Here is a 57,671-nt window from a genome sequence, read left to right as displayed (position 1 = left end):
GGATAGGACACCCGCCGGCAAAAAGGCCTGCCCAGAGGGGTCGAAAGGCCCCCGGACCGGAGTGGCACACAGCGCGCCGTACCCCCCGCACGTGGAACAATCGGACACGCTTCACCCATACGCCCTTCATGTGTACGGCCGTCCGCCCGCACGCGGAAGGCCAGGTACGACCAGGAGCAGGAGACACAGCACGATGCGTATCGGAGTTCTCACCGCAGGCGGCGACTGTCCGGGCCTCAACGCTGTCATCCGGTCGGTCGTACACCGCGCCGCCGTCGGGCACGGGGACGAGGTCATCGGCTTCGAGGACGGCTTCAAGGGCCTCCTCGACGGCAACTACCGCCCCCTCGACATCAACGCCGTCAGCGGCATCCTCGCCCGCGGCGGCACCATCCTCGGCTCGGCCCGGATGGAGCGCGCCCGCCTCCACGAAGCCGCCGAGAACGCCCGGGAACTGGCCACGCGCTACGGCATCGACGCCCTCATCCCGATCGGCGGCGAGGGTACCCTGACCGCCGCCCGGATGCTGTCGGACGCCGGGATGCCGGTCGTCGGCGTACCGAAGACCATCGACAACGACATCTCCTCCACCGACCGCACCTTCGGCTTCGACACCGCCGTCATGGTCGCCACCGAGGCCATCGACCGCCTCAAGACCACCGCCGAGTCGCACCAGCGCGTGATGGTCGTCGAGGTCATGGGCCGCCACGCCGGCTGGATCGCGCTGGAGTCCGGCATGGCCGGCGGCGCCCACGGGATCTGCCTGCCGGAGCGCCACTTCGAGGTGGACGCCCTGGTGAAGATGGTGGAGGAGCGCTTCGCCCGCGGGAAGAAGTTCGCCGTCATCTGCGTCGCCGAGGGCGCGCACCCGGCCGAGGGCTCCATGCCGTACGAGAAGGGCGCGATCGACCAGTACGGCCACGAGCGCTTCGCCGGCATCGGCAACCGCCTCGCCGTCGAGCTGGAGCGGCGCCTGGGCAAGGAGGCCCGCCCGGTCATCCTCGGTCACGTCCAGCGGGGCGGCACGCCCACCGCCTACGACCGCGTCCTCGCGACCCGCTTCGGCTGGCACGCCGTGGAGGCCGTCCACCGGGGCGAGTTCGGCAACATGACCGCCCTGCGCGGTACCGACATCGTGATGGCCCCGCTGGCCCACGCGGTCACCGAGCTGAAGACCGTGCCCGAGAACCGGATGTACGAGGCCGAGTCGGTTTTCTAGCCGCCCCCCGGTCCCGTCGCCCCGCGGCGCGGGACCATCCGGGACCTCCGGCCCCACTTCCGCGGCCGAACGGCCCCGGTCCGCCCCCTCCCGGGACGGGCCGGAGCCGTTCACCGCAGAGCCGGGGCCGCCCGGGTGTGTGCTACGCCGCACGCCCCGCGAGGTCCCAGAACCGCCCCACGATCTCGGCCAGGAACTCCCGGCCCGCGTCGCCCGTTCCGGCCGAGCCCTCGGCGCCGCCCCAGCTCAGGGTCGCCACCATCCGCGACTGGTAGTCCCCGTGCAGCCGCTCCAGTACCCGCTCCAGATGGGGCCGGGGGATCGGCAGCAGTTTCGACAGCGGTTTCACGTACGCCTGCCAGCGCGTGGTGACCGCGCTGCGCAGCACCTCGGCGAGCTCCTCGTCCTTGCCCGTGGCCGTCACGAACTGCGCCAGCGTCAGCCCCAGTACCAGGGCGAGGGCCGCGGACTGGCGCTCGTTGCCCTTCCAGCGTCCGGCGTCCTCCATCTTCTGGTACGCGTTCGCCTCCAGGCCGACCCGCCGGGCCAGCTCCTCGGCGGCCAGCCCCCTGGATATCCGGTGTTCGCGAAGACTGACCGGCTCTGCGATCAGCTCCCCGGGGGAACACCACAGGACACCGGCGAGAGCCGTCAGCTCGGCGGAGGTGGGCGAAATCTCGCCACGTTCCCAGGCCATCACGGTCTCGGGCGCGACAAGCAGTCCGTACTGGGCGCGCAGGCCGTAGGCGACGTGGCCGGGCGCCATGCCCAGGGCCGCGCGGAGACGACGCGCGGCGGGGGCATTGAAAGGTGGGCTGGAGTGCACACGGCATACCGTAGAAGTGGCCAGGCCGCTGCGCCTACAGACCAAACAAACAAGCCCATAACTCGTAGGAACATCCTAGAGAGTTAAGGGCATTCGTCGGGTTTCTCAGCGACTGTCCGGTAATCGGTACGAGGGAAGATCCACTGCCACCACAAGGTTTCAGCCAGCGCCCGCCGACGCAAGTCCCGTGACGCACTCCGTCCGCTCCTTGCCTCGACGTCGGCGGGCCCGTACGCCGGATGGTCGGGGCCCGGGCCAAGCGCAAGCCGCTCCGGGAACCGGAGGAGCACCTGACCGGGGCCCCGGCCGCTACGGCCTGAACCAGACCGTCGCCAGCGGCGGCAGGGTCAGCCGCAAGCTGGCCGCCCGTCCCTGGGCCGGCACCGGCTCCGGGCGCAGCGGCGCCGTGTGGTGGATGCCGCTGCCCCCGTACCGCTGCATGTCGGTGTTGAGGACCTCCCGCCACAGCGGGACCTCCTCCGGCACCCCGAGCCGGTACCCGTGCCGGACCACCGGGGAGAAGTTCGACACCGCCAGCAGCTGCGAGCCGTCCTGCGCGTACCGCAGAAAGGCGAAGACGTTGTCTTCGGCGGCGTCGGAATCCACCCAGGCGAAGCCCTCCGGGACGCTGTCCCGCTCCCACAGGGCGGGCGCCGCCGCGTACGTGTGGTTCAGGTCGCCCACCAGGCGGCGCACCCCCTGGTGGTCCTCGGCCGCCGGGTAGGAGCTGTCCAGCAGCCACCAGTCCGGTCCGTACGTCTCCGACCACTCCGACCCCTGGGCGAACTCCTGCCCCATGAAGAGCAGCTGCTTGCCCGGGTGGGCCCACATGAACCCCAGGTACGCCCGGTGCGCGGCCCGCTTCTGCCACCAGTCCTCACCGGGCATCTTCGACACCAGCGACGCCTTGCCGTGCACCACCTCGTCGTGCGAGATCGGCAGCACGTAGTTCTCGCTGAACGCGTAGACCATCCCGAAGGTCATGTCGTGGTGGTGGTACTTGCGGTGCACCGGCTCCTTCGACATGTACCGCAGGGTGTCGTTCATCCACCCCATGTTCCACTTCAGCCCGAAGCCGAGCCCGCCCGCGTCGGTCGGCCGGGTCACCCCCTCCCAGGCCGTGGACTCCTCCGCGATCGTCACCACGCCGGGGCAGCGCCGGTACACGGTGGCGTTCATCTCCTGGAGCAGCGTCACCGCGTCCAGGTTCTCCCGTCCGCCGTGCTCGTTCGGCGCCCACTCGCCCTCGGTGCGCGAGTAGTCGAGGTACAGCATCGAGGCGACCGCGTCCACGCGCAGCCCGTCGACGTGGAATTCCTCGCACCAGTACACGGCGTTGGCGACGAGGAAGTTGCGGACCTCCTTGCGGCCGTAGTCGAACTCCAGCGTCCCCCAGTCCGGGTGCGCGGCCCGCCGCGGGTCGTGGTGCTCGTACAGCGGGCGGCCGTCGAACTCGGCGAGCGCCCAGTCGTCGCGCGGGAAGTGCGCGGGCACCCAGTCGACGATCACCCCGATCCCGGCCTGGTGCAGCGCGTCCACCAGGAAGCGGAAGTCGTCCGGCGAGCCCATCCGGGAGGTCGGCGCGTAGAACCCGGTGACCTGGTAGCCCCACGAGCCGCCGAAGGGGTGCTCGGCGATCGGCATCAGCTCCACGTGGGTGAAGCCGAGATCCTTCACGTACGCGGGGAGCTGCTCCGCGAGCTGCCGGTAGGAGAGCCCGGGCCGCCAGGACGCCAGGTGCACCTCGTACACCGAGAACGGCGCCTGGTGCGGCGGCCGCGCGCCGCGCCCGGCCATCCACCGCGCGTCGTTCCACTCGTACGTCGAGACCGTGACGACGGAGGCGTTGGCCGGCGGGACCTCGGCGGCCCGGGCCATCGGGTCGGCGCGCGTGGTGTGGCTGCCGTCGGGGCGCGTGATGTCGTACTTGTACAGCGTCCCGGCGCCGACGCCCGGCAGGAACAGCTCCCACACGCCGGTCGAACCGAGCGAGCGCATCGGGTAGGCGACGGAGTCCCAGTAGGAGAAGTCCCCGGCGACGCGGACGCCCTGGGCGTTCGGCGCCCACACCGTGAAGCGGGTGCCGGCCACCCCCTGGTGCTCCATCGGCCGCGAGCCCAGCGCCGTCCAGAGCTCCTCGTGCCGCCCCTCGCCGATCAGGTGCAGGTCCAGCTCGCCCAGCGCCGGCAGGAACCGGTACGGGTCGTGCACCTCGATCTCGTCGCTGTCGTACGCCACCAGCAGCCGGTAGTCCGGCACCTCGGCGAGCGGCAGCAGCCCCGAGAACAGCCCGTCCCCGTCGTCGAAGAGCTCGGCCCGCAGCCCCTTGGCGACGATCGTGACGGCCTTGGCGTACGGGCGCAGCACCCGGAAGGAGACGCCGCCCCGCTGCGCGCGGGCGCCCAGCACCCCGTGCGGGTCGTGGTGGCGGCCCTCCAACAGGCGGGCCCGGTCCCCGGCGTCCAGCGGGGGCGCCGGCCGGACCCCGTGTGCGGGGGCGGCCCGGCGGGCGCGGGGGGTGCGGGGCTTTCTCGCGGCCGGGGCGGAGTCCCCGGACTCGTCGCGGACGGTCGGTGACGGCTGTCGTGCGGCGCTCACGCGAGCGGCCTCCTCGGGGGCTTCTGATGGGGGTGCGGGGAGAGGGAGCCCGGTGCGGCCGGGGTGGGCGGCACGCGGTGGGCGGGGCGGACGGGTTCCGAGAGCCGCCGGATGGCGGCCATCGGGACGTGCAGCCAGTCGGGGCGGTGCCGGAACTCGTAGCGGGCCTCGTACACGGCCTTGTCGGTCTCGTACGCCCGCAGCAGCACCGGGTCCTCGCGGGGGTCGCGACCCGTGGTGCGGGCGTAACCCTCGCAGAAGGCCGCCCGGCAGGCGTCCGCCCAGGCGGGGGCGAACGGCCGGTGCGAGCGGGCGGCGTAGTCGAAGGAGCGCAGTATCCCGGCGATGTCGCGCACCGCCGGTTCGGGACGGCGCCGGTCGGCCAGCGGCCGGGCCGGCTCGCCCTCGAAGTCGATCAACGACCACGAGCCGTCGAGGGTGCGCAGGGTCTGCCCCAGATGGAGGTCCCCGTGGATCCGCTGGGCGGACACCCCGGCCCCCCGGGAGGCGGCCAGTGCGTCGAAGGCACCGCGCAGCCCCGCCTCGAAGGTCCGCAGCGCGGGCACCTCCCGGGCGGTGGCGGCCAGCCGCGCCGTCATCCCGGCGGCCAGCCGGGCGGTCTGCTCCGGGCCGAGCGCGACGGTGGGCAGGGCCGAGGCGAGCGCGCTGTGCACCTCGGCGGTGGCCCGGCCGAGCGCGTGCGCCTCGGCGGTGAAGTCGGCGCCCGCGCCGAGCCGGCGCAGCGCGAGCTGCCAGCCGTCGTCGGAGCCGCGCAGGTACGGCTGGAGGACGCCCAGGGTCAGCGGCTCGCTGCCGGCCAGGTCGGCCTCGTACCAGGCGACGGGTGCGGGGACGCGGGTGCAGCCGACGGCGGCCAGCGCCCTGGGCAGCTCCAGGTCCGGGTTGACCCCGGGCCCGACCCGCCGGAACACCTTCAGGATGTACGAATCCCCAAAGATCAGCGAGGAGTTGGTCTGCTCGCCGGACAGCGGCCGGGGCGTCAGTCCGGCCGGGATCGGCGCGTCCGGGTCCCGGTCGAAGCGGAGCGGGCCGAGCGCGCCGGGGGCGCGCAATCGTTCCAGCAGCATGGCCGCGAGGCGTGGGTCGCCCAGTGCCTCGTAGACCGCCCTGCCCGCGTACGGGCCCTCCTCGGCGTGGCCGATCAGCGCGGGCGCGAGAGCGGGCGGCAGGGACGGGCGTACGCCCAGCAGCAGTTGGTAGCAGTCCCCGTCCACGTCGAGGAGCAGGTGCAGCAACCCGGGGGCCGACCCCGGGGGGAGCAGCTCGGCGGCCGATACGGCCCTGAGCCTGGTGATGGACCGGCCCTTGCCCGCGAACCAGCGCTGCGCGGGCAGCCAGGCCCTGAGCATCGGTTCCAGCGGGCCGATCCCGGCGGCCCGGTCGGCCGCCAGCCGACTCCGGGCGGATGCTGCCTCCGACATGGCGTCGCGTCCTTTCCCCGGGCCGTCACAGAATGCGCAGAGTGTCCCGGATGTGCGGCAGTTGCTTCTCCGGTATGTGCGAGTGTCGGGTCAGGATGATCCTTACAGGGGCGGGCGATTGACCCATTCGCGTGCGCCCGCCCCGTTCTCGGGCCGTTCTCGGGCTCGTTCGCCTGTGTCCGGCTACTGCTCGGCGCGCAGTTCGGTGCGCGTCTCGTTGCGCGTCTCGTTGCGGAGGCGGAACCAGTAGAAGCCGTGTCCCGCCAGGGTCAGCAGGTACGGCCATTCGCCGATCGCCGGGAAGCGCACGTCACCCGTGAGTTCCAACGGGATCCGTCCGTTGAACGACCGCAGATCCAGTTCGGTGGGCTGCGCGAAGCGCGAGAAGTTGTGCACGCACAGCACCAGGTCGTCCCCGTGTTCACGGAGGAATGCCAGGACCGCCGGGTTCGACGACGGCAGTTCCGTGTACGAGCCCAGTCCGAAGGCGGGGTTTGCCTTGCGGACTTCGATCATCCGGCGGGTCCAGTGCAACAGCGACGAGGGCGATGCCATGGCCGCCTCGACGTTGGTGACCTGGTACCCGTGGACCGGGTCCATGATGACCGGCAGGTTCAGCCTGCCCGGATCGCAGGAGGAGAAACCGGCGTTGCGGTCCGGGGTCCACTGCATGGGCGTGCGCACGCCGTCGCGGTCGCCGAGCCAGATGTTGTCGCCCATGCCGATCTCGTCGCCGTAGTACAGCACCGGTGAGCCCGGCAGTGACAGGAGCAGGGCGGTGAACAGCTCCATCTGGTTGCGGTCGTTGTCCAGCAGCGGGGCGAGCCGGCGCCGGATGCCGATGTTGGCCCGCATCCGCGGGTCCTTGGCGTACTCGGCGTACATGTAGTCGCGCTCTTCGTCCGTGACCATTTCGAGGGTGAGCTCGTCGTGGTTGCGCAGGAAGATGCCCCACTGGCAGCGCTCCGGGATCGCCGGGGTCTTGGCCAGGATTTCGGAGACCGGGTAGCGGGACTCCCTCCGCACGGCCATGAAGATGCGCGGCATGACGGGGAAGTGGAACGCCATGTGGCACTCGTCCCCGCCCTGGGAGAAGTCCCCGAAGTAGTCGACGACGTCCTCGGGCCACTGGTTGGCCTCGGCGAGCAGCACGGTGTCCGGGTAGTGCCGGTCGATCTCGGCACGGACCCGCTTGAGGAGGGTGTGGGTGCGCGGCAGGTTCTCGCAGTTGGTGCCCTCCTCGGCGTACAGGTAGGGCACGGCGTCGAGGCGGAAGCCGTCGATGCCGAGGTCGAGCCAGAACCGGAGCGCCGAGACGATCTCCTCGACCACGGCCGGGTTCTCGTAGTTGAGGTCCGGCTGGTGCGAGAAGAAGCGGTGCCAGTAGTACTGCTTGCGTACGGGGTCGTACGTCCAGTTCGAGGTTTCGGTGTCGACGAAGATGATGCGGGCGTCCTGGTACTGCTTGTCGTTGTCGGCCCACATGTAGTAGTCGCCGTACGGACCCTCCGGGTCCTTGCGGGACTGCTGGAACCACTCGTGCTGGTCGCTCGTGTGGTTCATGACGAAGTCGATGATCACCCGCATGCCGCGCTGGTGCGCGGCGTCCACGAACTCCACGAAGTCGGCGAGATCGCCGAATTCGGGGAGCACGGAGGTGTAGTCGGAGACGTCGTAGCCCCCGTCGCGGAGGGGTGAGGCGAAGAACGGCGGGAGCCAGAGGCAGTCGACGCCGAGCCACTGGAGGTAGTCCAGCTTGGCGGTGAGCCCCTTGAGGTCTCCCACGCCGTCGCCGTTGCTGTCGTGGAAGGAGCGGACGAGGACCTCGTAGAACACCGCCCGTTTGAACCAGTCGGGATCGCGGTCCTTGGCGGGGGTGTCCTCGAAGGTGTCGTGGACGGGATCGTTGATCATCATGTGGTGGGTGACCCTCCGGTGGGCGGGGACGGTCGCAGAGCGGCCAGCACGTGCGCGGGCGTACGGCCCGGCTCTAGGCGCACGTAGTTCGCCCTGCCCCAGTGATAGGTCTCGCCGGTGAGCTCGTCGCGCACCGCGAGGGACCCGTGCCAGTCGAGGCCGAGTACCGGCATGTCCAACGAGACCGTCGCCTCCTGGGTGTGGTGCGGATCGAGGTTGACGACCACCAGTACGGAATTGGCTCCCGCGTGCTTCGAATAGGCGATCACCTGTTCGTTGTCGGTCGAATGGAAGTGGATGTCGCGCAGCTGCTGGAGTGCGGGGTTGCGCCGGCGGAGCCGGTTCAGCGCGGTGATCAGCGGGGCGATGGTGGCGCCGTCGCGGTCCGCGGCCGCCCAGTCGCGTGGCCGGAACTCGTACTTCTCGGAGTTCAGGTACTCCTCGCTGCCCGCCCGCACCGGGGTGCCCTCGCACAGCTCGTACCCGGCGTAGACGCCCCAGGCGGGGGAGAGGGTGGCGGCCAGGACCGCCCGCACCTCGAAGGCCGGGCGGCCGCCGTGCTGAAGGTACTCGTGGAGGATGTCGGGGGTGTTGACGAAGAAATTCGGCCGCATGACGGAGGCCGACCGGGTGCCCGACAGCTCGGTCAGGTACTCGGTGAGCTCGGCCTTGGTGTTGCGCCAGGTGAAGTACGTGTACGACTGCTGGAAGCCGACCGCCGCGAGCGCGCGCATCATCGCCGGGCGGGTGAAGGCCTCGGCGAGGAAGATCACGTCCGGGTCCGACTTGTTGATGTCGGCGATCACCTTCTGCCAGAAGACGACAGGCTTGGTGTGCGGATTGTCGACGCGGAAGATCCGGACGCCGTGCTCCATCCAGTACCGCAGGATCCGCACCGTCTCCTGCACGATGCCGGCCATGTCGGTGTCGAAGTGGATCGGGTAGATGTCCTGGTACTTCTTCGGCGGGTTCTCGGCGTACGCGATCGTCCCGTCGGCCCGGTGGCGGAACCACTCCGGGTGCTTCTCCACCCACGGGTGATCGGGGGAGCACTGGAGGGCGAAGTCCAGCGCGATCTCCAGGTCCAGCTCACCGGCGCGTGCCACGAAGGCGTCGAAGTCCTCGATGGTGCCGAGGTCGGGGTGGACGGCGTCGTGCCCGCCCTCGGTGGAGCCGATCGCCCACGGCACGCCGGGATCCCAACTCCCCGCCGAGAGGGTGTTGTTCGGGCCCTTGCGGTACGTCGAGCCGATCGGGTGGATCGGTGGCAGGTACACCACGTCGAAGCCCATCCCGGCGATCGCCGGCAGCCGCTCGGCGGCCGTGCGGAACGTTCCGCTGACCGGAGCCGTGCCCGGCTCGGCCACGGCCCCCTCCGAGCGGGGGAACATCTCGTACCAGGAGCCGAAGAGGGCCCGCTTGCGCTCGACGAGCAGGGCGAGCGGCTTCGCGGCGCTCACCAGCTCGCGGTACGGGCGCTTCGCGAGCGCGGCGTCCACGGCGGGGTCGAGGGCGGCCGCGTACCGCTCGGCGACGGGCCGGTCCTCGTCCCGCAGGACGTCGGCGGCGGCCAGTACGGCCACGCGGCCGTCCCGCTTGGGGATTTTGGCGCCGGCCCGCGCGAGGAGCTCGGCGCCCTCCAGCAGCACCAGCCCGGTGTCGATCCCGGCGGGGATCTTGATCGCCGCGTGGGCCCGCCAGGTGGCCACCGGGTCGCTCCACGCCTCGACGGTGTACGTCCACCTCCCCTCTACCTCGGCGGACACCCGGGCCCCCCACCGGTCGGTACCGGGGGCGAGCTCGCGCAGGGGCACGGGGGGCCGGAGCCGCCCGCTCGGATCTCTGAGGACGACGTGGGCTGCCACGGCGTCGTGTCCCTCGCGGAACACGGTGGCCGAGATCTCGAAGACCTCGTCCACCACCGCCTTGGCGGGTCTGGCGCCGCAGTCGACGGCGGGGCGGACGTCCAGCACGGGAATGCGACCGATCATGATGGGATCACCTGGGGGCAGTTCGCAGGGCTCGGTGACAACAGGCCAGCCGGTACTACGGCTGGTAGTGCACGCTCTGTTCGCTCTGTTTCTAGCCGCTCGGAAGACGGCTGGGCTGCGGGCATGGCCGCTCCTGTCCGCGTTCACTCGGGTGGCGGGGAGAGGTTGGGGGCGGGTGCGCCGTGCGGGTACCACACGTACCCGGGGAGCCCTTCCCACTCTCACCCCGCCCAACCCGGGTCGCTGGTTAACTACTCGTACGTAGTGGCACGGGGGTGCGCGGCGCCGGACCGGCAGCCGCCGATGCCCCGTCAGGCCGGGCGAGGACCAGCGGTGTACGGTGCGGAACCATCCGTCAGACCCGTCTCCCACGTCGCGTACGCCTCTGCTGCGGGCGGGCTGACGGTACGGTGATCGCCGATCTCGTGGGCGGCATCGTGGGTGCCCTCCTCCCCGACCCGATTGCCTGAAGCCGCGAGCGGCGCATGCGGCGGGCGTGGGCGTCGGGCGCGGAGGTGGCCTTCGAGGCCTGCGTGCTGGGTGACCGGCCGTACTGCCGCGATGACGCCCCGGTCCTTCCTTCGGTTTCCCCGTCGGGGACCGCGCATTCGTCCCCGACGGAAGTCGCCACCCTGCGCCGCCGGGCCCTGCCGGCCGACCGCCTCGCACCGGTCGGGGTGCGCGGCCGCGCCACCCACGGACCCCCACCGCCCCGTCCGCCCCTCCCGGCAGGTCGCGCGGTGCCTCGACGGCGACACCGAGGTCCTGCTCGCCGGCGCCCCGGCGCCCATGGCGCACCTGCCGTCCGCCCTGTCCCGGGCCGGCGTCCTGGTCCGGGCGGGCCGGGGGAGGGGTGGGGGAGGCGGCATGGCCGGGAGGCGTTCGGCTCGCTAGCCTTCCCGGGGTGATGCGCGGGTGCACAGCGTGGTGCGGCCGCTCCGATCCGCAATCCCCTGCGAAGGTGGAACGTGTGAAGGCTATCCGTCGGTTCACCGTGCGCCCCGTCCTCCCGGAGACCCTGCTGCCGCTCACCGACCTCGCGCGCAACCTGCGCTGGTCGTGGCATGCCGAGACCCGCGAACTCTTCCAATCCGTCGACCCCGAGGGCTGGCAGGCCTCCGGCGGCGACCCCGTCCGGCTGCTCGGCGCCGTCTCCGCGGCCCGGCTCGCGGAACTGGCGGCCGACCGCCGGTTCCTGCGGCGCCTCGCCGTCGTCGCCGCCGACCTCGACGACTACGTCAACGGCGGGAGGTGGTACCAGGGGCAGGAGACCGCGGGCGGCCTGCCCGCCGGGATCGCCTACTTCTCCCCCGAGTTCGGTATCACCGCCGCCCTGCCCCAGTACTCCGGCGGCCTCGGCATCCTCGCCGGGGACCACCTCAAGGCCGCCAGCGACCTCGGCGTCCCGCTCATCGGCGTGGGACTGCTCTACCGTCACGGCTACTTCCGCCAGTCCCTCTCCCGCGACGGCTGGCAGCAGGAGCACTACCCCGTACTCGACCCCAACGAGCTCCCCCTCGACCTGCTGCGCCAGGACGACGACACCCCGGCCCGGGTCTCGCTGACCCTCCCCGGCGGCCGCGCCCTGCACGCGCACATCTGGCAGGCCCGCGTCGGCCGCGTACCGCTGCTGCTCCTCGACTCCGACGTCGAGGACAACGACGTCGCGGCCCGGGAGGTGACCGACCGGCTCTACGGCGGCGGCAGCGACCACCGCCTGCTCCAGGAGATGCTGCTCGGCATCGGCGGCGTGCGCGCGGTGCGCGCCTACTGCGCGATCACCGGACACCCCGACCCCGAGGTCTTCCACACCAACGAGGGCCACGCCGGCTTCCTCGGGCTCGAACGCATAAGGGAACTGGAACGAGAGGAGGGCCTCGGATTCGACGCCGCCGTCGAGGCGGTGCGCGCCGGAACGGTGTTCACCACGCACACCCCCGTCCCGGCCGGCATCGACCGCTTCGAGCGGGGCCTGGTCGCCCGGCACTTCGGGGAGGGCGGGGAACTGCCCGGCGTACCCGTCGAGCGGATCCTTGAACTGGGCGCCGAGTCGTACCCCGGCGGCGACCCCGGGGTGTTCAACATGGCGGTCATGGGGCTGCGCCTGGCCCAGCGGGCCAACGGGGTGTCCACCCTGCACGGCGCGGTCAGCCGGGAGATGTTCGCCGGCCTGTGGCCCGGCTTCGACCCGGCCGACGTGCCCATCACCTCGGTCACGAACGGGGTGCACGCCCCGACCTGGGTGGCCCCGGAGGTGGTCAGGCTCGGCGCCCGCCAGATCGGCGCCGGCCGCACCGAGGACGCCCTGTCCGTCGGCGGCTCCGCCCGCTGGGACGCCGTCGCCGAGATCCCCGACCAGGACGTGTGGGACCTGCGCCGGGTGCTCCGCGAGCAGCTGGTCCAGGAGGTGCGGGACCGGCTGCGGGCGTCCTGGCGCCAGCGCGGCGCGGCCGAGGCCGAGCTGGGCTGGGTGGACTCCGTGCTCGACCCGGACGTGCTCACCATCGGCTTCGCCCGGCGCGTGCCCTCGTACAAGCGCCTGACGCTGATGCTGCGCGACCCGGACCGGCTGCGCAGGCTGCTGCTGGACCCGGACCGGCCGGTGCAGATCGTGGTGGCGGGCAAGGCGCATCCCGCCGACGACGGCGGGAAGCGGCTGGTCCAGGAGCTGGTGCGGTTCTCCGACGACCCGCGGGTGCGCCACCGGATCGTGTTCCTGCCCGACTACGGCATGGGCATGGCGCAGAAGCTCTACCCGGGCTGCGACGTCTGGCTCAACAACCCGCTCCGGCCGCTGGAGGCCTGCGGCACGAGCGGGATGAAGGCCGCGCTGAACGGCTGCCTGAACCTGTCCGTGCTGGACGGCTGGTGGGACGAGTGGTTCGAGCCCGACTTCGGCTGGGCCATCCCGACCGCCGACGGCCTGGGCGCGGACGAGGACCGTCGCGACCACCTGGAGGCCAATGCCCTCTACGAGTTGATCGAGAGCCGGGTCGCACCCCGGTTCTACGACCGGGTCGGACGCGGCGGGCTCCCGGTGCGGTGGATCGAGATGGTCCGGCGCACGCTGGTCTCGCTGGGCCCGAAGGTGCTGGCCGGCCGGATGGTCCGGGAGTACGTGGAGCGGCTGTACGCCCCGGCCGCGCTCGCCCACCGGGCCCTGACCCCGGAGGCGGCGCGGGACCTCGCCTGGTGGAAGGGGCGGGCCCGCGCGGCCTGGCCGCGGGTGGCCGTCGAGCACGTGGAGGCCGTCGCCGCGGCCCCCGTGAACGGCACCGCCGAACTCGGGGCCACCCTCACCCTGCGCGTGCGGGTGGCGCTGGACGCGCTCACGCCCGAGGACGTGGAGGTGCAGGCGGTCGCCGGGCGGGTGGACCCGCAGGACGTGATCCGCGACGGGCGGGCCTTCCCGCTCAAGCCGGCCGCGGGACCCGACCTGGAGGGCCGCTGGGTGTACGAGGGCCCGCTCGCCCTCGACCGTACGGGGCCCTTCGGCTACACGGTGCGCATCCTGCCCACGCACCCGCTGCTGGCGGTCCCGGCCGAACTGGGCCTGGTCGCCGGACCCGTGGACACGGACGCGGGGGGCGGCGTACTGCTGCGCTGACCCCGCACCCGCGGGGAACGCACGGCGGGCTCAGGGGGCGGGCGGCGGGTCCATCAGCCGCCCGTCCTCCACGAGCATCCCGGCCCGCTTGATGTTCCGCAGGGTCGGGATCAGCTCGACCTGCCGGATGCCGGGCACCGCGCCGATCCGCTCCGTCAGGTACGTGTAGAGGGCGTCGGTGTCCCGGCACACCACCACCGCCATCAGGGAGGCCGCCCCGGTCACGGCCGCCGCGAACGGCACCTCCGGATGACTGCCGATCGCGGCGCCCACCTCCGCCAGCCGGGCCGGCGGGACCGTCAGGACCAGGGTGGCCTCCGCCTCGTAGCCGAGGTGCGCCGGGACGATCTCCACGTCGAAGAAGACCGCCCCCGACTCGCGCAGCCGCTCCAGCCGGCGCCGGGCGGTGGACTCCGACAGGCCGGTGGCGCGGGCCAGCTCCGGATAGCCGGCGCGGCCGTCCTGGCCGAGCACCGCCAGCAGGGCGAGTTCCGTCTCGTCCAGGGTGTACCGCTCCGGACCGGGCTCCACCGGCGGCCGCTCCAGGGCGGCGACCTGGTCCGGGCGCAGGACGTCCAGACCGGCCCACGCCTCCGGCCCGCCGAAGAACTTCCGCAGGATGGTGTGGGCGGCGATGCCGGTCACCCGCCGGGTGCGCGGCAGCTTCTCCAGCAGCAGGGTGTCCCGGTCCTGGCGGGTGCGCGCCCGGGTCATGCACTGGATCTCCGTACCGCCCGAGTTCAGCGTCACCCACGCGATGTCCGGGCGGCGGGCCAGCGCCTGCGCCACGGGGAGCGCCGCGTCCGGCGCGCACTGCACGCGCAGCCAGGACTCGAAGAGGCCGACCCGGCGGCCCAGCGGCAGGGCGACCACGCGGACCAGGCCGGTCGTGCGCAGCCGGCGGTAGCGGCGCACGACGGTCTGGTCGGAGACCTCCAGCACCTCCGCGAGCCGGGCGAAGGAGGCCCGGCCGTCGAGCGTCAGGGCCTGGACGAGGGCGCGGTCGAGTTCGTCCAGCGTGCCGCCGTGCGGGGTCGGATGCATGGTTTCCATCATTCCAGACCCGCTGACTACCGGAATCCGGCAGCGGGTGGGCGCTGGTTAAGGGGCGCGGCCGCCACGCTGGGACCTTGGGGAGGCCGCCGGACAGATCCGGGGCCCGCCACCACCCCCCGCACCCCCAGAAGGGTTCCCGCCATGCGCAAATGGCTGCCGTTGACCGCGGTCTGCCTCGGGGCGTTCATGCTGCTCGTGGACGTCACGATCGTGACCGTCGCCCTGCCGGACATGTCCGCCGACATGGACACCGGATTCGCCGGCCTCCAGTGGGTCATGGACGTCTACGCCCTGGCGCTGGCCGCCCTGCTGCTCGGGGCGGGCTCGCTCGCCGACCGGATCGGGCGCCGCCGCGTCTACCTCGGCGGGCTCGGGCTGTTCGCCGCGGCCTCGCTCGCCTGCGGCCTGGCCACCGGCCCGGCCGAGCTGATCGCCTTCCGCACCCTCCAGGGCATCGGCGGCGCCGCCATGTTCGCCACCACGATGGCCCTGCTCAGCGGGGCGTACCAGGGCCGCGACCGCGGGGTGGCCTTCGGCGTCTGGGGCGCGGTCAACGGCGCGGCCGCGGCGGCCGGACCGATCGTCGGCGGGCTGCTCACCGAGCAGTTCGGCTGGCGCTGGATCTTCTTCATCAACCTGCCGCTGTGCGCGCTGGCCGTCTGGGTCACCCTCAAGGCCGTCGGCGAGTCCCGCGACCCGCACGCCAAGGGGCTCGACCTGCCCGGCATGGCGACCTTCACGGCGGGGGCCGCGGCCGTCACGTACGCCATGATCCGCGTCGGCGAGAACGGCTGGAGCTCGCCCGCCACCCCGGGGCTCCTCGCCCTGGGCGCGGCCGCCTTCGGCGCGTTCGTCCTCGTGGAGCTGCGCAGCTCCCGGCCGATGCTGGACCTCTCCCTCTTCCGCAGCCGCACCTTCGTCGCCGTCATGGCCGCCGGACTGCTGCTGTCCGGCGCGGCGTTCTCGTACCTGATGTACGTCTCCCTGTGGCTGCAGTCCGCCGAGGGGATGAGCCCGGTCGGGGCGGGCCTGGTGCTGGTGCCGCTGAGCGCGGCCGCCTTCCTGGTCTCCGCGGTGGCCGGGCGGCTGCTGCACGGCGCCCCGGCGCGGCTGACCATCGGCGGCGGGCTGCTGCTGATCGGCGTCGGCGCGCTGCTCCAGGCGTGGATGCTGGACGCCGGCGACGGCTGGTCGGCGCTGGTCCCGGGGCTGCTGGTCACCGGTGCGGGCGTGGGTACGGCCACCCCGGCGCTCGCCGCCACCGCCATGGGCGCGGTGGGCCATGCCCGTGCGGGCATGGCGGGCGGCGCCCTGAACACCGCGCGCCAGCTGGGCACGGCGCTCGGCATCGCCGTACTCGGCGCGGTCTTCCACGCCGGGCTGCGCTCCGGCCTGGGCGAGGCGGGCCACGGGCTGTCGGCGCCGCTGGCCTCCGGCGGGGCCGGGCAGTTGCTGGCCGCCGCACCGGCGGGCGCGGCGCACGAGACCCTGGCGGGCCTGGTGGACGCGGCCTTCGCGAGCGGGCTGCGGGAGACGTTCCTGGCCTCGGGGGCGATGGGCCTGGCGGGCGCGCTGGCGGTGTTCCTGCTGATCCGCCGCCCGGCCGCGACGCCGCCGCCGGCCGCCGCCGCGGTCCCGCCGGCCCGCGCCGCGGGGTCTCCCGCCCCGGCGCCGCTGCCGTGACGCGGGGGGCGTGACGCAGGAGTCCCGCCGCGCGCCGCGCGGCGGGACCTCACGGGTGAACCTTCGAACGTGCTGTGCCGGGCGAGCGGGCGCGCAACGTGGAGGTCGTGGCGGCCTTCTTCCGGCCGGTCGACGGGCACGACCACGGCCGCCCCGGCGGCGGCCGCGATGACGAAGGCCGCGATGACGAAGGCCGCGATGACGAAGGCCGCGACGAGGAAGGCCGCCCGGGCAACGGCGACTGGCAGGGCGGGGGTCGCGACGACCAGGACGGCGCGGACGGGGGCCGCCCGGAGGAGGGCGGGCGCCCCGACAACGGCGGCCGTCCGGACGACGCCAACCGTCCCGAGGCCGGGAGCGGTGACACCGGCGCCGGCGAGGAGGCGGACCCGGACGCGGAGGAAGGGGAGGAGGACCTCCTGGCCACGGTCTTCCGCAGCATCGGCTGACCGGGCCCGCCCCGGTTGGGGGGCAGGCCTCGCCGTCTCGGCGGGCCCGAGCAACGGGCGGCCCGAGTGACCGACGGCCCGAGTGACCGGCGGGCCCGAGGGGTTTGGCGGCCCGCCCGGCCCGGAGGAAGCCCAGGTCGCACACCCGGCGCCGGGCCGCGGCAACCTCGGGGTCGGAGACCGTACCCGCAAGCTCCGCCACCTTGAAGGGGAACGAGGTGGGCGAGGCCTCGGGGTCGTTGCGGACCGCGAGGGTGCCGGCGCGGGCCCGGTCCAGCAGGTCCTCGCGCAGGTGGCGGGCCATCCCGGACTCCTCGCACAGGGCGAAGGCGCTGCCGACCTGGACCCCGGCCGCCCCCCGGGCCCGGGCGGCGGCCACCGCCTCGGGGCTCGCCTGGCCGCCGGCGAGCCAGAAGGGCAGCCCGAGCGCCGCCATCCTGGCGAGGTCCGGCTGGTCGCGCGGCCCGTAGACCGGCTCGCCGTCCTCGCCCCGCCGCACCGGCCCGCGCGGCGAGGCGCTGTGGCCGCCGGCCCCGCTGGTCTCGATCACGAACCCGTCGGGGCGGGTCGCAACGTCGCGGGCCAGGTACGCGGCGAGCACCGGCAGCGAGACGATGGCCAGTACCTCCGGGCGCCGCAGCGGGCCCGGGAGGTGCCCGGCCAGCAGCGCCGCGGGGTCGAAGAGGTGGCCGAGCGGCTCCTCCGAGCCCTCTACGGAGATCCGGGTGACGCAGCGTTCGTAACGCGCCAGCCGCGTGGCGAGGGCAGGGATCTGGCCGGGGACTCCCGCGCCCACGAGCACGTGGTCGACGCCTGCCAGGATCGCGCCGAACATGGCGGGGGCGGTGGCCAGCTGGATCTTCTCCAGGTAGTTGACGCCGACGAGGCCATCGTGTCCCTCCTTCGCGAGCCACACCTCGGCGGAGTTGCCGAGGACGGTGAGGATTTCGGCCTGGGCCCCGCCCGTCGCCCGCAGCCGCGGAGCGGTCCGCATCGGAGCGCCCGCGTCGAGCCCGCCCTCGCGGAAGTAGCAGTCGAGGGCGGTCCGGGCGAGTTCGGGGAGCGGCAAGGCGGCCAGGGCGCGGCGGGCGTGCCCGCCGGGGTCGCCGGTCTGCAGGACGCGGGCCAGGACGACGTCCAGCGCCGTTCCGGAGACCACGCCCAGCTGGCCCTCCAGGGACACCGCCCTGGTCAGCCGCCACCCGGAGACCCCGACGCCCATGCCGCCCTGGATCAGCCAGGGCCGCCGCACGGCGGGGACGGTCGCGGGGGCCGGTGGCACGGGGACCGGTGGCACGGGGACCGGCGGCACGGGCGTCAGCGGCACGGAGGTCAGCGGCATGGGGCACGTCCTCGGAATCACCCGAATTTACGCTTCCGTAGGTTCGCTGAACTCCACTATCCCCCCGCCGCGGCGGTGCGCACGGCGCGGAAGGTCCCGGCCGCCAGGGGAGCAGGTCCCGCGGCAACCGGGGCCGAGGGACGGGGGCCCATGGGACAGGGCCGCCCGGGGAGGTTTCCTCCCGGGCGGCCCCGTGTCTAACGGTGCGGCTCTCGCCGTTCAGCTCCTGGTGTCCGGCCCCGCAGGGTCAGAAGGTGAGCTTCCAGCTGTCGATCTTGCCGACGTCCGCGCTGGCCAGGTCCGCGACCCGCAGCTTCCAGACACCGCTGGCGACCTCGGAGGAGGCGTTCACGGTGAAGGACTGGACGATGTTGTCCGCGCTGCCGCCGGTGCGGTTGCGCAGGTTGTAGAGGGTGCCGTCCGGGGCGACGAGGTCGACCTTCAGGTCACCGACGTAGGTGTGCAGGATGTTCACGTCCACCTTGAGGGTGCTCGGGGCGTTGCCCGTGCGGTTCACGGTGATCGGGGACTCGACCGTCGCGTTGTCGGCGATGGCGTAGTCGGTCGTGTTCTCGAAGACGCTCGGCTGGCTGGTGCCGACGGTCCAGGTGAAGGACGCCGTACCCGTCTTGCTCGCCGAGTCGGTCACCGTGACGGTCACGTTGGACGTGCCCGCGGTGGTGGCCGTGCCCGAGATCAGGCCGGTGGAGGAGTTGATCGACAGACCGGCCGGCAGGCCGCTCGCCGCGTAGCTCAGCGCGCCCGGGTTGGTGCTGGTGGCCTGGACCTGCAGGCTCGCCGCGCCACCGACCTGGGTGTTCTGGTTGGCGATCGGGTTGACGGTGACGCCGGAGACGATCCGGGGACCGACATTGACGCCGGCCCAGGCGTTGGCCACGTTGTTGTAGATGGTGGAGCCCTGGCCGTACAGGTCGGCCGCGGCCTTCAGCGTCTGGACGCGGGCGTCCGCGTAGTTGGTGTTCGACTTGAAGTAGCCGACCGTCAACGCGCGGAACCAGATCTTCGAGGCGGCGTCGCGGCCGATCGCGGTGACCGGCAGGCCGTCGGAGGTCGGCGAGTCGTAGCTCACGCCGTTGACTACCTTGGCGCCCGAGCCCTCGGAGGCCAGGTAGTACCAGTGGTTGGCCGGACCCGAGGAGTAGTGGACGTCGATCGAGCCGATGCCCGAGTACCACGCGTCCTTGGACGAGCCGTCCTTGCTCGGCTTGTCCATGTAGCGCAGCGGGGTGCCGTTGCCGCGGATGTCGATCTTCTCGCCGACGTTGTAGTCGCCGAGGTCCTGCGGGTTGTTGGCGTAGAACTCGACGGCCGCCGCCATGATGTCGGAGGTCGCCTCGTTGAGGCCGCCGGGCTCGCCGCTGTAGGTCATGTTGCCGGTGACCGAGGTCAGGCCGTGCGTCATCTCGTGCGCGGCCACGTCGGTGGAGGTGAGGGGCTTGGCGTTGCCGTCACCGTCGCCGTACGTCATGCAGAAGCAGGAGTCCTGCCAGAAGGCGTTCACGTAGTTGTTGCCGTAGTGGACCCGGGTGTACGGGGCCACGCCGTCGTTGCGCAGCCCGTTGCGGCCGTGCACGTTCTTGAAGTAGTCCCACGTGACCGCGGCGCCGTAGTGGGCGTCGGCGGCGGCGGTCTCCAGGTTGGCCGGCAGCCCGTTGCCCCAGACGTCGTCCGGGCCGGAGAAGAGCGTGCCGGTGCCCGAGGAGCCCCGGTTGAGGTTGTACGTCTTGTGGTTGCCGCGCGCCGCGTCGGTCAGGTTGTACGTGCTGCCCGACTGCGTGGTCCCGAGCGTCACCTGGCCGCTGTACATGGTGTTGCCGGTGCCGGTCTCGACGGCCTGCCACTCGGTGATCTTGGCGCCGGTCCTGGCGTTGGTCACCACGTGCAGTTCGTTCGGCGTCCCGTCGTGCTGGAGGCCGCCGACGACCGTCTCGAACGCGAGGACCGGAGCGCCCTCGGCCGCCCAGATCACCTTGCGGGCGCTCTTGGAGGCCTTGGCCTCCTTGGAGCCCTCGGCGTTGGCGGCGGCGACCGCCTGGCCCTCGGCGGCGGCCGGGGTGACCGTGGCGGTGGTGTCCGCGACCTTGATCTCGTGGTGGGTCGCCTTGGTCACGCTCTGGGTGACGCCGCCCTTGGCGTGGACGGTGAGGTCACCGCCGAGCACCGGAAGGCCGTCGTAGGTGCGCTCGTACGAGGTGTGCGTGGTTCCGTCCGCGTCCTTGACGACGTCGCGGACGACCAGCTTCTCGCCGCTGCCGAGGCCGAGGGCCTTGGCGGCCTGCACGGTGGTGGAGTTGGCCTCGGCAAGGAGCGTCGCACGCTCCGAAGCGCTGAGTTTGACGTTCGCCGCGCCCGGGTTGGGCTGGGCGGCCGTACGTGCCTGCGACGCGGTGGCGTCGGCGGTCGCGGTGCCGGTCTGTATACCGACGGCGAGCAGGGCTGCCGCGGCTACGAGCGCGCCGGCCGCTGTGGCACGCCTCTGGGGGGTGGACCTCAACGCAGACTCCTTCTGCAAGGGGGGTTCCGGACGGCTGGGTGGGCCTCCGGGCAGATCAGGGCTGGTGCGATGAACGGTCGAAGAGTGACACCTACGGCACGCAATGTCAGGGCCGCGTCAAAAGGTTGGCTGGAAACGGTTCGTTGTCCGAGGTGACGTATCCGGTATCCGAACCATTCACCTTTGTGTGCCGCGAAAACCGTCCGGCATTCGGAACGGCTGGTACCGGTTGCTAACACTTGGACAATAAGAGGTCTCGTTGACGCAAACGGCATTTACCGTACGGGTGTTTGTCGTACTGTTTCCCGGTGCGGCAGATGTCCGTTGCCAGGGGAAGCGATGGGCAGCCGTCACTGTCATAGACCACGTGCCAGGGGGGCCCATGAGGCATGTCCATTTTCCTGCGCAAAGAGTGGCCAGGACGGCCCAGGAGTCCGCTGTGCCCGTACGCCGGCTCGGTGACAAGGCCCGCTGGTACCTGCCCGCGGCCGTCTCCGCCGACGTCCTGGGCGCGGCCGTACCCGTAGGACTCGTCTTCGCGGCCGCCGGGCAGGTCCGGCCGCTCTACTGCGCCCTCGGTGCCGCGCTCGCCTGGACCGGGGTACAGGCGTTGCGCCGCCGCTACACCGCCCGTTCGCTCGGGGAATCGCGCGGAGTCCTGCCGGTCGTACACGACTGGCTGATTCTCATCGGCGTCCTCGCCGTGGCACGCGTGGTGACCGAGGAGGACACCCCCCGGCTGGCCGCGCTCGGGGCCCTGCTGCCCGCCCTGCTCGTCACCGTCGCCTGCCACAAACTGACCTACCGCCACCTCTCCGCTGCCCGCCGCGAGGCCCAGGCCGTCAGCCGGGTCCTCGTGGTGGGCGAGCCCGGCGCGGCCGAGGACGTCATCGCCCACCTCGCCGCGCGCACCGACCACCCGTACGTCGTCGTCGGCATGGTCCCGGTCGGCGCCGGCGACCTCGCCAGCGGAGTCCCGGTCGCCGCCCGCCTCGGCGAGGCGATGCCCGAGGCCTCTCACGGGGACTCCTCCGCCGTCCTCGGCGCCGTCCGCAGCCACCACGCCGACCTGGTGCTCGTCGCCCCCGGAGCGCGCTTCGCGGGGGAGCGGCTGCGCCGCGTGGCCTGGGCCCTGCACGACGCGGGCCTGGAACTCGCGGTCTTCCCTGGGCTGGTGGAGGTCTCCGTCAAGCGGCTCGAGACCCTGTCCGCCGGGGGGCTGGCCATGCTGCGGGTCGTCCCGCCGGTCAGCCGCGGCGTGCAGACCGTCCTGAAGTCGGCCCTGGACCGGGCGGGCGCCGCGCTCGGGCTGCTGCTGCTCTCCCCGTTCTTCCTGGGGATCGTCCTGTCGATACGGGTCGGCTCGCGCGGCCCGGCCTTCTACCGCCAGCGGCGCATCGGCCGCGACGGCGTCCCCTTCGTCATGTGGAAGTTCCGCACGATGGTCGTGGACGCCGACGCGCGGAAGGCCGAACTGGCCGGGGCGAACGAGAACGACGGCCTGATGTTCAAGATGCGCCGCGACCCCCGGGTCACCCGCGTCGGCCGGCTGCTGCGCCGTACCTCCATGGACGAACTGCCCCAGCTGCTCAACGTGCTCACCGGCCACATGTCCCTGGTCGGCCCGCGCCCGCCGCTGCCCGAGGAGGTCGCGGAGTACGACGACGTCGAACTGCGCCGGCTCAGCGTGCGGCCCGGGATGACCGGGTTGTGGCAGATCAGCGGGAGGTCCGACCTGTCCTGGGATGAGACGATTCAGCTTGACCTGCAGTACGTCGACAACTGGTCCTTCACCAGCGACGTCGACGTCATGGGCCGCACGCTCCGCGCCGTCGTCGACGGTCGCGGGGCGTACTGAGGGGCCGATGCCTTGAGATCAGCCCTGCTCGCGCCACCACCGGTAGGTGGAGGCGATGCCGTCCCGCAGCGGGATGCCGGGCTTCCAGCCGAGCGAGGTCAGACGGGACACGTCCAGCAGCTTGCGGGGGGTCCCGTCCGGCTTGGACGTGTCCCAGGCGAGCCGGCCCCGGAAGCCGGTCACCTCGGCGACCGTCTCGGCGAGCTCCTTGATGGTCAGGTCCTCGCCGCAGCCGATGTTGACCGGCTCGTCCCCGTCGTAGCCGTTCAGCAGCACGGCGCAGGCGGCGGCCAGGTCGTCGACGTGCAGGAACTCCCGGCGGGGGGTGCCGGAGCCCCACAGGGTGACCTCGTCCCGCCCTTCGGCCGCGGCCTCGTGGAAGCGCCGGACGAGGGCCGGCAGCACGTGCGAGGACTCCAGGTCGAAGTTGTCGCCCGGGCCGTAGAGGTTCGTCGGCATGGCCGAGATGAACGAGGCCCCGTACTGCTTGCGGTACGACTGGACCTGGACGATGCCGGCGATCTTCGCGAGGGCGTACGCCTCGTTGGTCGGCTCCAGCGGGCCGGTCAGCAGGGCGTCCTCACTGATCGGCTGCGGGGCCAGCTTCGGGTAGATGCAGGAGGACCCGAGGAACAGCAGGCGGTGCACGCCGGCGGCGTGCGCCCCGGCGATGACGCTCAGCTGGATCTTGAGGTTGTCCTCCAGGAACTGCACTGGGTACGTGCTGTTGGCCATGATGCCGCCCACCTTGGCGGCGGCCAGCACGACGGCGTCCGGGCGGACGCCCTTCAGGTACGCCCCGGTCGCGTCGGCGTCGCGAAGGTCGAGGTCGGCGCGGCCCCGGGTGAGCACCTCGTGACCGTCGGCGGTCAGGCGGCGGGCGACCGCGGAGCCCACGAGGCCGCGGTGGCCCGCGACGAAGACGCGGGCGTTCGGGGGCAGGAGCGGCAGCGAACTTGTCATACCGCCGATGATGCCAGTCCGCTCCCGCGCGGATCCGCCCGGTCCACCGGCCGGCACCCGGCCGCCGCGGGCTCCAATCCACTGCAAAGCCAGCCGGAACGGGCGTGTACGGTACCCATCCAGCCCCCGGGCGGCGGCCCGCACGCGGGGCGCGCCCCCTGCCGGGGCGGTCCGCCGCACGCACCCCGAGGCGCAGCCTCACCACGACGAACAGCACCGACCACCACCAAGGGGAACCCATGGGCAAGACCGCACTGATCACCGGCGTCACCGGGCAGGACGGCTCGTACCTCGCAGAGCTGCTCCTCTCCAAGGGCTACACGGTGCACGGGCTCGTGCGGCGCTCCTCCAGCTTCAACACGGAGCGGATCGACCACATCTACCAGGACCCCCAGACCGCCAACCGGTCCTTCGTCCTGCACCACGCGGACCTCTCCGACGGCGTCGCCCTGGTGAACCTGCTGCGCGGGATACAGCCCGACGAGGTCTACAACCTCGGCGCCCAGTCCCACGTCCGCGTCTCCTTCGACGCCCCCCTCTACACGGGCGACGTCACGGGCCTCGGCGCGCTGCGGCTGCTGGAGGCGATCCGGGCCAGCGGGATCGACACCCGCATCTACCAGGCCTCGTCCTCGGAGATGTTCGGCGCCACCCCGCCCCCGCAGAACGAGGGCACGCCGTTCCACCCGCGCAGCCCGTACGGCGCCGCCAAGGTCTTCGCGTACTGGACCACGGTGAACTACCGTGAGGCCTACGGCATGTTCGCCGTGAACGGCATCCTCTTCAACCACGAGTCCCCGCGGCGCGGCGAGACCTTCGTGACCCGCAAGATCACCCGCGCGGTCGCCCGGATCAAGGCCGGCCTGCAGGAGAAGCTCTACCTCGGCAACCTCGACGCCGTCCGCGACTGGGGCTACGCCCCGGAGTACGTCGACGCCATGTGGCGGATGCTCCAGCAGGACGAGGCCACCGACTACGTGGTCGCCACCGGTGTGGCCGCCTCCGTCCGCGAGTTCGTCGAGGCCTCCTTCTCCCACGCCGGTCTCGACTGGAACGAGCACGTGCGCTACGACCCCAAGTACGAGCGCCCCAGCGAGGTCGACGCCCTCATCGGCGACGCCTCCAAGGCCAACGAGCTGCTCGGCTGGAAGCCGACGGTCCTGGTCGCGGAACTGGCCAAGATCATGGTGGACGCCGACATCCGCCAGGTCGAGGACCAGCTCGCGGGCGTGACGGTCCGCATCGACCGCTGAGGCCTTATATCTCGCCTACGATTTGCCGTGTTCCGGTCACGTGCGCCACTCTGCGCGGACGTGACCGGGGTAAACCTGCCGTATGTCCGTAGTGCACCCTCCGTGCTGAACCCGGTTGATTCCAAGTTGGTATGCAATGGGTCAAGGGAGGTGGCCGGGCCCTCGCGTGAGCCCTAGTCTGCGTCCAGTACATATGGCTGTTCGGATAGTTTCAGCCATCAAACCGGGCGATTGCCCTGGGGGGCTCATGCGTAGATCCAGAGGGCTGACTGCTGCCCTCGTCCTGTCACTGGCCGGTGCCGGCACCGGCATCGGCCTGGTGCTGATGCCTCAGGCGTCCGCCATCACAGCGCCGGTGGCGTTCACCGCCGACAACCTGCCGACCTGGCAGACGAACGGCGTCGTCTGGGCGATGGCCCAGGCCAACGGCACCGTCTTCGCCGGCGGCACCTTCTCGTCGGTGCGTCCGCCCGAGGGCGCCGCGGGCGCCGAGCAGGACGCCGTCAACTTCGTCGCACTCGATGCCGCGACGGGCAACCCGACCGCCTGCAAGCTCTCCTTCACCGTGGGCGAGGGGACCGCGACGGTCCGGACCCTGGTCGTCTCGAAGGACAACAAGACCCTGTACGCGGGCGGATACTTCGGAGCCGTCAACGGCACCCCGGTCTCCAGCGTCGCCGCGATCGACATCGCGAGCTGTGCCCCCAAGGCCTCGTTCCACCCGAGCTTCGCCGCCACCGTGCGCGGGCTCGCCGTCACCGACGACACCCTGTACGCGGCCGGAGACTTCTTCACCGTCGAGGGCGAGGGCCGCGAGCGGTTCGCCGCGGTCGACGCCTCCTCCGGGGCGCTGAAGCCCTTCAAGGCCGACGCCGACGAGCCGGGCCGCGCCGTCGAGGTCACCCCGGACGGCAAGAACGTACTGCTGGGCGGCGACTTCTTCTCCGTCAACGGCTCCAACACGCACGCTCTGGCCGTGGTGAACTCCACCACCGGTGCGGTCGCCAAGACCTACACCAACATCCCGTCGAACTCGGTCGTCAAGGACATATCCACCGACGACACCGGCTTCTACACGGGCAACGAGGGTTCCGGCGGCGGCGTCTTCGACGGCCGCATCGGCCTCAAGCTCAGCGACTTCACCGAGAAGTGGCGCGACCGCTGCCTCGGCGCGACCCAGTTCGTCCTGCCCTACGAGGGAGTGCTCTACAGCTCCTCGCACGCGCACGACTGCAAGACCGAGCAGGAGTTCTCCGACGGCAAGCGGCACTTCCTGCTGGCCCAGCCGACCAACCACGAAGGCTCCGCCCCCGCGCCCGTGGACGGCTTCGTACGCGGCCCGGGCAAGCTCGGCTGGCACCCGACGGCCAACGACGGCATGGAGCTGACCGAGGGCATCGGCCCGCGCGTCATGGCCGTGGCCGAGAAGAACGACGTCAAGTACATGTGGGTCGGCGGTGAGTTCACCCTCATCAACGGCAAGCCGCAGTGGGGCCTGACCCGCTTCGCCTCCACCGGCGACGTCGGCGCCCCCACGACCCCGGTCGCCAGCGTCGGCAGCGTCAAGCCCGGCGAGGCCCAGGTCCGCTGGCGCACCAGCTACGACGCGGACGACAGCAAGCTGACGTACCGCGTCTACCGCAACGGCTCGGCCTCCCCGATCCACACCATGACCGCCGACTCCCTGGAGTGGCGTCGTCCCCAGGCCTCCTGGACCGACACCACGGTCAAGGCCGGCCAGTCGTACACCTACCGGGTGACCGCGACCGACGCCGCCGGCAACACGAGCGCGCTGTCGGCCACCGCCCCGGTCACGGTCCCGATGTCGGTCCAGTCGTACCCGAACCAGGTGCGGGCGGACGGCGCCCAGCTGTACTGGCGCTTCGACGACACCGTCAGCCCGTACGTCGCCGACTCCTCGAACGGCGGCAACACCAGCGGCGTCCAGCTGAACGCCCCGGCCCTGCGCCAGACCCCCGGTGCCGTCACCGGTGCCAGCACGGCGATGGGATTCAACGGCACCAGCCAGCAGGTCCACGGTGACCGCCGCCAGACGGTCGGCAGCACCTTCACCATCGAGACGTGGTTCAAGACGAACACCACGCGCGGCGGCAAGCTGGTCGGCTTCGGCGACAACACCGACCGCCTCAGCGGCTCGAACGACAAGCACATCTACATGACCAACACCGGTCGCCTCATCTTCGGTGTCTACAACGGCTCGACCAGGACCATCTCCACGGGCCTGTTCGACACGTACAACGACAACAAGTGGCACCACGTGGTCGGCACCCAGGGCCCCGGCGGCATCACGCTGTACGTCGACGGTCAGAACAAGGGCTCGCTGAACGCCACCAGCACGCACAACTACGCGGGCTTCTGGCACGTCGGCGGCGACCAGCTGTCCGGCTGGCCGAACCGTCCGACGAGCAACTTCTTCACCGGGCAGCTCGACGAGACGGCCGTCTACCCCACGGCGCTCACCCAGACCCAGGTCAAGAACCACTTCGACCTGGCCAAGGCCCCGTCCGACACGGTCTCCAAGGTCACCGCGACCGAGGACACCTACATCAACCAGGGCGCTCCGAGCACCGCCTACGGCGCGGCGAACTCACTCGCGGTGCGCGGCACCTCGGCGTACGAGTCGTACCTGCGCTTCAACCTCCCGGCCGCTCCGGCCGGTCAGGTCCTGAAGTCCGTCTCGCTGCAGTTCAAGACCACCACGCAGGCGGGTGCCGGCACCGCCGACACCGTGTCCGTGGTCCCGGTCACCGGCACGTGGAGCGGAGCGGGCACCACGTTCAACACGAAGCCGACCCTCGGCACCACGCCGCTCGGCTCCATCTCCGGCGTGCCGGACGGCTCGGCCGTGCACGGCGTGGAGCTGGACACCGCCGCGGTCTCCCCGGTCCTGGGCAGCAGCTACAGCCTGGGCCTGAAGAGCACGGGCACCGACCCGCTGTGGCTCTGGTCCTCGGAGGCGACCGCCGCGGACGCCGCTCCGCAGCTGGTCCTCACCTTCGGCCCGAAGTAACCGATCGACGGCGTGCGGGGCCCGGCCTGTACCCGGCCGGGCCCCGCACGCCTGTCCCACCCCAGTAAGTACGGGAGCCAACCGATGTACCGACGCTCCGCAGCGGCTGCTGTTCTGCTGGCCGCCGCCCTCACGCTGACCGCCTGCAGTTCGGGCGGCGACAAGGCCGACTCCGCCGGGGACGCGAAGGCGAAGCCGCCGGCCTCGTCGCCGATCCCGGACCCGGCGGACACCCCGGCCACGACGGACCCCTCGCCCGAGGCGAAGCCGTCGGGCCCGGTCGTCCCGGACAGCAAGCTGACCCCGAAGACGGGCAGCTTCACCGCGCAGGAGAAGAAGTACCTGAGTGGCCGGGTGCCGGAGAAGATGGACCCGGCGGCCGTCCTGCAGACCGGCCAGGAGTCCTGCCAGCGCGTGCAGCGCACCGCGAAGCGGGACAAGGACGCGGCGACCGGCGCCGTCATCACCGGGGAGATCGCGGGCGCGAAGGACGCGATCAACCTGCTGTGCCCGGACCAGAAGCCGATCCTCGCGGCGGCGGAGAAGGGCTTCCCCGAAGGCCCGCGGTCCTCGCCGGCGGCCGGTACCTACCGGGCGCTGACGCAGGCCGTGAACTGCACGTGGGAGGCGAAGGGCAAGGACGGGGCGATCCTGGCCTCGGGCCCCGAGACCCCGCCGAAGGCGGGCGACAAGATCACGGCGACCGTCCCGGCCGGCACCGCCGAGTTCAACTCGACCGGCTGCTACGCCTGGCTGCCCGCCTAGCCCCAGCCCGTCTCCCGGGGACCGCCCCGCGGTCCCCGGCGATCCCGAACGCCCCTCCCCCCACCCATCACGGGTGCGGGGGAGGGGCGTTCGTGATCGCCGGCGCCCAACCGCCTGTCGGCCGGGGTGTTTTCGCCTGCGGATCGCGGGTACCCGCGGGTCCAGAGCGCAACGACACCGAATTCGGAGGCGAGTCCTATGACCGGCCTGGGCGGCTGCATCGGTCTGATCGTGGTGGGGGCGATCCTCACCTTCGCGACGGACTGGGAGATGCGGAGCGTCGACCTCGATCTGGTCGGCGTGATCATGATGGCGGTGGGTGCCATCGGCCTCGCGGTGTACTCCAGCATTCTCAAGCGCCGTCGCGCCGTGGGCGCGGTGCCGGTGGTGCAGGAGCGCCGCGACGTCATCTGAGACCAGCGACGTCATCTGAGACCCGAGACGTCATCCAGGACCCGCGAGGCCGGGTGAGCCCCGCGAGGTCACCCGAGACCCGACGCACCCCGCGGCCGTACGGCGCGGGCGGCCCGCCCGGAGGCGGCCGACCCGCGCGCGGTCAGCCGCGTACGGCTGCCCCGTACACCGGCAGCAGGGTGTCCAGGACGGAGTCCATCGAGAACGAACCGGCGGCCAGTTCACGGGCCGCCGCCGACGCCGACCGGTTCGCGGCGGGGTCCAGCAGCGACAGCACCGCCGCCGCCACGCCCTCCGGACCGGGGTCCACGGCCCGCCCGGCACCGGCCGCCGCGATGTCGCGGGCCAGGCCGTTGGAGTGGGTCACCACCGGGGGCACGCCCACGGCGAGGGCCTCCAGCACCGACATCGGGAACGGCTCGTCCACGGAGGGCAGGACGTAGACGTGCGCCCGGCGCAGCTCGCGCAGTACCTCCTGCCCGCTCAGCGCCCCCGGCACCCGTACCGTGTCCGCGAGCCCCAGCTCCGCGATCCGGCGCAGTACGGCCGCCCGCTCGCCCTCGTCCGGGCCCGCGACGACGAATTCCGCGTCCGGGTGCGCGGCCAGGACCGCAGGAACCGCGTCCACGAAGTCCACCGGCCGTTTGCGGGCCTGCAGGCGCGCCGAGTACAGGATGCGCGGCGGCCCCTCGGGGGCGGGCCGCTCCTCCTGCGCCGGAGTGCCGTTGACGAGGCGCACCGCGTTCGCCAGCGGCCCGCCGACGACCGCGTCGAGGCCCTCCCGCTCGTGCGGGGTCAGGTACAGCACCGCGGCCGCGCCGCGCAGCACCCGGCGTACGGCCAGCGCGTCCAGCACCTTGGCCAGCAGCTTCCCGCTCGGGTCCACCATGCCGTGGGTCTGCAGCACCAGCGGCCTGCCGGCCCGCAGCGCCGCCAGCGCCACGGGCAGGGTCACCAGGTCGCGCGCCAGGTGGACGTGGACCACGTCCGCGTCCCGCACCAGCCGGCCCGCCGAGGCCAGCAGGGCCGGCGAGGTCATCCCGCTGAAGCCCAGCGGCAGCAGCCGCCGCGCCGGGAACAGCTTGGCCGGGACCCCCTCGACCTCGGTCGGCCAGGGGTCCCCGAAGCCCTCGCCCAGCGCGAGCAGCCGCGCCTCGTGGCCCCGGGACCGCAGCCCCTTGGCCAGGTTCAGCGCGACCCGCACCGGCCCGCCGAACGCGTGCGAGGGCGAGTGCAGGGTGACGGCGTGCAGGACTCTCACTTGGGCTCCTCCACCGGGCGGCGACGCCCGTCCTGGGTCTGCAGGGTCAGCTCCGGCAGGTCCTTGTGCACGACGGAACCGGCGCCCGCGACCGCGCAGCGGCCCAGGGCCACCCCGGCCAGCACGGTCGCCCGTACCGCCACCCACGCGCCGTCCCCGACGGTGATCGGGGCGTTGCGGTAGCGGAAGTCGGCGGCCCGGTGGTCGTGCGAGCCGGTGCACAGCATCGCCTCCTGGGAGACGCACACGTGCGAACCGATCGTCACCGGCTCCAGGTTCAGCACCCAGGCGCCCTCGCCGATCCAGGTGTGGTCCCCGACGGTCAGCTTCCACGGCCACAGGATCCGCACCCGGTGCCGGATCAGCACCCCTTCGCCGATCTTCGCCCCGAAGGCCCGCAGCAGCGCCACGCGCACCCGCGCCGGACAGAACCAGCTCATGAACAGCGTGTTCATCACGGCGAACCAAAGTGCCTGCGTCAGCAGCCCGCGGCCCTTGTCGTATCCGGCCAGCGTGAAGGCAGGAAGATCGCGCAACTGAGGTCCCCTTCGTCCACCCCCGGCGGCGCCTCCCCGGGCGCCGACCGCTCAGACTAGACTGCGGCCGGATCAGGCACATCGGGTGGGGGCGCAGTGGCAACGGACATACGCAAGCCCTCCGCGGCGCGCCCGGCGCCGCCGGTCGCGGACGAGGCCAAGTGGGGCCGGGTCACCACCCCGCGCACCCTGCTCTCCCGGGCGCTCTCCGTCCCCCTCGCCCTCGGGTTCACCGTCTTCCTGCCGCTCTTCGTCGCCGTCCAGACCGGCGACGGCCAGCGCGACGCGGCCTTCTGGCTCCAGCTGCTCCTCACCATGTACGCGGGCGCCCGGCTCTCCGCGATGGTCCTCACCAGCCGCCGCAAGCTGCTCCAGGGCTCCTTCTGGCTGTTCGTCTACATGGCCATGGGCGTGGCCCCCCTCGCCCAGGCCGTACTCGGCCGGGTACCGACGCCCGTCGTCGGCCCGCGCTCCGACCTGACCCTCGCCATCGGCCTGGTCCTGCTCGGCTGCCTCGCCTTCGACGTGGGCGTCCTGCTGGCCCGCCACCGGCCCACCGTCCGCTCGGGCGGCCCCCGCAAGGAGGAGCGGCCGGTCATGGCCCACCGGCGGCGCCTCCAGCTCCTCGCGGCCCTGTCGTTCGTGTGCAGTGCGGCCTTCGTCATGAAGCTGGGCGGCCCGGCGGTGTTCTTCTCCAGCCGCCAGGAGATCATCGCGGGCATCGAGGAGGCCGGCGTCTCCAGCGGCGACGGCCAGGCCGGCCAGGCCCTGCTGCGCGGCTTCGGCACCGTCCCGGCGCTGCTCTCCCTGCTGCTCTACACGCGCTGGCTGATCACCTCGAAGTTCGCCCGCCGCAAGGTCTCGATCATCGTCACCTGGTCGGCGCTCGCCGCCCTGAACCTGGTGGTCAACAACCCGATCTCGAACCCCCGCTACTGGTTCCTCACGGTCATGTTCGCGCTGCTCTTCACCGTCTTCCCGGTGAGCGCCGCGATGTACCGGGTGGCGCTGTCGATGGCCGTGGTGATCGCCCTCCTCGTCTTCCCGTTCGCGGACCGCTTCCGCTACGACGAGAAGAACTACAAGCCGGTCGAGACGACGTCCTTCCTGGAGCCGATGGCGCTCAAGGACTACGACCAGATCGGCATGTTCGCGAACACCATCACCTACGCCGAGTCGGGGCCCGGCCACGCCTACGGCCGCCAGCTCGCCGGTTCCATCCTGTTCGCGGTGCCCCGCGCGGTCTGGCCCGGCAAGGCGCGCGACACGGGCGTGCTGGTCGGCCAGTGGATGGGCACCGTCAACACCAACCTCTCCTCGCCGATCTGGGCCGAACTGTGGCTCGACTTCGGCCCGCTCGGCATGGTCGGCGGACTGCTCGGCCTGGGGTACGCCGCCGCCCGCGTCGACCGCCGCTACGCCAAACGCGCCACCCGCCGGGCCCCGCCCGGCGCACTGATCTCGGTGGTGGTGCCGCTGGTCGCGGGCTACTCCTTCATCCTGCTGCGCGGGCCGCTGCTCCAGGCCTCGGGCCGGGTCGCGATCGCGGCCCTGTGCCTCGCGCTCGTCGCCACGTACCGCGCGGACAGGGGCACCACCCTGCGCTGAAGCCGGCGGATCAGGCCGCCGGCACCGGCCGGCCTGGCTCGGCGGCCGGCGCGGGCACCTTCAGCCGGGCCACCCGGAGCCAGCCCGCGCCCGCCTTCGCGGCGGAGCCCAGCGCCAGTCCCCACGCGGCCCCCGCCACGCCCCACAGGACGTACCCGCCCACGAGCAGGCCCACCGAGAGCAGCGAGAAGACCACCTGCAGGGACAGCGTCGCCTTCGGGTTGAGCACCCGCAGCGTCAGCAGCGCGCAGGTGCCGAGCCCCATGACGGCGTACTGGGCCCCCGTGGCCGGCAGCAGCGCGGCCGCGGCCTCCCAGGTGTCGCCGAGCAGCCGGCGCCCCACGCGGTCGGGGAGCGCGTACAGCACGGCCCCCCACCCGGCGCCCAGGACCGCGAGCGCGCCGCCCATGAGCGCGGTGAGGCGGACGACGCCCCGCTTGCCGGAGGTCCGGCCGACGACCGGCGGCCCGAACGCGTTCGCCGAGTTGAACAGCACGTTCAGCGGCCCGAAGAGGGTGGTCGCCCCGCGCAGCGCGCCGACGGCGAGCGGGGTCGCGAAGACGCCGAGGCCGAGCACGGCGAGCTGGCTGGAACCGTTGCCCACCGCGAACTCGACCACGAACCGCTGCCCGAGGTGACCGCGCCGCAGGTACGGCCGCAGGTCGGCGCGCACGCCCCGTACGTACGGCCGCAGCAGCCACAGCCCGAGCGCCAGCGCCGGCAGCGCGGACAGCCCCCACACCAGCACCAGCCGCCCCGCCGAGGCCCCCTGGGGCTGCACGGCCAGCGCCGCGAGGACGCACGCGAGGCGCAGCGCGTCGGCGGCCAGCGCCCGTTCGGGCACGCGCAGCGCCGAGAAGCAGTACCGCAGGCCGTCCTGGAGCAGCACCAGCGGAAGGACGGTGCCCAGCGCGAGGAAGGCCCGCCCGGCCGGGCCGGGCAGCGCCAGCCCCACGAGGACGAGCAGGGCGCCCGCGGCGGCCGAGGCGAGGCCGGTGAAGCCGACGGCCGACCGGCACACCGCGCCGAGCCGCTCGCCCTTCTCCAGGACGACGCTCTGGCCGACGTAGGCCATGTTCAGCCCGAGGAGCACGCTGAACGCCACATACACCATCGAGAAGTCGGCGAACCCGGACGCCGAGGACAGCCGGGCGGCCAGCACCAGCACCAGGATGTTGGTGGCGCTGGAAGCTGCCTGGTCCAGGACCGACGCGACCGCCGCGAGTCCGCGCCGGCTCACCGCCGGCCCGTGCGGACGGTGCGCAGGGCGACCGTGTCGGTGCCGTCGCCCGGGATGTGCTGTTCGGCCTCGGCGACCTCGAACGGGATCGGCTGGGGCTGCGGCGGCCGCGGCTTCGCGGCCGCGGTCGGCGCCTCAAGGGCGGCGGGGGAGCCGCCCTTGCCCTTGAGGCCGCGCTTCTCGCCGGGCAGCGGTGCGTGGAGCACCGCGCCGAGGACGGTGCCGCCGGCGCCGCTGATCAGCTCGCGGATGCGGGACAGGTCGGTGCGGTGCACGGCGCGCGGGTCGCAGACGACCAGCACCCCGTCGACGCGGTCGACGAGCGCGAGGGCGTCGGCGTACGAGAGCACGGGCGGCGCGAGCACGACGACGGTGGAGTTGGGGGAGTCGGCCTCGGAGATCAGCCGGGTGGCGCGCGCCGAGGTCAGCGCACGGGGCACGTTGCGCGCCCGCTCGCCGGGGATCAGGTCGAAGGAGCCGGACTCCCCGGCGTCCACGACGAGCTGGCGCCCGTCGGGCCACTCGGAGTCGCCGTGGCGCCCGCCGGCGGTCGTGTTGCCCGGGGTCTGGCTCCAGCGCGGCCGGCCGCCGGCGTCCGTCGGCAGCTGGCTGGCCAGCACCGGGGTGCGCAGGTCCGCCTCGATGAGCAGCACGTCCTTGCCGGTCTCCGCGAAGGAGGCGGCCAGGTTCACGGCCACCGCTGCGGCGGTCTCGCTGCTGCCGCGGGGGGCGACGACCAGCAGCCGGCGCCGGTCGGCGAACCGGGCGTCGTAGGCGAGTCGGAAGGCCACCGAGCGGTACTCCTCGGCGAGCCGCGGATCGGCCTCGCCGGCGGCGAGCAGCGGGCCGCCGCCGGTCTTGTCCCGGGGCAGGTAGCCGAGGACCGGCGCGCGCAGGGCGCGGGCCACGTCGCCCTCGGAGCGGGGCGCCGGGTCGAAGACGAGCCGGACCCAGGCGGCGAGCAGGCCCAGCGCGAGGCCGACGGCCGCGCCGAGCGCGAGCGACATGACGATGCCGGGGCCGTCGGTCGACGTGGGCGCGGTCGCCGCGCTGGTGACCCGGCCCGGGGTCATGTCCAGGGCCTGGAGCTTGGTGATCTTGCCGTTGTAGCCGCCGACCTCGCTCTGCAGGTCCGTCTTGGTGGAGGTGGCGGTGTCGCGCGGGGCGCCGGCCGGCATCCGGGCGATGTCCTTGGACAGCTCGTCGAGCTGCTTGGCGACCGGGTCGCGCTGCTCCTGGTACCCCTTGACCATCTTGTCGCGGGTCGCGTCCAGGGACTCCTGGCGCTTGAGGAGGTACGCGTCCGTCATCGCGTTGGCCCGCTTCGCGGCCTCCTTGGGGGAGGACGCGGTGTAGGTGAAGCGCAGCACCATGGTCTGCGGCGGGTTGGTCACCTGGAGGCCGCCGCGCAGGGCGCTGAAGTCCTTGGCGGACACGCCGAGCTTCTTCGCGGCCTCGTTGGCTATGGAGGAGCTGAGCGCGACCTGCCGCTCGGAGCCGATGTTGATCGCCTTGTCGGGGGCGAGGCTCGGGTTGAACGGGTCGTCCGTCGGCGCGCGCAGGACGACGTCGGCGGTGGCCACGTAGGTGTCCGCCGTGGAGATCCCCAGGTAGACGCCGCCCAGCAGGCCGACCCCGATGCCCGCGCCGATGAGCCGGCGGTAGCGCAGGAGCTGCCTGAACTGGTCCCTGAGGAGATCGGGTTCGTCCTCCGCCGGGGCCGCTGCCGGGCGGTTCGTCTCGATCACGGCCGGGGACCCCCAAGTGCTTCGTCTATCAGTGCGTCGATCCGGGCCAGGCCCGCTTCGCGGCTCAGGTGGGCCGCCACGTGGCGCGGTCCGGCCGCGCCCAGCGCGTCCGCGCCCTCCGGGTCCTCGGCGAGGGCCCGGACGGCCTTCAGCAGGGCGTCGGGGTCCTCCGGCGGTACGAGCACCCCTGCGCCCGAGCGTTCCACCTCCTGGGCGGTCCCGCCCAGCGCCGCCACGGAGGCGACGACCGGCCGGCCGGCCTGGAAGTAGGACGTGAGTTTCGACGGCACGCTCATGTCCATGACGGCGGCGTGCTGCGTGACCGCGAGCACGTCCGCCGCGGCGAGGATATCCGGGAACTCGCCGTCAGCGGCAGGGGGGATGATGTCAAGGTTCGGCACGTCGGCCGCGAGGTGCGCCAGGGCCGAGCGCTGACTGCCGTCACCCATCAGGACAAAGCGGACGCCGGGATCGAGCCGCGCGGCGCCGACGAGGACTTCGAGCCCCTGCTTGAGCCCCATGTTCCCGGAGTGCAGGACGACCGTCTGGCCCGGGGCCCAGCCCAGGTGGTGGCGGGTCTCGCCGCGCGGCTTGGTGGGCACCGCCACGTGGGACCAGTTGGGGACCAGGCGTATCTTCGCCGGGTCCACGCCCATGCCGACGACCCGGTCCACGAAGGTCTCGTGGATGACGCCGACCAGGGTGGCCCGCTTCAGCGCGTACGCCTCGGCGCGGCCGGCGATCGCGGCCGCCTTGTCGCCGCCGCTGATCCCGCTCTGCGCGGCGGCGGCGCCCATCAGGTCCTGGACCACCGGGACGTACGGGACCTTCCACTTCGCCGCGAGCCGGGCGGCCAGTACCCCGCCGGCCAGGCTGGGCATCTGGGCGAGGACCGCGTCCGGCTTCGGCATCCGGGGCGGGGCCACGGCGCCGTGCAGCAGAATCGATGCTTCGAACAGGGCCCGCTTCACGGCGGTCTGGCGCGCCGGCACGGTGTGCGCACGCCGGTGCACGTGAACCCCCGCGCGCTGTTCCGTGCGCCGTAGCGCCCCCTTGTACTCCGGCTCGAGCGACCACGCCGGGTAGTGGGGCATGCCCGCCAGGACATGCGTCTCGTGGCCGAGATCCGCCCAGTGCTCGGCGATCTGGGTCGCGTAGGGCCCGATACCCGCGTGCTCCGGTGCGTAATTCGTGGAAACCAGCAGCAGGCGCCGGTGACCGGATCTGGACACTGAGCGTCCCCTCTTCCCCTGGATGATGCGCACGTCACCCTATTCGTTCACCGGCATGGTGGGGAACGTGCACGCTATTGTCTGCTAATCCGCCACACCGGGGGGTGTGGCCTCTGGGGGGTAACAGATGACGGAGCAGGACATGTCCGACGTGGGTGCGCCGGCGCGCAGCCCGTACCGAGTCGGCTATGCGCCGGGTGCGTACGATCTCTTCCATATCGGGCATCTCAACATCCTTCGGCACGCCCGGAGCCAGTGCGACTACCTCGTGGCCGGAGTCGTCTCCGACGAGATGGCGGAACTGGCCAAGGGCCGCCGCCCGATGATCCCGCTCGTCGAGCGGCTGGAGATCGTCCGCAGCGTGAAGTACGTCGACGCGGCCTTCGTCGAGACCGTCCCGGACAAATTGGAGACCTGGAAGCAGGTCCGCTTCGACGTCATCTTCAAGGGCGACGACTGGCGGGGCACGCCCAAGGGCAACCGCCTGGAGAGGGACTTCGCCGTCCACGGCGTCGACGTCGTCTACTTCCCGTACACCGTCCACACGTCCAGCACCCAGCTGCGCCGGGCACTGGACGCGCTCGCCGAGCCCCTCGGGGGCCCGGTGAACGTCAGCGCGGAACGGCGCTGAGCTCCCGGTACCACTTCGCGAGGAACGCGAGGAGGAACAGGGTGGCCACGGCGCCCAGTCCCGCGTACGCCCAGCGGAACAGGCCCTCGCCGCCGAGCAGCAGGAAGACCAGGCAGAACACCCCGTAGTCCACGGGGAGCAGGGCCACCGCGCGCACCGTCGACGGTGCGGCGGCGGGGCTGCCCGGGGCGGCGTTCGGCTTCAGCTTCTCGGTCAGCAGCCCCCCGAAGAAGGTGACGACGGCGGCGAACTGGAAGCCCAGCGGCACCAGCAGCCAGGCGTCGGAGCCCGTGCCGTACTCCTCGGGGAAACGGTAGAAGGCGATCAGCACGCAGGTGTGCAGCGCGGTGAGCTTGGCGCAGTCCACCACGTGGTCGAGCCACTCGCCCGAGGCGCTCCCGCCCCCGCGCAGCCGCGCCAGCTGCCCGTCGGCCGAGTCGAAGGCGAACCCGACGGCGAGCAGGGCCCACACGGCGATCCCCAGCCCCCACGAGGGCGCCGCCAGCGCGACCGCGGCCGCCCCGGCGAAGCTGAGGACCGCGCTGACCAGCGTCACCCGGTTCGGGGTGAGCCCGAGCGCGTGCGAACCGGCCGCCAGGTAGCGGCCCAGGGGCCGGTTGACGAACCTCGAGTACAGCGACACGCCCTTAGCCGACTTCTGTGCCCCGCGCAGCTCCCGCAGCGCGGTCCCGACACTCGCCATGCGCACCCCTGACCTTCTCGATGGCACGCGTGTGCAGTGCACGCGTGTACGACGGCCACATCATCGCAGGACGGACGGGGGCTCCCGGTACGGATGCCCGATGCCCCCGCCGACGTGCCGCCGGGCGGGACCCGGGGGAGTCCCCCCCCGCATCCCGCCCGGCCGCCCGGCCGCGCCTCAGGCCGTCACGCGGAACAGCAGCACCGACCGGGCCGGCACCGTGAAGGTCTCCCCGCCCCGGTGGGAGCTGCCCGGGACGGTCTCCTGGTCCTCGCGGGAGGTGTCCAGGACGAGTGCGTACCGCTCCGCCCACGGCGCCCCCGGCAGCACCCACGGTGCCGGCCGGTCCCCGGCGTGCAGCAGCATCAGGAAGCTGTCGTCCGTCACCTGCCGGCCCCGCCCGTCCCGGCCCGGGATGTCCCGCCCCGAGAGGTACATGCCCAGCGCGGCGGCCGGGGCGTACCAGTCACGCTCCGTCATCTCCGCCCCCGCCGGCGTGAACCAGGCCAGGTCCCGCAGCCCGTCCGCGCCCTGCGGCCGCCCGGAGAAGAACGCCCGCCGGCGCAGCACCGGGTGGGTGTGCCGCAGCGCGATCAGCCGCCGCGTCAGGGCCAGCAGCTGCTGCCACGACGGCTCGGCCAGCAGCGACCAGTCCACCCAGCCCGTCTCGTTGTCCTGGCAGTACGCGTTGTTGTTGCCGCCCTGGGTCCGCCCGAACTCGTCGCCCGCGACCAGCATCGGCACCCCGGTGGACAGCAGCAGGCTCGTCAGGAGGTTGCGCAGCTGCCGCCGGCGCAGCGCGCCGATCCGCTCGTCGTCGCTCTCGCCCTCGGCCCCGCAGTTCCACGACCGGTTGTCGTTGGTGCCGTCCCGGCCCTCCTCCCCGTTCGCCTCGTTGTGCTTGCGCTCGTACGTCACCAGGTCGCGCAGGGTGAAGCCGTCGTGCGCGGTCACGAAGTTCACCGAGGCGTACGGCCGCCGGCCGCCCCACGCGTACAGGTCGCTCGACCCCGACAGCCGGTACCCGAGGTCCCGCACGTCGGGCAGCGCGCCCCGCCAGAAGTCCCGTACGGCGTCCCGGTAGCGGTCGTTCCACTCCGTCCACAGCGGCGGGAACGCCCCCACCTGGTAGCCGCCCGACCCCACGTCCCAGGGCTCGGCGATCAGCTTCACCCGCCGCAGCACCGGGTCCTGGGCGATCACCGCGAGGAACGGGGACAGCATGTCCACGTCGTGCATGGAGCGGGCCAGCGCCGCCGCCAGGTCGAAGCGGAAGCCGTCCACCCCCATCTCGGTGACCCAGTACCGCAGCGAGTCCGTGATCAGGCGCAGCACGTGCGGGCGCCCGGCGTGCAGGGTGTTGCCGCAGCCGGTGTAGTCGGAGTACCGGCGCTGGTCGCTCTGGAGCCGGTAGTAGCCGCGGTTGTCGATCCCGCGCAAGGACAGCGTCGGGCCCAGCTCGCCGGCCTCCGCCGTGTGGTTGTAGACCACGTCGAGGATCACCTCGATGCCAGCCGCGTGCAGGGCCCGGACCATCCGCTTGAACTCCCCGACCTGCTGTCCGGCCGTCCCGCTCGACGAGTACCCGGCGTGCGGGGCGAAGTAGCCGACCGAGTTGTAGCCCCAGTAGTTGCGCAGGCCCCGGCGCAGCAGGTGGTCCTCGTGCGCGAACTGGTGCACCGGCAGCAGTTCCACCGCCGTCACGCCCAGCCCCGTGAGGTGCTCGATCGCCGCCGGGTGGGCCAGCCCCGCGTAGGTGCCGCGCAGTTCCTCGGGGACGCCCGGATGGCGCATCGTGAAGCCGCGCACGTGCAGTTCGTAGATCACCGAATCGGCCCACGGGGTCTTCGGCCGGACGTCGTCCGCCCAGTCGTCGTCGTCGTGGACGACCACCCCCTTGGGCACGAACGGCGCCGAGTCCCGGTCGTCCCGGACGGTGTCCGCGATGTACTGCTGCGGCCAGTCCCGGACGTGCCCGTACACCTCCGGCGGGAGGGTGAAGTCCCCGTCCACCGCCCGCGCGTACGGGTCCAGGAGCAGCTTCGCCGGATTGTGCCGGGCCCCCGTCCAGGGGTCCCACCGGCCGTGCACCCGGAACCCGTACCGCTGCCCGGGGCGCACGCCCGGCACGAAACCGTGCCAGATCTCGTGCGTGAGCTCGGCCAGCGCACAGCGCGTCTCGGCGCCGTCCTCGTCGAACAGGCAGACCTCCACCGCCTCCGCGCCCTGCGCCCACACGGCGAAGTTGGTGCCCGCCGTCCCGTCCGGGCCGTGGTGGAAACGGGCCCCCAGCGGATGGGAGGACCCGGGCCACACGGGTGGCCCGGGGCGCGCGGACGCCCGGGGCGGCTGGACCCGGGCCTGCCCGTTCGACGGCCCGCCGGCCTGCCCGTTCGGCGCTCCCGCGGGCCGGCTGTCCGGTTGCCCGGCCGGCTGCCCCGCGCCGGGATGGCCGTCGGCAGGCGGTGCGGGCGCGGTCAGGCCGCCGCTCCGTACCGTGCCCGTGACATCCCCGGCATTCCTGACGGCTTCCACCGCCTCTTGCTCGGCTGCGCTCGACACTGCCCGCCTCCACGGCTCCTGGTACCGGCAGGGGAGGGTTTCAGGGCCCCGGCGTCCCGGCCCGGCCCCGCCCCCGTCTGGTCCTTCCCACTGTTCTGCCCGAACAGTTCTGCCCGGAACGTGGCCCGCGCTCACGTTTCCCCGGAGGGGCCCTGTCGTTGGAGGGAACGTGACACTTCTGACGAGGCGGGCAGGGGCGGGCTTGGCCGCCGTGGCGGCATGGGCGGCGCTCCTGGGCGGCCTGGCCGGATGCACCCAGGACGGCAGGTCGCCGGTGGAGATCGGGCTGCCCGGGAAACCGCGACCGCCGGAGGAGGCCATCCGGGTCACCCCGGAGGACAACGCCAAGGGGGTCCGGGCGGACGGGCGGCTGACGGTCACCGTGCCGGAGGGCCGGCTGGAGCGGGTCGTGGTCACCAAGGTCGAGGACGCCCAGCAGGAGCGGGTGCCCGGCGCCATCGCGGCCGACGGGCTCAGCTGGAGCCCCGACCCGGCGGCCGGCCGGCTCGCGCTCGCGGCCAAGTACACCGTGGACGCCGTCGCCCTCGACGGGCACAACCGCCGCCAGGCCCGGCACACCACCTTCACCACCTATGTCCCCGAGGAGCGGTTCATCGGCTACTTCAAGCCCGAGCACCGTTCCACCGTCGGCACCGGGATGATCGTCTCCTTCAACTTCAACCGGCCGATCGAGCGGCGCACGGAGGTCGAGCGGGCCATCACCGTCACCTCCAGGCCGGCCGTGGAGGTCGTCGGCCACTGGTTCGGCAACGAACGCCTCGACTTCCGGCCCAAGGCGTACTGGAAGCCCGGCACCGAGGTCACCGTGAAGGTCAGCCTCCGCGACGTCGAGGGCGCGCCCGGCTCGTACGGCATCCAGGACAAGACGATCACCTTCACCGTCGGCCGCTCCCAGATCTCCACCGTGGACGCGGCCGCCCACACGATGGAGGTCCGGCGCGAGGGGCAGCTGCTGTCCAAGGTGCCGATCAGCGCCGGGGCGCCCAAGACCACCACGTACAACGGGAAGATGGTGGTGATGGAGATGTTCGACGTCACCCGGATGAACGGCCAGACCGTCGGCTTCGGAGGCGAGTACGACATCCCCGACGTCCCGCACGCCATGCGCCTCACCACCTCCGGGACCTTCCTTCACGGGAACTACTGGCTCAGCCCGGACACGTTCGGCAGCAGCAACATGAGCCACGGCTGCGTGGGCCTGCGCGACGACAAGGGCGGCGGCTCGGACACCCCGGCGGGCTGGTTCTTCGACAGGACGCTGGTCGGGGACGTGGTCGAGGTCGTGAACTCGCAGGACAAGGTCGTCGCCGCGAACAACGGGCTGGGCGGCTGGAACATGTCCTGGGCGGACTGGGTGGCCGGCTCCGCCCTCGTCTGAAGCCCGGGCACCGCGCGCGAAGTCCGGCATCCGGGCTCCGTACGGCGCCCGGCATCCGGGCTCCGTACGGCGATCCGCGCGGCGCCCCCGTACGGGTGATTCGTGTGATCAGAATGCCGTAGCGGACGAGTGTCTCCCGGCTCCCCGCCGACCGCTCCCTCCAGCCTGTCAGGGCACATCAGCCCAGGTGGCAGGTAACGGACGGAGCGTCATGTCAGCTAGGAACTGGACCCTCGGGGTGGCGATCGGAGCCGTACTGGCGGCCGGTGCGCCCACCGCCCTCGCGGCGGGCCCCGGCGCAGACCGGCCGGCAGCCGCCCCGCGGGCGCTGCTGCCGGGCGGGCTCGGACCGTGCGTGCCGGCGCCCCCGAACCCCTGCCCGAACCCGTTCCCGCCCATCGGCAGCGACGGCATCCCGGCCGGCCGGGACAACGGCATCAACATCTTCGTCGGCGGCGACTTCCGCGTCCGCGAGCGGGCCTCCGAGGCCGAGGGCCGCCTCGTCGTCCTCGGCGGCTTCGACCAGGACAAGACGACCGGCGCGGACAGCCGCTACAACGTCGGCATCGTGGGCGCCGGTTCGCTGGTGCCGCCGCCGGACGGGGCGGACTTCCTCACCACCGGCGGGAACATCACCGTCGCCACGGGCGAGCGGCTGATCGCCGACGGGGGTGTGGTCCGCCACGCCGGGACCGTCACGGGAACCGTGACCGGCACCCTGCGCCGGGACCCCGCCGCGGCCGCCCCGTACACCGCCCTGCGCGACCAGCTCAGCACCGCCAGCGAGTGCTACGCCCGCGTCGGCGGCCAGCCCCGCACGGCGACCGGCACCGCCACCAACCGCGGTTTCGCGACGGTCTTCCGCGGCGACGGCACCTCCCCGCTCCAGGTCTTCAACGTCGACGCCGACCTGGTCGGCAACCGGGGCGGCCAGCAGGGGATCACCTTCGAGCAGATCCCGGCGGGCGCGACGATCCTGGTCAACGTCCTCGGCACCGACCGCACCGTCAACACCTACAGCGGCGGCATCACCGACGACGACCCGCTCAACGCCTACCGCGAGCGGCTGCTGTGGAACTTCCCGGACGCCACCACGGTCAACCTGAACGGCACCGGCCAGTTCCAGGGCAGTTTCCTGATGGGCGAGCAGTCGTCGCAGACCAACGTCCGGCTGCCCGGGATCAACGGCCGCTTCTTCACGACCGGCTCGGTCACGCACACCGGCCAACCCGGCGGCGGCGGGGGCCAGGAGTTCCACGCGTACCCCTTCACCGGCGACCTCCCCACCTGCGGGCAGCCGCCCGTGACCACGGGCCTGGTCTCCGTGCTCAAGCGCGACGAGACGGGCGCGCCGCTGGCGGGCGCCGTCTTCGAGCTGTGGAAGGAGTCCAACGGCACCCCGGGGCTGCAGACCACCGGCACGACCCCGGACACCGAGGTCACCGAGTGCGCCACCCCGCAGAACGGCGTCTGCGAGCAGCGGGCCGAACCCGGCACGTACTACTGGCGCGAGACGGCCGCCCCCGACGGCTACGCGCTGCCCGCCGACCCGGTCCACGAGCTCACCCTGACCGAGCGGAACGCCGCGGCCGGAGTCCGGGTCACGGCCGACAACCAGCGCGTCCCCGTGCCCGGCGCGGGCGTCGTGCTCCGCAAGACCGACCAGGAGACCGGCCTCCCGCTGGCCGGCGCCCGCTTCGAGCTGTGGCGGGAGGAGAACGGCCGCGACGGCCTGCAGACGGCCGGCCCCGGCGCGGACTTCCAGCTGGCCGCCGGCACCTGCACGACCGACGCCCGCGGCACCTGCACGGTCGAGCTCCCGATCGGTGAGACGTACTACTGGCGGGAGACGGCCGCCCCCGACGGCTACGACCGCCCGGTGAACCCGGTCACCGCGTTCACCCTGGACCAGGACGACGTGGCCGACGGCATCACGCTCACGGTCCCGAACCGCAGGACCCCGGTGCCGCCCGTGTACGAGGGCTCGATCCAGGTCCTGAAGAAGGACGCGAAGACCAAGCGGCCGCTGCGCGGCGCGGTCTTCGAGGTCTGGAAGGAGACCAACGGCATCAGGGGCCTCCAGACCCGGGGCATCAACGCGGACCGCCTGGCCAAGCCCGGCTGCGCCACCGACCGGACCGGCGCCTGCGACTTCACCGGGCTGGGGGAGGGCTCGTACTACCTGCTGGAGACCGACGTGCCCGAGGGCTACGTCCTGCCGCGCGACCGGGTGACCGGACCGCTGGTGCTGGACGGGCGGACCCCGGGCGGGCGGCTCGTGGTCACCGTCCAGAACAGGCGCGACGAGCACGGCAAGGGCAAGGACGGCAAGGACGGCAGGGGCGAGGGCCGCGAGCAGGGCGACGGCCCGCGCGACTGATCCGCGGCTCCGTCCGGGTGCGCCGGTGGAGTGACCCCCTCACCCCGCCGGCGCACCCGCGGGGCGCTTGCCCTCCCCGTCGGGTTGGCTGGGCCCCGGCGGCCCGGCCGGCGGGCCCGAGGAGGCCCGTATGACCGCAGGCGACCCGTCAGGCGCGATAGACACGCCGGCCGCAGCCCGGCCGCCCGCGGGGGTCCGCGGGCTCCGCGGGGCCGCCGCCGTCCCGGCTGCGCTGCTCGCCCTGACGGCCGGTGCGGCCCTGGCACCCCCGGTCACGGCGGCGTCGGCCCGTACGGTCCCGGCCGAGACGGCGCCCGTCCGTACGGCTCGGGCCCCCGCGGCCCCGCAGGAGTCCTGCACCGCCGGGACCGGGCCCTACCAGCGCGAGCTGGAGGCCCATCTGGGCCGCACCGCCGACGGGGTGCAGTCCGCGGCCGACTGCGCGGCCGTCCGGGCGTTCCAGCGGGCCAACGGCGTCCGGCCCGCCGACGGTTACCCGGGACTGGCCACCTACCGCACGATGACCGCCGTCGCGGCCCGGACCGACCCCAACGCCGCCGGCGACTGCCCCGTCCGCGCACACCGGGTGACCTGCGTCGACATGGAGCGCCAACTGCTCTGGGTCCAGCGGGGCGAGCGGGTGGTCTTCGCCCCCGTGCCCATCCGCACCGGCCGCGACGACCAGGAGACCCGGCCCGGCTGGCACGAGGTGTACTGGCGCAGCATCGACCACAAGTCCACGCTCTACGACGACGCCCCCATGCCCTACGCCCAGTTCTTCGACGGGGGCCAGGCCCTGCACGGCCGCCCCGGCGACCTGTACGCCCACGGCGGTTCGGCCGGATGCGTCAACCTCTCCGTCCCCGACGCCCAGCGCCTGTGGGACCTGCTCGCCGAGGGCGACGCGGTCTACGTCTGGGGCACCAAGCCCGGCACCGAGGACTGACCGCCGGAGCCCCATCGCCGCCGTCCCCGTACCAAGCCGGGTCCCTTCCGGCACTTGGGACGGAACGGTGACAAGACCGTGGCTTTTCGTGATTGCCCCATGTGATTACCTGTCGACAAGCGCGCGACTGCCCGCGCGCGGGGGACATGGGGAGAACACGAGTGAACCTGCAGCCGATACGCGGCCGCGCCCGCACCGGCCTGCCGGCCCTGCTGCTGGGGGCGGCCCTGCTGTTCACCACCGCGTGCAGCGGCGGCGGTGCCGGCGCCGGCGGGAGCGGTGACGACAACGGCGGTGGCGGAGCGAAGACGGGTACCGAGGCGTCCAAGGCCGTGGTGACCGTCAAGCCGGACGACGGGGCCAAGGAAGTCGCCACCAGCGGCGTCCTGAAGATAACCAGCGCGGGGGGCAAGCTCTCCACGGTGACGGTCGCCGACACCAAGGGCAACGCGGTGGACGGCAAGATCGGTGCGGACGGCGCGAGCTGGGAGCCGAACCGCCACCTGGCCTCCGCGACCGAGTACAAGGTGCACGTCGTCGCCAAGGACGAGGCGGGCCGCGAGTCCGCCAAGGACACCACCTTCACCACCCTGACCCCCGCGAACACCTTCATCGGCCAGTACACGCCCGAGGACGGCTCGACCGTCGGTGTGGGCATGCCGGTGTCGATCAACTTCTCCCGCGGCATCACCAACCCCGAGGCCGTCGAGAAGGCGGTCACCGTGACGGCCGAGCCCTCCGTGCCGATCGAGGGCCACTGGTTCGGCAACGACCGCCTCGACTTCCGCCCCGAGAAGTACTGGGCCGCCGGCACCACGGTCACGGTGAAGCTCGCCCTCGACGGAGTCGAAGGCCGCCCGGGCGTCTACGGCAAGCAGACCCGTACGGTCACCTTCAAGGTCGGCCGCTCGCAGGTCTCCACGGTCGACGCGAGCGCGCACACCATGGAGGTCGTCCGCGACGGCCAGGTCCTCAAGAACGTCCCGATCACCGCGGGCGCCCCGTCGACCACCACGTACAACGGCCAGATGGTCATCAGCGAGAAGTACAAGGTGACCCGGATGAACGGCGCCACCGTCGGCTTCGGCGGCGAGTACGACATCTCCGACGTCCCCCACGCGATGCGGCTGTCGAACTCGGGCACCTTCGTGCACGGCAACTACTGGGCGTCGGCGGGCACCTTCGGCTCGGAGAACGTCAGCCACGGCTGCATCGGCCTGAAGGACGTCCGCGGCGCCGGTGACGGCAACCAGCCCGCCGCCTGGTTCTTCAACGAGTCGCTGATCGGCGACGTGGTCGTCGTGAAGAACTCCAAGGACAAGCAGATCGCCCCGGACAACGGCCTCAACGGCTGGAACATGGACTGGGCGGAGTGGATCAAGTAGGAGCCCGCGCGGCGCGCGGCACGCGCCCCAGGTAGTCCCGGACGGCCCGGTGCTGTGACCCACAGCACCGGGCCGCTTCCCGTTAACCGCCGCTAACCTGGCCCGTATGACCCTCTCTCTCGAAGTCTCCGAAGGCGTCGGCACCCTCCGCCTGGACCGACCGCCCATGAACGCCCTGGACATCGCCACCCAGGACCGGCTGCGCGAGCTCGCGGCGGAGGCCACCGACCGCGCCGACGTCCGCGCGGTCATCCTCTACGGCGGCGAGAAGGTGTTCGCGGCCGGCGCGGACATCAAGGAGATGCAGACGATGGACCACGCGGCGATGGTCGCCCGGTCCCGCGGGCTGCAGGACGCCTTCACCGCGGTGGCCCGGATCCCCAAGCCGGTCGTCGCGGCCGTCACCGGCTACGCGCTGGGCGGCGGTTGCGAGCTCGCGCTCTGCGCCGACTACCGGATCGCCGCGGACAACGCCAAGTTCGGCCAGCCCGAGATCCTGCTCGGCCTGATCCCCGGCGCCGGCGGCACCCAGCGGCTGTCCCGGCTCGTCGGCCCGTCGAAGGCCAAGGACCTGATCTTCACCGGCCGGATGGTCAAGGCCGAGGAGGCGCTCGCCCTGGGCCTGGTCGACCGGGTCGTCCCCGCCGCCGAGGTGTACGCGCAGGCCCACGCGTGGGCGGCCAAGCTGGCGCAGGGTCCGGCCCTCGCGCTGCGCGCCGCCAAGGAGTGCGTGGACGCGGGGCTGGAGGCCGACATCGACACCGGCCTGACCATCGAACGCACTTGGTTCGCCGGCCTGTTCGCCACCGAGGACCGTGAGCGCGGCATGCGCAGCTTCGTCGAAGAGGGCCCGGGTAAGGCGAAGTTCGTCTGAGGCGGACGGCCCGGTCCTCCTTGCGGGTGGATTAGCCAGGCCTTAAGGCGGCCTTAAGGGGAATGGGTGATCCACTCCCTGTGATCACTCCTGTGTACTGCGTCATTACAGGTCAGAGTGGGTGCTAAAAGGCTCCGCTTGCCAATTGCATATGACAGGGCACCCCTTCGGAATCCACTATTCCGGGGGGTGTATTCCTGTGGAACGGCCCATGGGGGGAGGCCGGCCGTCCATCATGGGTGCATGGCGGGCCTGGAGGGTGTGGAACAGCCGCGGCAGCGCGGCAGCGCTTCGGTCGTGCGGCTCACGGCGGCGCTTGAGGATGAACTCGGCCTCAAGGCAATGGAGTTGCGCGGGAACCCCGCCGAGGCGGAAGTGACGCTTCCGTCCATGCCGCAATCCGCGGGGGAAGCCCGCCGGCTGACCCAGTGCGTGGTCGTCCGCATGTGGGGTCTCTCGCCGCAGATCGCCGAGCACGCCGTGCTGCTGGTCTCGGAGCTCGTCGGCAACGCGGTCCGGCACACCGGGGCGCGCTCCTTCGGCTTACGCATGGTGCGGCGGCGCGGCTGGATCCGGGTGGAGGTGCGCGACCCCTCGCGCGGGCTGCCCTGCCTGATGCCGGTGCACGAGCTGGACACCACCGGCCGCGGGCTCTTCCTCGTCGACAAGCTCTCCGACCGCTGGGGCGCCGACCTGATGCCCCGCGGAAAGATCACCTGGTTCGAGATGCGGGTGGCCGACCGCTAGGACGCCATCCCCGCTTCCCCGCGGGCCGGGGCCCCGGAAACGCCCGAAGCCCCCGGCTCGCCGTGGTGGGCGTGGGGGGCTTCATGGGTGCGCCGAGGATCGAAGGGGGTGTGATCCTCGGCGTCGGGACTTCGCTCGGGTCAACGGGAAGCCGTGATTCCGACTATGGCAGACGCGCGCGCAAACGCCAAAAGTCCCTAGTCGGGCATAAGTGTGCAAATAGTAAGAGTTTCTAGCTAAATCCTAGGTGAGGTGGGCCACTCACCTCGTAATGTGTGAATAAATATCGACCGCTGTGCGTGAATCGTTGATCGCATGGCGGACAAGGCACTCCTTGAACCCAGTTGGGTGAACGTCCCGAATTGGGTCAATCATTACCTTCCGGGTCATCCACCCCTTAAATGGGCAAGTGCTCTCACCTCCAGGCCGCCGCGCGGCCCTGCGCGCGGCCGGTCTCGGGGCGGTCGGAGCCGCGGTGGCCGGACTCGCCACCGCGTGCGGACCGGACCGCCCCGCCGCCGCGCCCGCCGCCGCGACCCCGCCCCCGGGGCCCGCCAAGCCCGCCGGACCGGCCGGCGCCGCCGCCGCCCCGCGCCGGTTCGCGGGCTCGCCCGTCGAGATCGGCCACGGCCCCCGGGACCGCCCCCGGGTCGCCCTCACCTTCCACGGCAACGGGGACCCGGCCACCGGTCGGGCGGTGCTGGCGGAGGCGGAACGCGCCGGCGCGCGGGTCACCGTACTGGCGATCGGAAGCTGGCTCGACGCCCACCCGGACATGGCCCGCCGGATCCTGGACGGAGGCCACGAGCTCGGCAACCACACCCAGCGCCACCTGGCGATCAACGACATGGCCGAGGCGGAGGCGTACGCCGAGATCACCGGCTGTGCCCAGCGCCTCAAGCGGCTCACCGGCTCGATCGGCACCTGGTTCCGGCCCTCCCAGACCCAGTACGCCACCCCGCTCGTCCAGAAGCTCGCCCAGCGGGCCGGCTACCCCCACGTCCTCTCGTACGACGTGGACTCCCTCGACTTCACCTCGCCCGGCGCCGCGGCCGTCATCCGCAACGTCACCGGGACGATCCACGGCGGATCGGTGGTGAGCCTGCACTTCGGCTACGCGGACACGGTCGCCGCGATGCCGCCCCTCCTCGAAGAACTCGCGCGCCGCACCCTGCGCGCGGTGACCACCACGGAGCTGCTGACCCCATGACCACCATCCGCCTTCCCCGGAAGGCCACCGTGCTGCTGGCCGGTCTGGTCCTCGCCGCCCTCGCCGGCTGCGGATCCGCCGAGAAGGGGCCCGCCGGGACCCTCGGCTCCAAGGGCCCGGCCAAGCCCGTCAAAGCCGTTCCGGCCGCCCCGCCGGGCCTGCCCGGCATGCCCCCGGTCCTCGACCCCAACGACGTCTACGCGGCGGACCGGCCGAACAAGCTCTCCCCGGTGGTCAAGGACTTCCCGTCCCGGGTCTACGTGCCGAACACCAACTCCAACACGGTGTCCGTCATCGACCCGGCGACGTACCAGGTCATCGACACCATCCCGGTCGGCGTCCAGCCGCAGCACGTGGTGCCGTCCTGGGACATGAAGACCCTCTGGGTCAACAACAACCGGGGTCACACGCTCACCCCGATCAATCCCGCCACGGGCGAGGCCGGAAAGCCCGTCGAGGTGCACGACCCGTACAACCTCTACTTCACGCCGAACGGCAAGTACGCGATCGTCATGGCCTCGCTGGACAAGGAACTGGTCTTCCGCGATCCGCACACGATGGACCGCGTGAAAACCGTCCCGGTGACCTGTTTCGGCGTCAATCACGCGGACTTCTCCGCGGACGGCCGCTACTTCATCGTGAGTTGCGAGTTCTCCGGCGAACTCCTCAAGGTCGACACGGAGAAGATGGAGGTCATCGCCCAGCAGAAACTGCCGTTCGAGGGCGCGATGCCACAGGACGTAAAGGTCTCCCCGGACGGGAAGACCTTCTACGTCGCGGACATGATGGCGCACGGCGTGTGGGTGCTCAGCGGCGACAAGTTCGAGACGCCGAAGCTGCTCCCGACCGGGAAGGGCTGCCACGGCCTGTACATCAGCCGCGACTCCAAGGAGATGTACATCCCCAACCGCGGCGAGGGGACCATCTCGGTCTTCGACTTCCCGCAGAACAAGCTGACCAAGAAGTGGGAGCTCCCCGACGGCGGCAGCCCCGACATGGGCGGCGTCTCCGCCGACGGCAAGGTGTTGTGGCTGTCGGGCCGCTACAACTCCGAGGTCTACGCGATCGACACCGTCACCGGCAAGCAGCTCGCCCGCATCCCGGTGGGCGGCGGCCCGCACGGGCTCGCCGTCTACCCGCAGCCCGGCCGCTACTCGCTGGGCCACACCGGCATCTTCCGCTAGGCCACGACGGTGCCCCGGGGGCTCGCACAGCTCCCGGGACACCGCCGCCTACCCGTCCGCCGACGGGCGGCGCTCCGCTACCAGGCGACCGGCAGCCGCTCGGGCAGCCGCTTGATGAAGCCCGTGCGCCAGACCAGGTTCTCCGCCGGCACCGCGAGGCGCAGCCCGGGCAGCCGCTCGACCAGCACCTCCAGCGCGATCTCGGCGTGCGCCCGGCCCAGCGCGGAGGCCGGGCAGAAGTGCCGGCCGGCGCCGAACGCGAGGTTCGGGTTCGGGCCCTTGCGCTCCAGGTCCAGCACGTCCGGGTCCTCGAAGGCCTCCGGGTCGAAGTTGGCGCCCTCCAGCAGGACGAGCACCAGCTCGCCCTCCTTCACCAGGACGTCCCCGACCCGGACGTCCGCCGTCGCGAGGCGCGGCAGGCCGTCGCCGACCGACAGGTTCCAGCGCAGCAGTTCCTCCACGGCCCCGCCCAGCCGCTCGGGGTGCGCGCGCAGGTACCCGATCAGTTCGGGCCGCTGGAGCAGCGCGAGGACCGCGAGCACCAGGAAGGCGGAGGTGGAGACCGCGCCCGCCCCGAAGAGCGAGACGGCGACGGTCGCGAACATCTCGTCGGTCAGGTGCGCCGACTCCGGGTCCGCCTCCTTCAGGTCGGCGAACCTGCCGAGGAGCCCCGCACGCTCCTCGGACGGCAGCGCCAGCTGGACCTTCAGCTGCCCGACGAAGTAGCCGACGTCCTTGTACCAGTTGAGGGCCGAGTCGGCGAACGGTTCGCGAGCGGTCATGAACGCGACGTCCAGCCCCGACATCAGCCGGCGCCAGTCCTCGAAGGGGACCCCGAGCACCCTGGCGTGCAGCGCCGCCGAGAAGGGGTCGGCGAACCCCGCCCGGAGGTCGGCCGGGCCGCCCTCGGCGACCAACTGGTCGACGAGCTCGCCGGCCGTGGCGCGCAGCCAGTCCTGGAGCCCCTTCTGGCGCGGGTTGAGCGCCTTCATCACGGCGTTGCGCAGGCCCGCGCTGTTGATGTTGCCCATGTTGTTGACGACCTCGGGCGGGATCGTCAGCGCGTACTGGCGCGGGACGCCGGCGTTGGCCGTGTCCTTGAGACTGAAGCGCTCGTCCTCCAGCACCTGCTTGGCCAGCGCGTAGCTGCTGACCAGCCAGGCCTGGTCCCCGGTGAGCGTGCGGACCCTGGCGACCGGAGCCTTCTCGCGCAGCCGGGCGCACTCCTCCGGGAGCACGTCACCGCGCCGTGAGAGGGGGAAGTCGAGGAGTGGCTGGTGCTCCCGGCTCTCCCGGCCCTCAAGCTGCTCGACGCTCATCGACGTTCCTCTCGGTTGGTGCGGTGTGCTGCGGTGCCGTGTGCTGCGGTGGGGCGGGGCGGGGTGCCGGGCCCGTGGCCGCCGCGGTCTCGGGGCGCACGACGGCGTACGCCTGGTTGCGGGTCGCGCGCAGGCCCCCGCCGCGGGCGAAGAGGACGTCGGTGAGCGGCATCCTGACGTGGTAGGCCGCCACGGAGGACGGCACGTCGAGAATGCTCGGGGTGTCCACGAAGAACGGCAGCTCGGCCGCCATGTAATCGAAACAGACCTGCAACTGCGCGTCTGTCATCGATTCACCTTCCGGCAACTTGGAGCCGACGAAGTGAAGGGCCATCCTCTCGCAGCCCTTGCGGAATTCGTCGTCGGTCTCCAGGAAATGCAGGACGCGTCGGTGCAGAAGCTGGTATACGGGGTTGGACTGGAACTCTGAAAGTGCCCTCACGCGGATTTCGGCTTGCGGGGGCCCTGATTCCTCCACGCCTTTGAGAATCCGTCGCCGGACGGCCTTGATTTCCTTCGCGGCGCGCTTCTCCGCGTGTTCCCGGGTGTAGCCGAAGGCTGCGAACATCCGGTCCACGTGCAGGTCTGCGTAGACGAAGTCGACCTGCGCGAAGCGGGTCGTGGCCCACTGGGCAAGACTCGTGATGCGCTCGGAGCTGAAGTAGCTGTTTCCCGGACTCACTCCGATGAGCACATGGTCGCCGTCTTCCCAGATATGGCGGCAGGTACGGGTGAAGGGCAGAACTTCGAATGATGCGTCAGCTGTGATCGTCACCTGTGTGATCGCCCTTGTTGCCGCTTGTCCCTGGGAGCCCTGCGCTCCCGGTGTGGCGGCAATGTCCGTACGTTATGCCGTGGTGCCGGAGCGTGACAAGGGCGGACCGGATTTCTTGGCTGGAATTCTCACTTCCGTATGACGGAAGAGTAATTTGGATATCTGTCTGCCGCTCGAACGGGACCCCCGGCGAAGACGCCTCCGGGAGGCGGCTACCCTGAGCCGGTCAACAAGCACGAAGAAGGGGTGGACCCAGTGGCCGACATCGAGAGCGCACGGGCGACGTTCGACAAGTTCGACGTGAACGGTGACGGATTCGTCACGGCCGACGAGTACAGCGCGGCCATGAGGGCGATGGGTGACGCGTACGTCACCGGCGCGGTCGCCGACGCCGTGCTCGCCGCCAAGGACGCGAACCGCGACGGCCTGCTGAGCTTCGACGAGTTCTGGGCCTCCGTGAACAAGTAGCCCGCCGCGCGCCCCCGTCCCGCCTGCCGGGGCCGGGGCGCCGTCAGTTCGCGTCAGCTTCCGGCGCCGTCAGTGCCCGGCGTCCTCGGGTCCCGGGACCGGGGAGCCCTCCATGTCCCCGACCTCGGCCAGGGCCTCCTCCAGCCAGGTCAGCCAGAACGTCTCCAGGGCGATCCCGCCGTGCAGGACGAGACGGCGCAGCCGGTCCTCCACCGCGTCGCGCCCCGGCGGGAAGTCCTTCTCCTCAATGGCCCCGTACTGCTCCAACTGCCGCCGGTGCAGCTCCAGGTGGCGCCGCAGCTCGGGGCCGAGCCCGTGCGGCCCGACGACCCCCGCCGCGCGGATCCGCAGCAGCAGGGGGTCGCGCATCGGCTTCGGGTCCTGGCTCTCGCGGACCCACCGCGCCAGCTCCGTGCCGCCGGCGGGCAGGACCTCGTACTCCTTCTTCTGGCCCCGTACGGGCACCTCGCTGGGCAGCTCGCGGATCAGCCCGGACTCCTCCAGGCGGCCCAGCTCGCGGTAGATCTGCTGGTGGCTCGCCGACCAGAAGTACCCGATCGACTTGTCGAACCGCCGGGTCAGCTCCAGCCCGGACGAGGGCTTCTCGAGCAGGGCGGTGAGGATGGCGTGCGGCAGCGACATGGCGCCATCCTAGGTTTCGCGCCGGCCCCGCACGCCGCCCCCGCACGCCGTCCCCCGGAGACCCGGCGCGGACGCCCGCCTACGACCGGCCCGCCGCCGGCCAGCCGGCCAGCGCCTCCGGGATCCGCGGGCCGGGGGAGTCCGCGCCGAGCAGGCCGTGCGCGCGCAGGAACGCCGTCACCGCGGGCGACCAGGCCTGGCGCAGGCCCGCCGACGCCAGCAGCTCCGGATCCGAGAGGAGCACCGGGGCCGGGCCCGTGCGGATGCCCGCCGGGGTCAGGACCGCCGCGTCGTCGGCCCAGCGGACCGCCAGCTCCACGTCGTGCGTGGCCATCACCACCGTGGTGCCCGCGGCCCGCAGCCCCGCCAGGACGTCCAGCAGCCGCTCCTGCCCGTCCGGGTCCAGCCCGGCCGTCGGCTCGTCCAGGATCAGGACGCGCGGCGCCATCGCCACCGCCCCCGCGATCGCCGCCCGTTTGCGCTGCCCGTACGAGAGCAGGTGCGTCGGGCGGTCCCGCAGCGCCGTGATGTCCAGGGCCGCGAGCGCCGCGTCGACCCGGGCGCGTACCTCGGGCTCCGGCAGACCGAGGTTCATCGGACCGAACGACACGTCCTGCTCGACGGAGGCCGCGAACAGCTGGTCGTCCGGGTCCTGCACCACCAGCTGGACCGAGGTCCGCAGCCGGGTCAGCCCGGCGCGGCCGTGACCCACCTCCACACCGTCCAGCAGCAGCGCGCCCGAGCCCGGCCGCAGGCCCCCGCTCAGCAGGCGCATCAGCGTGGTCTTGCCGCTGCCGTTGCGGCCCAGCAGCACCAGGGCGCGGCCCCCGGGGATCGCGAAGTCCACGCCGGACAGCACCTCGGGGCCGTCCTCGTACGCGTAGCCCGCGCCGGCCAGTTCCACCAGCGGCTTCACAGGTACAGCTCCTTCAGTACGAGGGTCACGGCGACCAGGGAGGCGAGCAGGGCGGCCGTCCCGGCCAGGAACCGCCGGGACAGCGCAGTCTCGGGCACCAGCACCCGCAGCGCGCCGTCGTAGCCGCGCCCGGCCAGGCCCGACTGGAGCCGCGCCGCGCGGTCGAAGGCCCGGACGAACGAGGTCGCGGCGAGCCCGGCCACCGAACGCCACGCCGCCGCCCGCCCGGTGTTCCCGAGGCGGGCCGCCTGGGCCTGGCGGACGCGGGCCAGGGAGTCGAGGAGCAGGAAGCCGATCCGGTACATGACCAGCGCCACGTCCACGACCGGGGCCGGCACCCCGGCCCGGACCAGGCGCGGCAGCACGTCCGAGACCGGGGTGGTGAAGGCGAACAGCAGCACCCCGAGGGAGGCCGCCGAGGTCCGCAGCAGCAGTTCTCCCGCGTGCCGGGGGCCGTCGGGTGCCATCGCGACGAACCCGGCCGGGCCGCCCACGGAGAACAGCAGCGGCAGCGCCCCGGTGAAGCAGAAACCCAGCGGGATGCGGAACGCACGCCACAGGTGCCGCCCCGCCACCCCGGCGGGACCCAGCAGCAGGGCGAGGGTGGCCGCGGCGACCAGCGGGCCGCCGGGCCACGGCGGCAGGCACACCGCCGTGACCGTCAGGCCGACCCCCAGTACCGCCTTCTCCAGCGGATGGCGGCGGCGCCAGCGGCTGCTGTGCGCCGCCGCGTCGATCGGCAGCACCGTCTACGACTGCGCGGAGGGGTCGGGCAGGGCGCCGCCGGCGGCGCCCGCCGCGGCGGCGCCCTGGCGGCGCCCCTTGCGGACGCCGAAGTAGTACGCGAGCACGCCCGCGCCGAGTGCCGCCTGGAGGGCGAACAGCGCCGACTCGATCTCCCCGGAAGGGGGTTCGTACAGCGGCGTGAACCACGGCTCGTAGTCCGGCTTCAGCTCGGAGATGGCCGTCTCCGCCTGCGCGTCGGCGCCCGTGAACGGCTCCTCCTTGCCCTCGCCCAGCCCCAGTGCCAGCGGGAGCACGGCCAGCGCCGCGACCAGGAGCAGCAGCAGGGTGTTGATCTTCGCGTTCCGGCTCATCAGGCGGTCGCCTCCTGCTCGGCCTTGCCGGATGTGAGCTTCGCGACGCCGAGCCGGACCAGGTCCGACTTGCTGGACTGCATCAGCAGCCGGACGACGAGCACGGTCAGCAGGCCCTCGCTCACCGCGAGCGGGATCTGGGTCAGCGCGAAGATCTCACCGAACTTCACGAGCGAGCCGGTGAAGCCGGTGGCCTGGTCGGGGAAGGCCAGCGCCAGCTGGACGGAGGTCACGCAGTAGGTGACCAGGTCGGCGAAGAAGGCGCCGAAGAACACGGCCACCATCAGAGGGGCGCGGGTCCCGCGCAGCAGGCGGTAGACGGCGTACCCGGCCCACGGCCCGGCGATGGCCATCGAGAAGACGTTCGCGCCGAGGGTGGTGAGCCCGCCGTGCGCCAGCAGCAGGGCCTGGAACAGCAGGGTGATCGTCCCCAGCACCGCCATGATCGGCGGCCGGAAGAGGATCGCTCCGAGCCCCGTTCCGGTGGGATGGGAGCAACTGCCCGTCACCGAGGGGATCTTCAGGGCGGACAGGACGAACGTGAACGCTCCGGCCGCACCGAGCAGCAGCGTGCTCTCCGGGTTGGCCTTGACCTCTCGGGTCAGGGCGCGGACCCCGTGTACGACAAAGGGAGCGGACGCGGCGCCCCAGGCGACCGCGTGCAAGGGGGGCAGAAACCCCTCGGCTATATGCATGAGTAAGGAGACCTCTCCAGCACCTCGTGGATGGACGACGCGCCTCGGCCGGTCTCCTGGCTCACGGGTGCTGATGCCCGGGCTCCGCCTTCCCGGGGCCGAGCGGTCACCCGCGCGACGCACCAGTGGCTTCCCGTAGGAGTGGAGCCGGACTTCCCGATCACAGTGGCGAGGGCCGCACCGGTTTCTCACCGGTTTCCCGAACACCAAGGCCCGCTGACCCTAGTCGGCCGCGCGGACCGGTCACAACCCGACCCTCGCGGGTGCGGTCCGGTGGCGCTCCGGCCGTTGCCCCGACAGGGTGGGTGCGTGGCCGCTGACGAGGAGAACGCGAACCCGCCCGACTACTCGGGCCTGACCGCCGTCTACGTGAACTGCACGCTCAAACGATCACCCGAGACCAGCAACACCGACGGCCTGATCGGCCGGAGCCGCGCCGTCATGGAGGCGGCCGGCGCCCGGACCTCGGTCATCCGCGCCGTCGACCACGACATCGCGACCGGCGTCTGGCCGGACATGACCGAGCACGGCTGGGAGAGCGACCAGTGGCCGGTCCTCTACAGCCGGATCATGGACGCCGACATCCTCGTGCTGTGCGGGCCGATCTGGCTCGGTGACAACAGCTCGGTGATGAAGCGGGTCATCGAGCGGCTCTACGCCTGCTCCTCCCTGCTGAACGAGCAGGGGCAGTACGCGTACTACGGGCGCGTCGGCGGCGCGCTGATCACCGGCAACGAGGACGGCGTCAAGCACTGCGCCATGAACGTCCTCTACAGCCTCCAGCACCTGGGCTACGCGATCCCGCCGCAGGCCGACGCGGGCTGGATCGGCGAGGCCGGACCCGGCCCCTCCTACCTGGACCCGGGTTCCGGCGGCCCCGAGAACGACTTCACCAACCGGAACACCACCTTCATGTCCTGGAACCTGATGCACCTGGCCGCCCTGCTCAAGCGGGCGGGCGGCATGCCGGCCCACGGGAACCAGCGCTCCCTGTGGGACGCGGGCTGCCGGTTCGACTTCCCCAACCCCGAGCACCGCTGAGGAACGCGGCGGGGGGGCCGGGGGGGGGCCGGCCCGGGCCCCCCCCCCCCCCGCCCCCCCCGGGGGGGGGGGGGGTTAAAAAAAAACCGAGGCGGCCGGAGGGGGGGGTGGTTTAGTGGGGGGGGGGGGGGGGGGTTAAAAGG

General features: G+C 72.4%; 43 protein-coding genes, 1 pseudogene and 1 riboswitch. Of the genes and pseudogenes, 21 read left to right on the top strand and 23 right to left on the bottom strand.

The features are described 5' to 3' along the window. The first annotated feature begins 193 nt into the window (after positions 1–193). The gene (locus ACFWTC_RS28015) at positions 194–1,219 is read left to right on the top strand and encodes an ATP-dependent 6-phosphofructokinase (protein WP_383928935.1); all 1,026 of its coding nucleotides are present in this window, start codon (positions 194–196) and stop codon (positions 1,217–1,219) included. A 142-nt stretch (positions 1,220–1,361) separates the two neighbouring features. Here the strand turns inward: ACFWTC_RS28015 and ACFWTC_RS28010 are convergent, their stop codons facing one another. The 5 genes from ACFWTC_RS28010 to ACFWTC_RS27990 form a co-directional block, all read right to left on the bottom strand. Next, positions 1,362–2,045: an XRE family transcriptional regulator gene (locus ACFWTC_RS28010; protein ID WP_383928932.1), complete on the bottom strand. Its 684-nt coding sequence runs from the start codon at positions 2,043–2,045 to the stop codon at positions 1,362–1,364. 309 nt (positions 2,046–2,354) lie between these two features. After that, entirely contained in the window at positions 2,355–4,643 is a 2,289-nt protein-coding gene (gene glgB, locus ACFWTC_RS28005; RefSeq protein WP_383928929.1) for a 1,4-alpha-glucan branching enzyme, read from the bottom strand. Further along, positions 4,640–6,085 carry a maltokinase gene (locus ACFWTC_RS28000; RefSeq protein WP_384026709.1) on the bottom strand — a complete coding sequence of 482 codons (1,446 nt, stop codon included), beginning with the start codon at positions 6,083–6,085 and terminating at the stop codon, positions 4,640–4,642. The genes glgB and ACFWTC_RS28000 overlap by 4 nt, the downstream gene beginning before the upstream one ends. Positions 6,086–6,268: 183 nt before the next feature. Continuing rightward, entirely contained in the window at positions 6,269–8,002 is a 1,734-nt protein-coding gene (gene treS / locus ACFWTC_RS27995; RefSeq protein ID WP_383928923.1) for a maltose alpha-D-glucosyltransferase, read from the bottom strand. Beyond that, entirely contained in the window at positions 7,999–9,993 is a 1,995-nt protein-coding gene (locus ACFWTC_RS27990; protein ID WP_383928920.1) for a maltotransferase domain-containing protein, read from the bottom strand. The genes treS and ACFWTC_RS27990 overlap by 4 nt, the downstream gene beginning before the upstream one ends. A 970-nt stretch (positions 9,994–10,963) precedes the next feature. On the opposite strand from ACFWTC_RS27990, the gene glgP reads away from it, so the two are divergent. Further along, complete coding sequence (gene glgP / locus ACFWTC_RS27985; RefSeq protein ID WP_383928917.1) at positions 10,964–13,600, top strand: alpha-glucan family phosphorylase; 2,637 nt, start codon at positions 10,964–10,966, stop codon at positions 13,598–13,600. Between the two features lie 30 nt (positions 13,601–13,630). Here glgP and ACFWTC_RS27980 read toward each other — a convergent pair whose 3' ends face one another. After that, on the bottom strand, positions 13,631–14,644 hold the full coding sequence (locus ACFWTC_RS27980) for an Lrp/AsnC family transcriptional regulator (protein WP_383928914.1): 1,014 nt from the start codon (positions 14,642–14,644) through the stop codon (positions 13,631–13,633). A 153-nt stretch (positions 14,645–14,797) separates the two neighbouring features. On the opposite strand from ACFWTC_RS27980, the gene ACFWTC_RS27975 reads away from it, so the two are divergent. Together ACFWTC_RS27975 and ACFWTC_RS27970 are read left to right on the top strand one after the other, a co-directional pair. Then, positions 14,798–16,339, top strand: a complete 1,542-nt coding sequence (locus tag ACFWTC_RS27975; RefSeq protein ID WP_384026706.1) for an MFS transporter — start codon at positions 14,798–14,800, stop codon at positions 16,337–16,339. Between the two features lie 74 nt (positions 16,340–16,413). After that, complete coding sequence (locus ACFWTC_RS27970; protein WP_384026703.1) at positions 16,414–16,788, top strand: hypothetical protein; 375 nt, start codon at positions 16,414–16,416, stop codon at positions 16,786–16,788. Between the two features lie 310 nt (positions 16,789–17,098). Here the strand turns inward: ACFWTC_RS27970 and ACFWTC_RS27965 are convergent. After that, a pseudogene (locus ACFWTC_RS27965) lies at positions 17,099–17,623 on the bottom strand (nitronate monooxygenase); the annotation flags it as partial. Positions 17,624–18,377: 754 nt separating this feature from the next. Next, complete coding sequence (locus ACFWTC_RS27960) at positions 18,378–20,645, bottom strand: M4 family metallopeptidase (protein ID WP_383928900.1); 2,268 nt, start codon at positions 20,643–20,645, stop codon at positions 18,378–18,380. A gap of 382 nt (positions 20,646–21,027) precedes the next feature. Here ACFWTC_RS27960 and ACFWTC_RS27955 point away from each other — a divergent pair, with 382 nt between their 5' ends. After that, positions 21,028–22,503, top strand: a complete 1,476-nt coding sequence (locus ACFWTC_RS27955; protein ID WP_383928897.1) for a sugar transferase — start codon at positions 21,028–21,030, stop codon at positions 22,501–22,503. Between the two features lie 18 nt (positions 22,504–22,521). On the opposite strand, the gene ACFWTC_RS27950 is transcribed toward ACFWTC_RS27955, so the two are convergent. Then, entirely contained in the window at positions 22,522–23,466 is a 945-nt protein-coding gene (locus ACFWTC_RS27950) for a GDP-L-fucose synthase family protein (protein ID WP_383928894.1), read from the bottom strand. 239 nt (positions 23,467–23,705) lie between these two features. Between ACFWTC_RS27950 and gmd the strand changes: the two genes are divergently transcribed. From gmd to ACFWTC_RS27930, 4 genes are all read left to right on the top strand, one after another. Next, on the top strand, positions 23,706–24,719 hold the full coding sequence (gmd, locus tag ACFWTC_RS27945) for a GDP-mannose 4,6-dehydratase (protein WP_383928891.1): 1,014 nt from the start codon (positions 23,706–23,708) through the stop codon (positions 24,717–24,719). Positions 24,720–24,966: 247 nt separating this feature from the next. Further along, complete coding sequence (locus tag ACFWTC_RS27940) at positions 24,967–27,750, top strand: LamG-like jellyroll fold domain-containing protein (protein WP_383928889.1); 2,784 nt, start codon at positions 24,967–24,969, stop codon at positions 27,748–27,750. An 84-nt stretch (positions 27,751–27,834) separates the two neighbouring features. After that, positions 27,835–28,515, top strand: coding sequence for a hypothetical protein (locus ACFWTC_RS27935; protein ID WP_383920438.1), 681 nt, complete (start codon positions 27,835–27,837; stop codon positions 28,513–28,515). Positions 28,516–28,713: 198 nt separating this feature from the next. Beyond that, entirely contained in the window at positions 28,714–28,929 is a 216-nt protein-coding gene (locus ACFWTC_RS27930) for a DUF6458 family protein (protein ID WP_383920435.1), read from the top strand. Between the two features lie 142 nt (positions 28,930–29,071). On the opposite strand, the gene ACFWTC_RS27925 is transcribed toward ACFWTC_RS27930, so the two are convergent. Both ACFWTC_RS27925 and ACFWTC_RS27920 read right to left on the bottom strand, forming a co-directional pair. Next, positions 29,072–30,190, bottom strand: a complete 1,119-nt coding sequence (locus tag ACFWTC_RS27925; RefSeq protein ID WP_383920432.1) for a glycosyltransferase — start codon at positions 30,188–30,190, stop codon at positions 29,072–29,074. Beyond that, positions 30,187–30,726, bottom strand: a complete 540-nt coding sequence (locus ACFWTC_RS27920) for a WcaF family extracellular polysaccharide biosynthesis acetyltransferase (protein ID WP_383920429.1) — start codon at positions 30,724–30,726, stop codon at positions 30,187–30,189. The genes ACFWTC_RS27925 and ACFWTC_RS27920 overlap by 4 nt, the downstream gene beginning before the upstream one ends. Before the next feature lie 96 nt (positions 30,727–30,822). Here ACFWTC_RS27920 and ACFWTC_RS27915 point away from each other — a divergent pair, with 96 nt between their 5' ends. After that, positions 30,823–32,334 (top strand): hypothetical protein, encoded by a 1,512-nt coding sequence (locus ACFWTC_RS27915; RefSeq protein ID WP_383920426.1) that lies wholly within the window; start codon positions 30,823–30,825, stop codon positions 32,332–32,334. Positions 32,335–32,344: 10 nt separating this feature from the next. On the opposite strand, the gene ACFWTC_RS27910 is transcribed toward ACFWTC_RS27915, so the two are convergent. From ACFWTC_RS27910 to ACFWTC_RS27900, 3 genes are read right to left on the bottom strand one after another with little or no spacing between them, the layout of a single operon-like run. After that, positions 32,345–33,574 carry a hypothetical protein gene (locus ACFWTC_RS27910; RefSeq protein ID WP_383920423.1) on the bottom strand — a complete coding sequence of 410 codons (1,230 nt, stop codon included), beginning with the start codon at positions 33,572–33,574 and terminating at the stop codon, positions 32,345–32,347. Next, positions 33,571–35,322, bottom strand: a complete 1,752-nt coding sequence (locus ACFWTC_RS27905; protein WP_384026700.1) for a lipopolysaccharide biosynthesis protein — start codon at positions 35,320–35,322, stop codon at positions 33,571–33,573. Before ACFWTC_RS27905 ends, ACFWTC_RS27910 begins: the two co-directional genes overlap by 4 nt. After that, positions 35,319–36,524 carry a glycosyltransferase family 4 protein gene (locus ACFWTC_RS27900; protein ID WP_383920452.1) on the bottom strand — a complete coding sequence of 402 codons (1,206 nt, stop codon included), beginning with the start codon at positions 36,522–36,524 and terminating at the stop codon, positions 35,319–35,321. The genes ACFWTC_RS27905 and ACFWTC_RS27900 overlap by 4 nt, the downstream gene beginning before the upstream one ends. A 157-nt stretch (positions 36,525–36,681) precedes the next feature. On the opposite strand from ACFWTC_RS27900, the gene ACFWTC_RS27895 reads away from it, so the two are divergent. Next, positions 36,682–37,185: an adenylyltransferase/cytidyltransferase family protein gene (locus tag ACFWTC_RS27895; RefSeq protein WP_383920418.1), complete on the top strand. Its 504-nt coding sequence runs from the start codon at positions 36,682–36,684 to the stop codon at positions 37,183–37,185. On the opposite strand, the gene ACFWTC_RS27890 is transcribed toward ACFWTC_RS27895, so the two are convergent. Then, a complete protein-coding gene (locus tag ACFWTC_RS27890) occupies positions 37,166–37,888 on the bottom strand; it encodes a CDP-alcohol phosphatidyltransferase family protein (RefSeq protein WP_384026697.1) in 723 nt (240 codons plus the stop codon). The genes ACFWTC_RS27895 and ACFWTC_RS27890 overlap by 20 nt on opposite strands. 177 nt (positions 37,889–38,065) lie before the next feature. Beyond that, entirely contained in the window at positions 38,066–40,450 is a 2,385-nt protein-coding gene (gene glgX, locus ACFWTC_RS27885) for a glycogen debranching protein GlgX (protein WP_384026694.1), read from the bottom strand. A 178-nt stretch (positions 40,451–40,628) separates the two neighbouring features. Between glgX and ACFWTC_RS27880 the strand changes: the two genes are divergently transcribed. From ACFWTC_RS27880 to ACFWTC_RS27845, 8 genes are all read left to right on the top strand, one after another. After that, on the top strand, positions 40,629–41,849 hold the full coding sequence (locus ACFWTC_RS27880) for an Ig-like domain-containing protein (protein ID WP_383920449.1): 1,221 nt from the start codon (positions 40,629–40,631) through the stop codon (positions 41,847–41,849). A 211-nt stretch (positions 41,850–42,060) separates the two neighbouring features. Next, entirely contained in the window at positions 42,061–44,229 is a 2,169-nt protein-coding gene (locus tag ACFWTC_RS27875; RefSeq protein ID WP_384026692.1) for a choice-of-anchor A family protein, read from the top strand. A gap of 130 nt (positions 44,230–44,359) precedes the next feature. Next, positions 44,360–45,175, top strand: a complete 816-nt coding sequence (locus tag ACFWTC_RS27870; RefSeq protein WP_384026689.1) for a L,D-transpeptidase family protein — start codon at positions 44,360–44,362, stop codon at positions 45,173–45,175. A gap of 146 nt (positions 45,176–45,321) precedes the next feature. Further along, positions 45,322–46,560 (top strand): Ig-like domain-containing protein, encoded by a 1,239-nt coding sequence (locus ACFWTC_RS27865; RefSeq protein ID WP_383920403.1) that lies wholly within the window; start codon positions 45,322–45,324, stop codon positions 46,558–46,560. Between the two features lie 106 nt (positions 46,561–46,666). Then, positions 46,667–47,434, top strand: a complete 768-nt coding sequence (locus tag ACFWTC_RS27860; protein WP_383920400.1) for an enoyl-CoA hydratase/isomerase family protein — start codon at positions 46,667–46,669, stop codon at positions 47,432–47,434. A gap of 243 nt (positions 47,435–47,677) precedes the next feature. Beyond that, positions 47,678–48,181: an ATP-binding protein gene (locus ACFWTC_RS27855; protein ID WP_383920398.1), complete on the top strand. Its 504-nt coding sequence runs from the start codon at positions 47,678–47,680 to the stop codon at positions 48,179–48,181. Positions 48,182–48,590: 409 nt separating this feature from the next. Further along, positions 48,591–49,391, top strand: coding sequence for a polysaccharide deacetylase family protein (locus ACFWTC_RS27850; RefSeq protein WP_383920395.1), 801 nt, complete (start codon positions 48,591–48,593; stop codon positions 49,389–49,391). Then, on the top strand, positions 49,388–50,575 hold the full coding sequence (locus tag ACFWTC_RS27845; RefSeq protein WP_383920392.1) for a YncE family protein: 1,188 nt from the start codon (positions 49,388–49,390) through the stop codon (positions 50,573–50,575). Before ACFWTC_RS27850 ends, ACFWTC_RS27845 begins: the two co-directional genes overlap by 4 nt. A 77-nt stretch (positions 50,576–50,652) precedes the next feature. Here ACFWTC_RS27845 and ACFWTC_RS27840 read toward each other — a convergent pair whose 3' ends face one another. After that, entirely contained in the window at positions 50,653–51,894 is a 1,242-nt protein-coding gene (locus ACFWTC_RS27840; RefSeq protein WP_384026686.1) for a cytochrome P450, read from the bottom strand. After that, entirely contained in the window at positions 51,875–52,669 is a 795-nt protein-coding gene (locus ACFWTC_RS27835) for a tRNA-dependent cyclodipeptide synthase (protein ID WP_383920387.1), read from the bottom strand. Before ACFWTC_RS27835 ends, ACFWTC_RS27840 begins: the two co-directional genes overlap by 20 nt. A gap of 255 nt (positions 52,670–52,924) precedes the next feature. On the opposite strand from ACFWTC_RS27835, the gene ACFWTC_RS27830 reads away from it, so the two are divergent. Then, positions 52,925–53,137, top strand: coding sequence for an EF-hand domain-containing protein (locus ACFWTC_RS27830; RefSeq protein ID WP_383920385.1), 213 nt, complete (start codon positions 52,925–52,927; stop codon positions 53,135–53,137). A gap of 69 nt (positions 53,138–53,206) precedes the next feature. Here the strand turns inward: ACFWTC_RS27830 and ACFWTC_RS27825 are convergent, their stop codons facing one another. From ACFWTC_RS27825 to ACFWTC_RS27805, 5 genes are all read right to left on the bottom strand, one after another. Beyond that, positions 53,207–53,779, bottom strand: a complete 573-nt coding sequence (locus ACFWTC_RS27825) for a PadR family transcriptional regulator (RefSeq protein WP_383920382.1) — start codon at positions 53,777–53,779, stop codon at positions 53,207–53,209. 79 nt (positions 53,780–53,858) lie between these two features. Continuing rightward, a complete protein-coding gene (locus tag ACFWTC_RS27820) occupies positions 53,859–54,695 on the bottom strand; it encodes an ATP-binding cassette domain-containing protein (RefSeq protein WP_384026683.1) in 837 nt (278 codons plus the stop codon). Then, a complete protein-coding gene (gene cbiQ, locus ACFWTC_RS27815; RefSeq protein WP_383920375.1) occupies positions 54,692–55,441 on the bottom strand; it encodes a cobalt ECF transporter T component CbiQ in 750 nt (249 codons plus the stop codon). Before cbiQ ends, ACFWTC_RS27820 begins: the two co-directional genes overlap by 4 nt. A gap of 3 nt (positions 55,442–55,444) precedes the next feature. Next, positions 55,445–55,792, bottom strand: a complete 348-nt coding sequence (locus tag ACFWTC_RS27810) for an energy-coupling factor ABC transporter substrate-binding protein (RefSeq protein WP_383920373.1) — start codon at positions 55,790–55,792, stop codon at positions 55,445–55,447. Further along, complete coding sequence (locus ACFWTC_RS27805; protein WP_383920370.1) at positions 55,792–56,487, bottom strand: energy-coupling factor ABC transporter permease; 696 nt, start codon at positions 56,485–56,487, stop codon at positions 55,792–55,794. Before ACFWTC_RS27805 ends, ACFWTC_RS27810 begins: the two co-directional genes overlap by 1 nt. 28 nt (positions 56,488–56,515) lie before the next feature. Next, positions 56,516–56,713, bottom strand: a riboswitch (cobalamin riboswitch). 83 nt (positions 56,714–56,796) lie between these two features. Here ACFWTC_RS27805 and ACFWTC_RS27800 point away from each other — a divergent pair. Then, positions 56,797–57,528, top strand: a complete 732-nt coding sequence (locus tag ACFWTC_RS27800) for a flavodoxin family protein (protein ID WP_383920367.1) — start codon at positions 56,797–56,799, stop codon at positions 57,526–57,528. Positions 57,529–57,671 lie beyond the last annotated feature (143 nt).

The organism is Streptomyces sp. NPDC058619, from assembly GCF_042717785.1.
Lineage (GTDB): Bacteria > Actinomycetota > Actinomycetes > Streptomycetales > Streptomycetaceae > Streptomyces.
This window is presented reverse-complemented; position numbering and strand designations above follow the sequence as displayed.

What these genes read in the sequence shown, in the direction of transcription:
- ACFWTC_RS28015 (WP_383928935.1), top strand. Translation starts at nt 194, where the DNA reads ATGCGTATCGGAGTTCTCACCGCAGGCGGCGACTGTCCGGGCCTCAAC.
- ACFWTC_RS28000 (WP_384026709.1), bottom strand. Translation starts at nt 6,085, where the DNA reads ATGTCGGAGGCAGCATCCGCCCGGAGTCGGCTGGCGGCCGACCGGGCC.
- treS (WP_383928923.1), bottom strand. Translation starts at nt 8,002, where the DNA reads ATGATGATCAACGATCCCGTCCACGACACCTTCGAGGACACCCCCGCC.
- ACFWTC_RS27990 (WP_383928920.1), bottom strand. Translation starts at nt 9,993, where the DNA reads ATGATCGGTCGCATTCCCGTGCTGGACGTCCGCCCCGCCGTCGACTGC.
- ACFWTC_RS27980 (WP_383928914.1), bottom strand. Translation starts at nt 14,644, where the DNA reads ATGCATCCGACCCCGCACGGCGGCACGCTGGACGAACTCGACCGCGCC.
- ACFWTC_RS27975 (WP_384026706.1), top strand. Translation starts at nt 14,798, where the DNA reads ATGCGCAAATGGCTGCCGTTGACCGCGGTCTGCCTCGGGGCGTTCATG.
- ACFWTC_RS27955 (WP_383928897.1), top strand. Translation starts at nt 21,028, where the DNA reads ATGAGGCATGTCCATTTTCCTGCGCAAAGAGTGGCCAGGACGGCCCAG.
- ACFWTC_RS27950 (WP_383928894.1), bottom strand. Translation starts at nt 23,466, where the DNA reads ATGACAAGTTCGCTGCCGCTCCTGCCCCCGAACGCCCGCGTCTTCGTC.
- gmd (WP_383928891.1), top strand. Translation starts at nt 23,706, where the DNA reads ATGGGCAAGACCGCACTGATCACCGGCGTCACCGGGCAGGACGGCTCG.
- ACFWTC_RS27940 (WP_383928889.1), top strand. Translation starts at nt 24,967, where the DNA reads ATGCGTAGATCCAGAGGGCTGACTGCTGCCCTCGTCCTGTCACTGGCC.
- ACFWTC_RS27935 (WP_383920438.1), top strand. Translation starts at nt 27,835, where the DNA reads ATGTACCGACGCTCCGCAGCGGCTGCTGTTCTGCTGGCCGCCGCCCTC.
- ACFWTC_RS27930 (WP_383920435.1), top strand. Translation starts at nt 28,714, where the DNA reads ATGACCGGCCTGGGCGGCTGCATCGGTCTGATCGTGGTGGGGGCGATC.
- ACFWTC_RS27895 (WP_383920418.1), top strand. Translation starts at nt 36,682, where the DNA reads ATGACGGAGCAGGACATGTCCGACGTGGGTGCGCCGGCGCGCAGCCCG.
- ACFWTC_RS27890 (WP_384026697.1), bottom strand. Translation starts at nt 37,888, where the DNA reads ATGGCGAGTGTCGGGACCGCGCTGCGGGAGCTGCGCGGGGCACAGAAG.
- ACFWTC_RS27875 (WP_384026692.1), top strand. Translation starts at nt 42,061, where the DNA reads ATGTCAGCTAGGAACTGGACCCTCGGGGTGGCGATCGGAGCCGTACTG.
- ACFWTC_RS27870 (WP_384026689.1), top strand. Translation starts at nt 44,360, where the DNA reads ATGACCGCAGGCGACCCGTCAGGCGCGATAGACACGCCGGCCGCAGCC.
- ACFWTC_RS27865 (WP_383920403.1), top strand. Translation starts at nt 45,322, where the DNA reads ATGGGGAGAACACGAGTGAACCTGCAGCCGATACGCGGCCGCGCCCGC.
- ACFWTC_RS27860 (WP_383920400.1), top strand. Translation starts at nt 46,667, where the DNA reads ATGACCCTCTCTCTCGAAGTCTCCGAAGGCGTCGGCACCCTCCGCCTG.
- ACFWTC_RS27855 (WP_383920398.1), top strand. Translation starts at nt 47,678, where the DNA reads ATGGCGGGCCTGGAGGGTGTGGAACAGCCGCGGCAGCGCGGCAGCGCT.
- ACFWTC_RS27845 (WP_383920392.1), top strand. Translation starts at nt 49,388, where the DNA reads ATGACCACCATCCGCCTTCCCCGGAAGGCCACCGTGCTGCTGGCCGGT.
- ACFWTC_RS27840 (WP_384026686.1), bottom strand. Translation starts at nt 51,894, where the DNA reads ATGAGCGTCGAGCAGCTTGAGGGCCGGGAGAGCCGGGAGCACCAGCCA.
- ACFWTC_RS27825 (WP_383920382.1), bottom strand. Translation starts at nt 53,779, where the DNA reads ATGTCGCTGCCGCACGCCATCCTCACCGCCCTGCTCGAGAAGCCCTCG.
- ACFWTC_RS27810 (WP_383920373.1), bottom strand. Translation starts at nt 55,792, where the DNA reads ATGAGCCGGAACGCGAAGATCAACACCCTGCTGCTGCTCCTGGTCGCG.
- ACFWTC_RS27805 (WP_383920370.1), bottom strand. Translation starts at nt 56,487, where the DNA reads ATGCATATAGCCGAGGGGTTTCTGCCCCCCTTGCACGCGGTCGCCTGG.